Annotated in this window: 56 protein-coding genes and 1 pseudogene (2 of these 57 only partly in view); 30 read left to right on the top strand and 27 right to left on the bottom strand. The window is 62.8% G+C overall.

What is annotated here, in order from left to right; all coding sequences use genetic code 11:
* Window positions 1-50, top strand: the 3' end of a protein-coding gene (locus NKJ89_RS05755; protein WP_352600665.1) for a transcriptional regulator NanR. 664 nt of this gene lie to the left of the window's left edge; 50 of the gene's 714 nt are visible here — the last part of the coding sequence; the start codon falls outside the window, past its left edge; the stop codon is at window positions 48-50.
* A 2-nt stretch (window positions 51-52) separates the two neighbouring features.
* On the opposite strand, the gene apnL is transcribed toward NKJ89_RS05755, so the two are convergent.
* The 7 genes from apnL to NKJ89_RS05720 form a co-directional block, all read right to left on the bottom strand.
* Window positions 53-1,891: a D-apionate lactonase gene (gene apnL, locus NKJ89_RS05750; protein ID WP_352600663.1), complete on the bottom strand. Its 1,839-nt coding sequence runs from the start codon at window positions 1,889-1,891 to the stop codon at window positions 53-55.
* The gene (locus NKJ89_RS05745) at window positions 1,888-2,922 is read right to left on the bottom strand and encodes a Gfo/Idh/MocA family protein (protein WP_352600661.1); all 1,035 of its coding nucleotides are present in this window, start codon (window positions 2,920-2,922) and stop codon (window positions 1,888-1,890) included. The genes apnL and NKJ89_RS05745 overlap by 4 nt, the downstream gene beginning before the upstream one ends.
* 2 nt (window positions 2,923-2,924) lie before the next feature.
* Window positions 2,925-3,989: an ABC transporter permease gene (locus tag NKJ89_RS05740; RefSeq protein ID WP_023756725.1), complete on the bottom strand. Its 1,065-nt coding sequence runs from the start codon at window positions 3,987-3,989 to the stop codon at window positions 2,925-2,927.
* Complete coding sequence (locus NKJ89_RS05735) at window positions 3,982-5,538, bottom strand: sugar ABC transporter ATP-binding protein (RefSeq protein ID WP_352600659.1); 1,557 nt, start codon at window positions 5,536-5,538, stop codon at window positions 3,982-3,984. Before NKJ89_RS05735 ends, NKJ89_RS05740 begins: the two co-directional genes overlap by 8 nt.
* On the bottom strand, window positions 5,535-6,179 hold the full coding sequence (locus NKJ89_RS05730; RefSeq protein ID WP_352600657.1) for a DUF2291 family protein: 645 nt from the start codon (window positions 6,177-6,179) through the stop codon (window positions 5,535-5,537). Before NKJ89_RS05730 ends, NKJ89_RS05735 begins: the two co-directional genes overlap by 4 nt.
* 95 nt (window positions 6,180-6,274) lie before the next feature.
* Window positions 6,275-7,216, bottom strand: a complete 942-nt coding sequence (locus tag NKJ89_RS05725; protein WP_352600655.1) for a D-ribose ABC transporter substrate-binding protein — start codon at window positions 7,214-7,216, stop codon at window positions 6,275-6,277.
* A gap of 321 nt (window positions 7,217-7,537) precedes the next feature.
* Complete coding sequence (locus tag NKJ89_RS05720) at window positions 7,538-8,365, bottom strand: phosphogluconate dehydrogenase C-terminal domain-containing protein (RefSeq protein ID WP_352600653.1); 828 nt, start codon at window positions 8,363-8,365, stop codon at window positions 7,538-7,540.
* Window positions 8,366-8,602: 237 nt separating this feature from the next.
* Between NKJ89_RS05720 and NKJ89_RS05715 the strand changes: the two genes are divergently transcribed.
* From NKJ89_RS05715 to kce, 3 genes are read left to right on the top strand one after another with little or no spacing between them, the layout of a single operon-like run.
* Window positions 8,603-9,388: an SDR family oxidoreductase gene (locus NKJ89_RS05715; protein WP_352600651.1), complete on the top strand. Its 786-nt coding sequence runs from the start codon at window positions 8,603-8,605 to the stop codon at window positions 9,386-9,388.
* Window positions 9,389-9,398: 10 nt separating this feature from the next.
* Window positions 9,399-10,346, top strand: coding sequence for a 3-hydroxyacyl-CoA dehydrogenase (locus tag NKJ89_RS05710; protein ID WP_352486430.1), 948 nt, complete (start codon window positions 9,399-9,401; stop codon window positions 10,344-10,346).
* Window positions 10,343-11,305, top strand: a complete 963-nt coding sequence (kce, locus tag NKJ89_RS05705; RefSeq protein ID WP_023756718.1) for a 3,5-dioxohexanoate:acetyl-CoA acetone transferase — start codon at window positions 10,343-10,345, stop codon at window positions 11,303-11,305. The genes NKJ89_RS05710 and kce overlap by 4 nt, the downstream gene beginning before the upstream one ends.
* 71 nt (window positions 11,306-11,376) lie before the next feature.
* Here kce and nanR read toward each other — a convergent pair whose 3' ends face one another.
* The gene (nanR, locus tag NKJ89_RS05700; RefSeq protein WP_352600776.1) at window positions 11,377-12,078 is read right to left on the bottom strand and encodes a transcriptional regulator NanR; all 702 of its coding nucleotides are present in this window, start codon (window positions 12,076-12,078) and stop codon (window positions 11,377-11,379) included.
* Between the two features lie 199 nt (window positions 12,079-12,277).
* Between nanR and NKJ89_RS05695 the strand changes: the two genes are divergently transcribed.
* The 9 genes from NKJ89_RS05695 (at window position 12,278) to NKJ89_RS05655 (ending at window position 21,930) form a co-directional block, all read left to right on the top strand.
* A complete protein-coding gene (locus NKJ89_RS05695) occupies window positions 12,278-13,879 on the top strand; it encodes an ABC transporter substrate-binding protein (RefSeq protein WP_352600649.1) in 1,602 nt (533 codons plus the stop codon).
* A gap of 91 nt (window positions 13,880-13,970) precedes the next feature.
* Window positions 13,971-14,927, top strand: coding sequence for an ABC transporter permease (locus NKJ89_RS05690; protein WP_023756715.1), 957 nt, complete (start codon window positions 13,971-13,973; stop codon window positions 14,925-14,927).
* Window positions 14,920-15,828, top strand: a complete 909-nt coding sequence (gene opp4C / locus NKJ89_RS05685; protein ID WP_352600647.1) for an oligopeptide ABC transporter permease — start codon at window positions 14,920-14,922, stop codon at window positions 15,826-15,828. The genes NKJ89_RS05690 and opp4C overlap by 8 nt, the downstream gene beginning before the upstream one ends.
* A complete protein-coding gene (locus tag NKJ89_RS05680; protein ID WP_352600645.1) occupies window positions 15,825-17,900 on the top strand; it encodes a dipeptide ABC transporter ATP-binding protein in 2,076 nt (691 codons plus the stop codon). Before opp4C ends, NKJ89_RS05680 begins: the two co-directional genes overlap by 4 nt.
* Before the next feature lie 28 nt (window positions 17,901-17,928).
* The gene (locus NKJ89_RS05675) at window positions 17,929-18,825 is read left to right on the top strand and encodes a dihydrodipicolinate synthase family protein (RefSeq protein WP_352600643.1); all 897 of its coding nucleotides are present in this window, start codon (window positions 17,929-17,931) and stop codon (window positions 18,823-18,825) included.
* Between the two features lie 183 nt (window positions 18,826-19,008).
* Complete coding sequence (locus tag NKJ89_RS05670) at window positions 19,009-19,383, top strand: DUF3024 domain-containing protein (protein ID WP_352600641.1); 375 nt, start codon at window positions 19,009-19,011, stop codon at window positions 19,381-19,383.
* Window positions 19,380-21,062: an SWIM zinc finger family protein gene (locus NKJ89_RS05665; protein ID WP_352600639.1), complete on the top strand. Its 1,683-nt coding sequence runs from the start codon at window positions 19,380-19,382 to the stop codon at window positions 21,060-21,062. Before NKJ89_RS05670 ends, NKJ89_RS05665 begins: the two co-directional genes overlap by 4 nt.
* Before the next feature lies 1 nt (window position 21,063).
* Window positions 21,064-21,645 carry a hypothetical protein gene (locus NKJ89_RS05660; RefSeq protein ID WP_352600637.1) on the top strand — a complete coding sequence of 194 codons (582 nt, stop codon included), beginning with the start codon at window positions 21,064-21,066 and terminating at the stop codon, window positions 21,643-21,645.
* Window positions 21,646-21,930 carry an FCD domain-containing protein gene (locus NKJ89_RS05655; protein WP_352600635.1) on the top strand — a complete coding sequence of 95 codons (285 nt, stop codon included), beginning with the start codon at window positions 21,646-21,648 and terminating at the stop codon, window positions 21,928-21,930.
* Between the two features lie 61 nt (window positions 21,931-21,991).
* On the opposite strand, the gene NKJ89_RS05650 is transcribed toward NKJ89_RS05655, so the two are convergent.
* From NKJ89_RS05650 to NKJ89_RS05615, 8 genes are all read right to left on the bottom strand, one after another.
* Window positions 21,992-22,447 (bottom strand): MaoC/PaaZ C-terminal domain-containing protein, encoded by a 456-nt coding sequence (locus tag NKJ89_RS05650; protein WP_352600774.1) that lies wholly within the window; start codon window positions 22,445-22,447, stop codon window positions 21,992-21,994.
* A complete protein-coding gene (locus NKJ89_RS05645) occupies window positions 22,444-23,520 on the bottom strand; it encodes a Gfo/Idh/MocA family protein (protein WP_352600633.1) in 1,077 nt (358 codons plus the stop codon). Before NKJ89_RS05645 ends, NKJ89_RS05650 begins: the two co-directional genes overlap by 4 nt.
* Window positions 23,513-23,842 carry an L-rhamnose mutarotase gene (locus NKJ89_RS05640; protein ID WP_352600631.1) on the bottom strand — a complete coding sequence of 110 codons (330 nt, stop codon included), beginning with the start codon at window positions 23,840-23,842 and terminating at the stop codon, window positions 23,513-23,515. The genes NKJ89_RS05645 and NKJ89_RS05640 overlap by 8 nt, the downstream gene beginning before the upstream one ends.
* A 9-nt stretch (window positions 23,843-23,851) precedes the next feature.
* Window positions 23,852-24,964: a mandelate racemase/muconate lactonizing enzyme family protein gene (locus NKJ89_RS05635; RefSeq protein WP_352600629.1), complete on the bottom strand. Its 1,113-nt coding sequence runs from the start codon at window positions 24,962-24,964 to the stop codon at window positions 23,852-23,854.
* 6 nt (window positions 24,965-24,970) lie between these two features.
* On the bottom strand, window positions 24,971-26,068 hold the full coding sequence (locus NKJ89_RS05630; RefSeq protein ID WP_352600627.1) for an ABC transporter ATP-binding protein: 1,098 nt from the start codon (window positions 26,066-26,068) through the stop codon (window positions 24,971-24,973).
* 4 nt (window positions 26,069-26,072) lie between these two features.
* Window positions 26,073-26,939 (bottom strand): carbohydrate ABC transporter permease, encoded by an 867-nt coding sequence (locus NKJ89_RS05625; RefSeq protein ID WP_352600625.1) that lies wholly within the window; start codon window positions 26,937-26,939, stop codon window positions 26,073-26,075.
* Window positions 26,940-26,941: 2 nt separating this feature from the next.
* Window positions 26,942-27,838 (bottom strand): carbohydrate ABC transporter permease, encoded by an 897-nt coding sequence (locus tag NKJ89_RS05620; RefSeq protein WP_352600623.1) that lies wholly within the window; start codon window positions 27,836-27,838, stop codon window positions 26,942-26,944.
* Window positions 27,839-27,974: 136 nt separating this feature from the next.
* Window positions 27,975-29,294 (bottom strand): ABC transporter substrate-binding protein, encoded by a 1,320-nt coding sequence (locus NKJ89_RS05615; RefSeq protein WP_352600621.1) that lies wholly within the window; start codon window positions 29,292-29,294, stop codon window positions 27,975-27,977.
* Window positions 29,295-29,463: 169 nt separating this feature from the next.
* Here NKJ89_RS05615 and NKJ89_RS05610 point away from each other — a divergent pair, with 169 nt between their 5' ends.
* Together NKJ89_RS05610 and NKJ89_RS05605 are read left to right on the top strand one after the other, a co-directional pair.
* Window positions 29,464-30,249 (top strand): IclR family transcriptional regulator, encoded by a 786-nt coding sequence (locus tag NKJ89_RS05610; protein WP_023756698.1) that lies wholly within the window; start codon window positions 29,464-29,466, stop codon window positions 30,247-30,249.
* A gap of 65 nt (window positions 30,250-30,314) precedes the next feature.
* The gene (locus tag NKJ89_RS05605; protein WP_352600619.1) at window positions 30,315-31,154 is read left to right on the top strand and encodes an amidohydrolase family protein; all 840 of its coding nucleotides are present in this window, start codon (window positions 30,315-30,317) and stop codon (window positions 31,152-31,154) included.
* A 10-nt stretch (window positions 31,155-31,164) separates the two neighbouring features.
* On the opposite strand, the gene NKJ89_RS05600 is transcribed toward NKJ89_RS05605, so the two are convergent.
* From NKJ89_RS05600 to NKJ89_RS05575, 6 genes are all read right to left on the bottom strand, one after another.
* Window positions 31,165-32,325: an extracellular solute-binding protein gene (locus tag NKJ89_RS05600; RefSeq protein ID WP_352600617.1), complete on the bottom strand. Its 1,161-nt coding sequence runs from the start codon at window positions 32,323-32,325 to the stop codon at window positions 31,165-31,167.
* Window positions 32,322-33,482, bottom strand: coding sequence for a CaiB/BaiF CoA transferase family protein (locus NKJ89_RS05595; RefSeq protein ID WP_352600615.1), 1,161 nt, complete (start codon window positions 33,480-33,482; stop codon window positions 32,322-32,324). Before NKJ89_RS05595 ends, NKJ89_RS05600 begins: the two co-directional genes overlap by 4 nt.
* Window positions 33,483-33,484: 2 nt before the next feature.
* Window positions 33,485-34,036 (bottom strand): MaoC family dehydratase, encoded by a 552-nt coding sequence (locus NKJ89_RS05590; RefSeq protein WP_352600613.1) that lies wholly within the window; start codon window positions 34,034-34,036, stop codon window positions 33,485-33,487.
* Between the two features lie 341 nt (window positions 34,037-34,377).
* Window positions 34,378-35,361, bottom strand: a complete 984-nt coding sequence (locus tag NKJ89_RS05585) for a Tim44 domain-containing protein (protein WP_352600611.1) — start codon at window positions 35,359-35,361, stop codon at window positions 34,378-34,380.
* Window positions 35,362-35,435: 74 nt separating this feature from the next.
* Entirely contained in the window at window positions 35,436-35,729 is a 294-nt protein-coding gene (locus NKJ89_RS05580) for a TFIIB-type zinc ribbon-containing protein (protein WP_352600609.1), read from the bottom strand.
* A gap of 194 nt (window positions 35,730-35,923) precedes the next feature.
* A complete protein-coding gene (locus NKJ89_RS05575) occupies window positions 35,924-36,913 on the bottom strand; it encodes a zinc-dependent alcohol dehydrogenase family protein (protein ID WP_352600607.1) in 990 nt (329 codons plus the stop codon).
* A gap of 101 nt (window positions 36,914-37,014) precedes the next feature.
* Between NKJ89_RS05575 and NKJ89_RS05570 the strand changes: the two are divergent.
* From NKJ89_RS05570 to pobA, 7 genes and pseudogenes are all read left to right on the top strand, one after another.
* Window positions 37,015-37,917, top strand: a pseudogene (locus NKJ89_RS05570) (LysR family transcriptional regulator).
* A gap of 242 nt (window positions 37,918-38,159) precedes the next feature.
* Window positions 38,160-38,969: a 3-oxoadipate enol-lactonase gene (gene pcaD / locus NKJ89_RS05565; protein WP_023756689.1), complete on the top strand. Its 810-nt coding sequence runs from the start codon at window positions 38,160-38,162 to the stop codon at window positions 38,967-38,969.
* Window positions 38,962-39,369: a 4-carboxymuconolactone decarboxylase gene (gene pcaC / locus NKJ89_RS05560; RefSeq protein WP_023756688.1), complete on the top strand. Its 408-nt coding sequence runs from the start codon at window positions 38,962-38,964 to the stop codon at window positions 39,367-39,369. Before pcaD ends, pcaC begins: the two co-directional genes overlap by 8 nt.
* Complete coding sequence (gene pcaH / locus NKJ89_RS05555) at window positions 39,359-40,114, top strand: protocatechuate 3,4-dioxygenase subunit beta (RefSeq protein ID WP_023756687.1); 756 nt, start codon at window positions 39,359-39,361, stop codon at window positions 40,112-40,114. The genes pcaC and pcaH overlap by 11 nt, the downstream gene beginning before the upstream one ends.
* The gene (gene pcaG, locus NKJ89_RS05550) at window positions 40,114-40,728 is read left to right on the top strand and encodes a protocatechuate 3,4-dioxygenase subunit alpha (protein WP_023756686.1); all 615 of its coding nucleotides are present in this window, start codon (window positions 40,114-40,116) and stop codon (window positions 40,726-40,728) included. Before pcaH ends, pcaG begins: the two co-directional genes overlap by 1 nt.
* A gap of 12 nt (window positions 40,729-40,740) precedes the next feature.
* Window positions 40,741-41,793 (top strand): 3-carboxy-cis,cis-muconate cycloisomerase, encoded by a 1,053-nt coding sequence (locus NKJ89_RS05545; RefSeq protein ID WP_352600605.1) that lies wholly within the window; start codon window positions 40,741-40,743, stop codon window positions 41,791-41,793.
* A complete protein-coding gene (gene pobA / locus NKJ89_RS05540) occupies window positions 41,793-42,965 on the top strand; it encodes a 4-hydroxybenzoate 3-monooxygenase (RefSeq protein WP_352600603.1) in 1,173 nt (390 codons plus the stop codon). The genes NKJ89_RS05545 and pobA overlap by 1 nt, the downstream gene beginning before the upstream one ends.
* A gap of 10 nt (window positions 42,966-42,975) precedes the next feature.
* Here pobA and NKJ89_RS05535 read toward each other — a convergent pair whose 3' ends face one another.
* Entirely contained in the window at window positions 42,976-43,446 is a 471-nt protein-coding gene (locus tag NKJ89_RS05535) for an NUDIX hydrolase (protein ID WP_352600601.1), read from the bottom strand.
* A gap of 184 nt (window positions 43,447-43,630) precedes the next feature.
* Here NKJ89_RS05535 and NKJ89_RS05530 point away from each other — a divergent pair, with 184 nt between their 5' ends.
* The gene (locus NKJ89_RS05530) at window positions 43,631-44,164 is read left to right on the top strand and encodes a sterol desaturase family protein (protein ID WP_352600599.1); all 534 of its coding nucleotides are present in this window, start codon (window positions 43,631-43,633) and stop codon (window positions 44,162-44,164) included.
* A gap of 17 nt (window positions 44,165-44,181) precedes the next feature.
* On the opposite strand, the gene rsgA is transcribed toward NKJ89_RS05530, so the two are convergent.
* Window positions 44,182-45,381 (bottom strand): ribosome small subunit-dependent GTPase A, encoded by a 1,200-nt coding sequence (gene rsgA / locus NKJ89_RS05525; protein ID WP_352600597.1) that lies wholly within the window; start codon window positions 45,379-45,381, stop codon window positions 44,182-44,184.
* Between the two features lie 203 nt (window positions 45,382-45,584).
* On the opposite strand from rsgA, the gene NKJ89_RS05520 reads away from it, so the two are divergent.
* A complete protein-coding gene (locus tag NKJ89_RS05520) occupies window positions 45,585-46,619 on the top strand; it encodes a LacI family DNA-binding transcriptional regulator (protein ID WP_352600595.1) in 1,035 nt (344 codons plus the stop codon).
* Here the strand turns inward: NKJ89_RS05520 and NKJ89_RS05515 are convergent.
* The 3 genes from NKJ89_RS05515 to NKJ89_RS05505 form a co-directional block, all read right to left on the bottom strand.
* Window positions 46,607-47,575: an alpha/beta hydrolase gene (locus tag NKJ89_RS05515; protein WP_352600593.1), complete on the bottom strand. Its 969-nt coding sequence runs from the start codon at window positions 47,573-47,575 to the stop codon at window positions 46,607-46,609. The two genes, NKJ89_RS05520 and NKJ89_RS05515, sit on opposite strands and share 13 nt — an antisense overlap.
* A 10-nt stretch (window positions 47,576-47,585) precedes the next feature.
* On the bottom strand, window positions 47,586-48,734 hold the full coding sequence (locus NKJ89_RS05510; RefSeq protein WP_352600591.1) for a Gfo/Idh/MocA family protein: 1,149 nt from the start codon (window positions 48,732-48,734) through the stop codon (window positions 47,586-47,588).
* A 270-nt stretch (window positions 48,735-49,004) separates the two neighbouring features.
* Window positions 49,005-49,766: a DeoR/GlpR family DNA-binding transcription regulator gene (locus tag NKJ89_RS05505; RefSeq protein ID WP_352600589.1), complete on the bottom strand. Its 762-nt coding sequence runs from the start codon at window positions 49,764-49,766 to the stop codon at window positions 49,005-49,007.
* Window positions 49,767-49,926: 160 nt separating this feature from the next.
* Here NKJ89_RS05505 and NKJ89_RS05500 point away from each other — a divergent pair, with 160 nt between their 5' ends.
* From NKJ89_RS05500 to NKJ89_RS05475, 6 genes are all read left to right on the top strand, one after another.
* Window positions 49,927-50,727, top strand: coding sequence for a beta/alpha barrel domain-containing protein (locus tag NKJ89_RS05500; RefSeq protein ID WP_352600587.1), 801 nt, complete (start codon window positions 49,927-49,929; stop codon window positions 50,725-50,727).
* A 3-nt stretch (window positions 50,728-50,730) separates the two neighbouring features.
* Window positions 50,731-51,681 (top strand): PfkB family carbohydrate kinase, encoded by a 951-nt coding sequence (locus NKJ89_RS05495; protein WP_352600585.1) that lies wholly within the window; start codon window positions 50,731-50,733, stop codon window positions 51,679-51,681.
* Between the two features lie 88 nt (window positions 51,682-51,769).
* Complete coding sequence (locus tag NKJ89_RS05490; protein WP_352600772.1) at window positions 51,770-52,915, top strand: ABC transporter ATP-binding protein; 1,146 nt, start codon at window positions 51,770-51,772, stop codon at window positions 52,913-52,915.
* Between the two features lie 109 nt (window positions 52,916-53,024).
* On the top strand, window positions 53,025-54,272 hold the full coding sequence (locus NKJ89_RS05485; protein ID WP_352600583.1) for an ABC transporter substrate-binding protein: 1,248 nt from the start codon (window positions 53,025-53,027) through the stop codon (window positions 54,270-54,272).
* 138 nt (window positions 54,273-54,410) lie between these two features.
* Window positions 54,411-55,307, top strand: a complete 897-nt coding sequence (locus tag NKJ89_RS05480; RefSeq protein WP_023756672.1) for a carbohydrate ABC transporter permease — start codon at window positions 54,411-54,413, stop codon at window positions 55,305-55,307.
* A 5-nt stretch (window positions 55,308-55,312) separates the two neighbouring features.
* Window positions 55,313-55,531 carry the start of a carbohydrate ABC transporter permease gene (locus NKJ89_RS05475; RefSeq protein WP_023756671.1) on the top strand. It continues 624 nt past the right edge of the window, so the window shows 219 of its 843 coding nt (coding positions 1-219); its start codon is at window positions 55,313-55,315; the stop codon falls past the right edge of the window.

Here is a 55,531-nt window from a genome sequence, read left to right as displayed (position 1 = left end):
AGCACCTTGAGCGCTCGCGCGCGCTCTATGTGATGAACTCCGAAAAGTAACTTCAGCCGATCCGGACTATCGCGTAAGGGGTCATCACGAGGTGGCCTCGGCCAAAAGCTGAAATGTCGACCGGCACGTCGTCCGCCGTCAGGTTCGCCAGCCACGCGATAGTCTCGCCCGAGGCAGAACGACCTGCCAGCGCCAGCACCTTCGTCTCATCGCTCGTCCTTGCCGCCACATGCGCAAGGCCGGCCATCTCGCAAAGTCCCTTGATCGCCCTGAAGATCGGCCGGGGTGATCCTTCCGCGACGGGTTCCCCGGATGACGCCAGCACGCCGAATGGCCCGGTGAAGCTGGAAAGCGTCAGCATCTCCAGCCCGGCCGGTGCCACACGCGCGGCATATCCGATCGTCCACGCTGCGGCGAAAAGGCCGGCATGACGAGGATCGCTGTCGGCCATGGCGATGCGCTGTCCCCCGGGATTGGGCTTGGTCGCGCCGCCATAGGGGTTTTGGCGCATGGCAATCGTCGACGGACCGATCCGGTAGGGTTTTGTCCTGAAGATCGCTCGTGCCGATTGGGTGACGAAAGGCAGCGCCTCCAGCGATTGCATGATGTTGAGATCGTCGGCCGCATGCACGATCGGGCAGGTGCAATGGGTGATGAAATCGAGCTGGTCCGCCGGTACGCGCTTCCGGTTGAGCTCGGTGAAATAACTGAACATGCCGCCGCCGAGTCGGACATCTGGAAAGGCGCGCCGCGCCGCGGCATAGACCGCTTCGAGCGGCGGGCACTCAGGCCACGCACTGCCCGGCGGCGTCGACTGCCGGTCGACCGAAGGCGACACCGCAATGGCCGAGAGGCTCAGCCCGGCCTGGTGCACTAGGTCGGCGACGCCTGACATTTCGGTTTCGAGGTCGCCAGTGCAGGCAACGACGCATTCGAGGGTCGTTTCAGCTGGGTAAGCAATTGCGAGCCGGGCGAAAGCGCGCAAAGCGTCGAGCCCGTGGCCGCGCGTCGGATCGTAGTGAAACAGCAGCTGTCGTGGGCCGAGTGTCGTCAGCAAGGCGAGGTTCGGCAGTGCCGTCTCGACATCCTCGGGATAGATGACCACACCGACATCGGGCAGCCTTGGTCCAGCTTCGCCGAGTTCGACGCGGATCGGTTCGCTGGCCACGGCGGCAGCCGGCGCTTTGCCTTCACCAGTGATGCGCAGGCTGATCGTCTGACTTACCGGCTGGCCGGCGGCCAGCACATAGGGCCACGGCAGCGCCAGCGGTCGCACATAAGTCTTGTAGGAGGCGTCCGACCAGTTGCGCTGGTCTTCCATCTCGAACGTGTCGCCTTCCATTCGGCATTCGGCGATGACGCCAGGCCGAACTTCATGCGTGATAGCGCGCAAATCCTTGAAAGGCTGCCAGGGGTCGATCAGTTCGGGAAGTTTCGTCGCGACGATACTGCCGTCCGTATGCTCGACGGACACCGGGCCGCCGGCGAGGCCGGCGATCGGGTGCAGGATGCAGAAGCCGCAGCGATTGGTCTCGAAATCGCTCTCGGGCAGGGCGCTCACATCGAACGTCAAGCGACCCTCGGCGGAACCTTCGATCGTGGCGCGGAAGCGGAGCCGGCTTCCGTCCGGCCCGGTGCAATTTGCCGAATAGCCGACCGAGAAAGTGTCTGCATTCTGGTCGATGACAAGGTCCGTCAGCGCCGGCTCATAGGTGCCCCAGTCGCGATCCCTGACGATGTAGGCGATGGCGCGCAGCAATTCGGTGCCGCCAAGGCGAATGGTGCGCAGATTGCCGTTGACGAAGTCGGCGGTGAGCGCGCCTGCGCTCAGCCTGATCGGCTCGGCCTCGACCGCACGCGTGCCGTAGAGCAGGAAGGCGTCAGCCGTCATTTCAGCAAGGCGTCGAGCTGCACCGGTTGACGGCTCGCAGCACCGGCATAGGCGGCCTCGACCAGCGCAAACGTCTTGAGATTGTCCGTGCCCGAGGTCGCCGGTTCAATTCCCTTTGCCAGGCAGTCGACCCAGTGCTGCTGGATGGCGACGACGCTTTCCTGGATGTTGTGCCAGGGCCGCGACGCCCACGGCAGCAGCGGCGGCGAAACGTCGGTGGCGGCCGTGCCGCTCTGGCAGGTGACGGTGAGCCGGTAACCCTGCGCCAGCCGGATCGTTCCGTCGCTGCCGTCGATCTCGATCAGGGTCTCGGGGAACGGCTCGGTGGCGAGCTTCGTCGCGTAGCTGCAATCGACCACTGAGGTGGCGCCACTGGTATGATCCATCAGCATGGTCGCGACATCCTCACCAGCGATCGCTTGGTTGATGCGAGCCGTTCGTGTCGTGATCGTCGAGACGTCGCCGAGCAGGAAGCGGGCGATGTCGAGGATATGGATGCCGAGGTCCTCCATGATGAAGCGCTTTCCCGTCGCCAGATAGGGCTGGCCGGAAAACACGTCATAGGCGGAGCGGAAGGAAATGCGCCCGAAGAAAGGCGTGCCGATCTCGCCGCTGTCGAGCACGGCGCGTACCGCCTGGATCGGCGACTGCCAGCGAAAATTCTCATGCACCATCAGCGGCACGCCTGCGTCGGTGCAAGCCCTCACCATCGCCTTGGCGTCGGCGAGCGTCGGCGCGAACGGCTTTTGGCAGATCGCCGGAACGCGGTGGGCGGCCGCCATCTCGACAAGGGGACGATGGCTGGGCGCGGTGGTGGCGATATCGACGAAGTCGAACGTCTCGCCTTCGAACAGAGAGGTCGCGTCGGTATAGCGTTTCGCAATGCCGAACTGGTCGCCGACGATCCTGAGCCGTTCCGGATCGCGGTCGCAGATGGCGACGATCGAGGCGCCCGCTATGTCGCGCCAGGCATGCATCTGGTTGACGGCAAAGAAGCCGCAGCCGATCAGCGCTCCCCGCAGCTCCGCCATGATCAGCCCGCCTTTGCCATTTGCATCAGCGTTACGCGGCTCTGCAGACGCCGCTGCGCCTGGTCGACGACGACGGCGACGATGATGACGAGGCCCTTGATCACCATTTGCCAGAACGAACTCACACCCATCATCACCAATCCGTCCGAAAGAATGCCGATGACGAACGCGCCGACGATGGTGCCGCCGATCGTGCCGCGGCCGCCCGACATCGAGGTGCCGCCGAGCACCGCCGCCGCAATGGCGTTGAGCTCGAAACTTTCGCCTGTCGCGGGATGCGAGGCCATCAGCTCGGACGAGATGATCAGGCCGACGATCGCCGCGCAGAAACCTGAGAACATATAGACGAACATCTTCACCATGTTGACACGGACGCCCGAAATCCGCGACGCGCGTTCATTGCCGCCGACGGCAAAGATGTGGCGCCCGAGCGGTGTGTACTTGGCGAGATAGGCGGCCCCCAGTGCAACGACGATCAGGATCCAGATCGCCACCGGCAGGCCAAGCAGCCGGCCGGCGCCGAGAAAACCGAAACCGGTGGTTCCAAGCTCCGGCTTGCCGACGAGATTCGGGAAGGTGCGGCCGTCCGACGACAGCAGTGCCAGGCCGCGCGCGACATAGAGGACGCCCAGCGTGGCGATGAACGGCGCGACATTCAGCTTGGTGATCAGCAACCCGTTGACGGCGCCAATCAATATGCCGACCGCAAGCGTGATCAGCGCGATCTCGAAAACGTTGAAATAGATGGTGTAGCCGATCTGCAGGTCGATGCCGTTGAGCACGAGATAGCCGGCCACCATGCCGCACAGACCGACGATCGAGCCGACCGAAAGGTCGATGCCGCCGGTGATGATGACGAAGGTCATGCCCATCGCCAGGAACGCGTTCAGCGCCACATGCTTCGACATCAGGATCAGATTGGCGGTCGACAGGAAATTCGGCGCCGCGATCGAGAAGAAGATCAGGACGGCGATCAGCGCGATGAAGGTCCTGAGCTTCATCAGCGTCAACAGCACGGAGCCGCTGGGCGCGGAGGGAGCTGCCGCCTTGGCTGGGATGTCAGTCATGGGCGATGCTCTCCTTGTGTGCGGCCGGTCCGTGGCCAAGCGCCGATGCGGCGACGAGTGCCGCCTCCGTCGCTTCAGTGCGATCGAACATGCCAGTCAGTTTTCCGTTGCTCATCACCGCAATGCGGTCGGACAATGCCATGACCTCGTCGAGATCGGAGGTCGCAAAAAGAATCCCCAAGCCGTCGCGGGACAGTTTGCGCATGGTCCGGAAGACGTCGGCCTTGGCGCCGACATCGATGCCGCGGCTGGGCTCGTCCATCAACAGCACCTTGGGTCCGGTGAGCAGCGCCTTGCCGATCACCACCTTCTGCTGGTTGCCGCCAGACAGTGACGAAACCTCCTGCGCCGGGTCGGCGACCTTGATCGCGAGTTCCCGCACCATCTGTGTCACCGCCTGCCTTTCGTCGGCGCCACGGATATGGAACAGGCTGGCAAATCGCGACAGGCTGGCCAGCGTCAGGTTGCTGGCGACCGAGAGGATCGACACCAGCCCTTCGCGCTGGCGGTCCTCGGGGATCAGTGCCAGCCCGCGCCGGATGCGCCGCGTCGTGTCACGTTCCTTGACCTTTTTGCCGCCAATGAAGATCGCACCCGTCGAATGACCGTGGCGGCCCATGATGCAGTCGAACAATTCGCTGCGTCCGGCGCCCATCAGGCCGTAGATGCCGAGGATCTCGCCGGTACGCAGCGACAGCGAGACATGGTCGACGGCAAGCCCGCCGGTGGCGCGTGGCAGGCAGATGTTCTCGGCGCGGAAGATTTCTTCGCCCGGAAGGTGGCCGTCCGCCTTGGCGAAGTCCTTGGCGTCGGAGCCGATCATCTGCCGCACGATCCATCGCGTGTCGACGTTCTTCATCTCCTCCTGGCCGGTGACGCGGCCGTCGCGCAGCACGGTGATGTAGTCGCCGATGCGGATCAACTCGTCCAGCCGGTGCGAGATGTAGACGATGGCCACGCCGCGTGCCTTGAGGTCGGCGATCACCTTGAACAGGATTTCGACTTCCGCCGCGCTCAGCGCCGAGGTTGGCTCGTCCATGATCAGAATACGAGCGTCGAGCGATACCGCCTTGGCGATCTCGACCAGCTGCTGCTGGCCGATGCGCAGATCCTCGACCAGCATGTCGGGCCGTATACCGGCTTGCAGGCGTTCCAGAAATTCCGCCGCGCGGCGCTCCTGCTCCTTGCGGTCGATCTTGCCGAACCGGTTGGTGATTTCGCGGGTGGCGAAAATGTTCTCGGCGACGCTCATATTGCCGAACAGGTTCAGTTCCTGGAACACCATGCCGATGCCGCGGTTCACCGCATCGCCGGACGACGAGAAGGACACCTCTTCGCCCTCCAGCAGTATGCGGCCGGCTGTCGGCCGTTCGACGCCGGCGATGATCTTCATCAGCGTCGACTTGCCGGCGCCGTTTTCGCCGACCAGCACGTTGACGGCGCCCTTGCGTACCTCGAAATTGGCGCGCTTGACCGCAACGGTTCCGGAATAGACCTTGGAGACGTCCTCCAGTTTCAGGATGATGTCGCGCTCTCCGGCCGCGCTCATGGCTTCGGCCCGATCTCTGCCTCCGCCGGCGTGACCAGCGGCAGGTCCTGGCCGCTGCCCAGCGTATAGGCGCCGAGGACCTTGGCGCTTCGGCCCTCCAGCGCGTCGCGCGGCAGCTTGGACAGCACCATCTTGTCGGCATGGTTGTTGAACGCCTTGCCGAACTGGGCGAAGTCGATCTGGTTGGTGAAGTCGTTGAACTGGATGAAGTCCAGGCTGTCGCGCAGCGCGGTGCCGCGCACCGCCGGTCCGATCTGCACCCGCGCATCGGCCTTGCCATCGCCGTCGACATCGATGTCGACCGTCGCCGCGCGGGACTGCATGTTCGCAGCAACGATCTTGCCCTCCACGCGGACCGCGAAGGTCCACGGTGCGTTCGCCTGCTTGTTCGGATTGCCGTATTTGGCGCCGGCAGAAGCGGCATCGGTTGTCGCCAGTGTGTGAACTTGCGGAAACGGTCCGGCTTTCTGTTCGAGATAAGGCACGACCTTCGCCGCCCATATCTCTTCCACCATCTTGTCCGGATCGAAGGCGGGCGCACTTCCGCCGTCTGCCGATTTCGTCGGCAGGATCTTGCAGGCGGTCAGGCTGATGCCGATCATCACGGCAAGGATCGGCCAGTTCGGCTTGGTGTTCAGCATGATGGCCTGTTGTTCAGCTGGTGGTGGTCGGCCCACAGAAAATGGCGGCGAGGGGCGAACCGAAATTCGCCCCTCGCTGTTCAAATCACGCTGGCTCAGTTGGTCAGCGCGAAGGTCTCAAGCTTGGCGGCATTGTCGCCATTGACCAGAACGCAGTCCATCAGCTGCTTTTCCTTGGCCGGCGACTTCTTATTCTTGATGAAGTCGTTGGCCTGCTCGACCGCCATCTGCGCCTGCGCGAAGGCCGGCTGCAGGACGGTCGCCTTGATGCCGCCCGAGGTGATGGAGTCGCGCACGTCGTTCGATCCGTCGAAGCCGACGACGATGACATCCTTGCGGTTCGCGGCGGCAAGTGCTGCATGGGCGCCCATCGCCATCGTGTCGTTGCCGGAGATGACGCCCTTGATGTCGGGGTTGGCCTGCAGGATCGATTCCATCTTGGAATAGGCTTCCGTCTGGCTCCAGTTGGCCGACTGCTGCGCGACCATCTTCAGATCCGGATAGTCGTCGATGACGTCGTGATAGCCCTTGGAGCGAATGCCGGCATTGGTATCGGATTCCTTGCCGACCAGCTCGACGAAATTGCCCTTCTCGCCCATCAGCTTGACGAATTCCTGCGCGCCGAGTTGGGCGCCCTGATAGTTGTTGGAGACGATCTGCGCCACGGCGACGCCGGTGGCGTTGATCTCGCGATCGATCAGGAAGGACGGGATTCCCGCATCCTTGGCCTTCTGTACGGCGGCGACTGTGGCGTCGGCGCCGGCATTGTCGAGGATGATCGCCTTGGCGCCACGACCGATCGCGGTGTCGATCAGCTCCGACTGCTTGTTGGCGTCATCGTCATGGACGAGGACCAGCGCCTCGTAGCCGAGTTCCTTGGCCTTGGCCTCGGCGCCGACTGCTTCCGCCTTAAAGAACGGATTGTCGTGCGAGGGTGTGATGATGGCGATGAGATCCGCCGCGTAGGCGGGCATCGCCGTGCCAAGCGCCAGCATGCCGGCGAAAGCCGCAAGCGTCATTCTGCGTGTGAGTTTCATGAAGTCCTCCCTTTTGAAAAATTGCCTTGGTCAACCAAGGCCTCGGCATTCGAATTCGTCAGCGGCGCGGTCGGCAGATCGCTTTCGGGCCAAAGCCGTCGATGGCTTCCCCTCCACGGATCGTTGCTCCCCGGCCATCCTCCCCTCGCCAAGGCTTCGACTCCCTGCGAAACCTTGTCGATCCGAGCCAAGAACAGCTAAGCCAACTGGTATGATGAGTCAACCACAAATTCAGGTGATATGTACCTGATGATCGCAAACTGGACGCCGGAAAACAGTACGCAGGCACATCGAGGCGCGATGGCAAGCGCCTGTCGTCTGTCAGGTGATGCGCTGAATGCTGGCGGCGATCTCTTCCGGCTCGAAGACGCGCTTCCAGTCGTCACGCATCAGAACCGGCTTGCCGAATTCGATCGCCTTGTTGCAGGCGTCCGAGAACACGCCCTTGGTCTCGCCGAAGATGACGGCGCCGAGCACGTTCATATGGCCGAGCAGGAAGTCGAGCGCCGCCTGCTTGTCGACGCCGCGTGCCACGACCTCGTCGACGGCCTCCTTCATGACCACCAGCAGCGAGGCGCAGACCGTCTCCGAAAGGCCGGGCTCGAGCAGCGCCATCTGTTCGACGCTGACGCGGTGCGAGCGCATGACCGGCGCCCAGATGATTTTCGCGATCGCCTCGCCCTTGGCGTAATCCTCTTCCGGTCCCTGCATCAAGGCGCTGACCATATGCTGCTTGGCCTTGACCCCGCCGAAATAATCCTTCTTGGCCGCCATGTCGGTCTCGTCATTGAAGATCGGTGGATGGCAGGGGTGAGTGACGAAATAGGTGAGGTCCGGCCGGTTCGGCAGATGACCGGCGAAAGGTGCCGCCGCGTCGAGCACCACCACCATCGTGCCCGGCGCCAGTTGGCTCTCGATGCTGGTCGCCACTTTGCCGATATGCGTATCCGGAACGGCCAGGATCACCACATCGGCGCCCTTGAGCGCCTCGTCGGCGCTCACTGCATCGAAACCCAGTCCGGTCTTCAGCCGTTCGCGGCCGGCCTCGCTGACCTCGACATGGCGTATCGTGTAGGGTGATCCGCGAAAATTGGTCGACAGGCGGTAACCCATTTTCCCGCCGGCACCGAACAGCGCAATCGTTGTCATCTGGCCACTACTCCTGGTCTCATCCGACGGCATTGCCCGTCGTCAGCTTATCAACTGGTATAATCACACTACCATACCTTGGCAATCCGATAACGGTGAATGCCCAGGTCATGACCGCCGGTCTCCGGTCGCGCGTCCCCCGTTGCCCGTAGGCTCGACCGGCTCTCACTTGCGCGGATCGCGTACCCACGCCAGTGTCCGTTTCCATATAGCCAGGAATCTCGCTGGAGCTGTTGCATGCAGAACGACTTTTTGACCGGGCTGAAAGGCCAGCGCGTGCTGGTGACGGCAGGCGCTGGAGGCATCGGGTTTGCCATAGCCGACACGCTGTCGCGGCTCGGCGCTCGCATCATAGTCTGCGACATTTCTGACGAAGCGCTGGCCGCGGCTCCCGGCAAGATCGATCTGGTCGCCGCGATCAAGGCCGATGTCTCGCGTGACGACGACGTCGACCGGCTTTTCGAGGCCGTTAAGGAAAAGCTCGGCGGTCTCGATGCGCTGATCAACAATGCCGGCATTGCCGGACCGACCGGCGGTGTCGAGGAGATCGATCCGGCGGACTGGCGACATTGCATCGACATCTGCCTGACCGGCCAGTTCCTGTGTGCCCGGCGCGCGGTACCGCTGATCAAGGCAGCGGGCGGCGGCTCGATTGTCTCGATGTCGTCGGCGGCCGGCCGGCATGGCTACGCCTTCCGCACGCCTTATTCGGCGGCGAAGTTCGGTGTCATCGGTTTCACGCAGAGTCTCGCCAAGGAGCTCGGGCCGCATGGCATAAGGGTCAACGCCATCCTACCCGGCATCATCGAGGGGCCGCGCATCGAAGGCGTCATCTCGGCACGTGCCAAGCAGGTCGGCATCAGCCATGAGGAGATGAGGGATCGCTATCTGCAGAACATCTCGCTGCGCCGCATGACCAGCCCCTATGATGTCGCCGCGATGGTCGCCTTCCTGCTCTCCGATGCGGGGATCAACATTTCCGGCCAGTCGCTCGGCGTCGACGGCAATGTCGAAACACTCTGAGGAATAGTCCATGGCCAATGTCGCGATTGTCGGAACCGGGTTCATCGGGCGAGCCTGGGCGATCAGCTTTGCCCGTGCCGGCCATAATGTGCGGATGTGGGATCAGTCGCCCGCCGCGACTGGCGGCGCCCGCGACTACATTGCCGGCGTGCTTGGCGATCTCGCTAGGAACGACCTCCTGCGAGGACAGGCGGTCGACGCCGTGGTCGGCCGGATCGCAATCGTCGCCGAGTTGGCGGAGGCGCTGGCCGGTGCAGCCCATGTCCAGGAGAACACGCCCGAAAACCTGGAGGTGAAACGTGGCGTATTCTCTCTGATCGACAGGCTTGCCGATCCGCAAACGATCATCGCCAGCTCCACCTCGGCGCTCTTGCCATCGAAATTCACCGACCATCTGCAAGGGCGCCATCGCTGCCTGGTCGTGCATCCAATCAATCCGCCCTATCTCATTCCGGCAGCCGAGGTCGTGCCGGCGCCGTGGACGTCCGCCGAGGCGTTGGAAAGGACCCGCGCCTTCCTCATCGATGCCGGCCACGCGCCGCTCGTGATGAAGCGCGAGCTCGACGGCTTCATCATGAACCGCTTGCAAGGCGCATTGCTTGAGGAAGCGTTCCGGCTTGTCGCCGACGGTTACGCCAGTGTCGAGGATGTCGACATCGGCATCCGCGACGGACTGGCGCTGCGCTGGTCATTCATGGGTCCGTTCGAGACAATCGATCTGAACGCGCCCGGCGGCGTGCGCGACTATGTCGAGCGCTATCAGTCGATATATTCGAACATATTTCCGCAGATGCTGCGCCGCGTCGACTGGGCGGGCGAGGTGATGAAGACCGTCGAAGCCGACCGCCGCGAACGCTTGCCGCGCGAGAACCTCGGCGAGCGGCAGGTATGGCGCGACCGCCGGCTGATGGCGCTGGCGGCGCACAAGAAAAAATCGGACCAGGAGTATGGACAATGATCGAGACGACCCGCAAGCCCGGCGTCCAGCAGACCAAGGGCAAGGTCATCATCACCTGCGCGGTGACGGGCGCGATCCACACGCCGACCATGTCGCCCTATTTGCCGATCACACCCGACCAGATTGCCTCGGAGGCGATCGCCGCGGCGGAAGCCGGTGCCGCGATCCTGCATCTGCATGCTCGCGACCCGGAGACCGGCAAGCCCGACCAGACGCCGGAGGCCTTCGCCCGCTTCCTGCCACGCGTCAAGCAAGGCACCAAAGCCGCCATCAACATCACCACCGGCGGCAGCCCCTACATGAAGGTCGAGGAGCGTGTGCGCCCGGCCGCCCAGTTCAAGCCCGAGGTCGCCTCGCTTAATATGGGTTCGATCAATTTCGGGCTCTATCACCTCGCCGACAAATACGAGACCTTCAAGTTCGACTGGGAAAAGCCGCATCTGGAAGCGACGCGCGACCTCGTCTTCCGCAACTCGTTCAAGGACATCGAGTACATCCTGGCGACCTGCTACGACAATGGCACGCGCTTCGAATTCGAATGCTACGACATCGCCCATCTCTACAACCTTTCCCATTTCGCCGACCGTGGGCTGGTGAAACCGCCTTTCTTCGTGCAGTCGGTGTTCGGGCTGCTTGGCGGTATCGGCACGCATCCCGAAGACGTGGCTCATATGAAGCGCACGGCCGACCGGTTGTTCGGCGACCAGTTCCGTTGGTCGGTGCTGGGCGCCGGCGCCAGCCAACTGCGTATCGCCGCGCAATCAGCCGCACTCGGTGGCAACATCCGCGTTGGGTTGGAGGACAGCCTGTGGGCGGGCAAGGGCAAGCTTGCCAAATCGAACGCAGAACAAGTGCTTCTAGCCCGCAAGATCATCGAAGGGCTCGGCATGGAAGTGGCGACGCCCGACGAGGCACGTGAAATCCTGTCATTGAAAGGCGGCGACAAGGTCGCTTTCTGACGCGGCCCGACCAATCACTGTGCAAATACCGAGGATGACGGCGTGAAGATCTAGTGTGAAGACAGGCGAGCCTAGTCGGGTTTCGCCTGACCCGAATTGAACTTGCGCCGGGCGTTTTCCAGATGCTCGCGCATCGCTCGGCCGGCAGCTTCCGGGTCGTGCCGCTCGATGGCCTCGAACACGGCTTTATGGCCGGCAAAGCTCCTGCGGTTCTCCACCTCGGTGTTGGCCATGTGGATGCGCTGGTTGATCAGCCATTCCACCAGCGCTTCATGCGCGGTGAGGAAGATCGGGTTGCCGGGAATCGCGGTCAACACCCGGTGAAACGCCACATCGGTGATGGCGAAGGCGCGAGCGCGCGGGATGGCGCGCTCGTTCTCGGCAAGAGCCGCCGCCAGCGCATCGACCTGTTCGCGCGTCGCCACCTCGGCGGCATGGCGCGCGATCGAAACTTCGAGGAACAGCCGCAGCTGCTCGAAATGGCCGATGCCGTCGGGCTGGTCCATCAACAGATGGGCCGTGCCGGTCAACTGCTCCAGCATGTTTTTCGACGTCGGCCGCGTCACCTTCGGCCGCTCGCCGCTGTTGATGCGCACCAACCCCATTTTCTCCAGCGCAAACAGCGCCTCGCGCACCGAGGGGCGCCCGACATCGAACATCGACATCAGGTCGCGTTCGGACGGCAGCGAGGCGCCGACCGCATAGACCTCGTCGCGGATCATCTCCTCCAGGCGGAGGCGGACTTCATCGGACAATTTTTTTCGAACCGGCATATTGTGCATGGTCTACCTTTTAAGCTATTAGACCAGTTGCCGCAAGCGAGGACTTGCGGAACCGAAGGGTTGGAGGAGGTCGCCGCCGGCCAATGGCGCGGCGGTCGGCGCGGCAGGCGAGGGTCTGACGCGGGAGCAGGCCTGGAGCAGGGGCATCGCCCCGATTTCGGCCGGCGGAAAGCAATGGGAGGAGAATTCCATGAGACGACTGCTGATGAGCCTTGTGCCGGCGATGGCGCTGATGTTTGCCGCAGTGATCGCCAAGGCCGAGGAGGGCGGCACGTTCCGTTCCGCCGTGCGCACCGGCTGCATCGAGATGGGAACGCTGCACACCACGTGCGGCCACCGGCTCGACGAGACCGTGCTGCAGGGACTGGTCCACATCAAATGGACGGGCGATGGCGTGCAACCGATGCTGGCCGAAAGCTGGAAGACGCCCGATGGCGGCAAGACCTATGTCTTCAGCCTGCGCCATAGCGTCAAATGGCATGACGGAACGCCCTTCACCGCCAAGGACGTGGTGTTCAGCCTCAACCTCTACGCCAACCCCAAGGTTGGCTCGCCTTGGGCGCAGAAGCTCGGCTCGGTGGCCGGATACAAGGCTTTCCAGGATGGCTCGGCCTCCTCGCTTGCCGGGGTCAAGGCGCTTGACGACGCGACCGTCCAGATTGAACTCGACAGCGCCAAGCCTCTCTGGGTCGAGCTGCAGCTTATCGCGATCAGCATCTTTCCCGAACACATCCTCGGCAAGGTCGCGCCCGGCGATATCAAGGGCAACGCCTTCTGGGTCAACCGCGTCGGCACCGGCCCGTTTATCTGGAAGAAATACGAAAGCGATCAGTATGTCGAGGTCGACCGCAATCCCGACTATTTCCTCGGTGCGCCGAAGCTCGAGCGCATCATCTACCAGATCTACAAGGACGTGCCGCCGATCATCGCCGCACTCGAAACGCAGGAGGTCGACGCCATGTCCTATGAGGGCGGTGGCGTGCCCATCTCCGAACTCGCCCGGCTGCAGAAGCTCGACTATTTGACGGTGCTGCCGAAATTCTCCGCCGGCTTGCCGACCTACTTGCAGTTCAACCTGGAGAACAAGCGCTTTGCCGACGTGCGGGTGCGTCAAGCGATGCTCTACGCCATCGACCGCAAGGCCATCATCGAGACGGTCAAGCAGGGCGCCGGCGAGTTGTCGAACACGCTGTTTCCGCAGGATTGGGCACGCGCCAAGGACCTCGAGCCCTACGACTACAATCCCGACAAGGCCAAGCAATTGCTCACCGACGCGGGCTGGGACGGCAGCCAGCCGGTCGATTTCATCTACTACTATTCCGACCAGATGAATGTCGACACCGTCACCGCCATCCAGAGCTATCTGGCCGCAGTCGGCGTCAACATCCAGCCGCGCCTGCTCGATCCGGCGGCAATCAACCAGACCTATGCCGACGGCAGCTTCCAGATGGGCTTTTTCGCCAACGGTATGGGGCTCGATCCCTCGCTCGGTTCGCCGGTCGTCGTCTGCGGCGCAAAACCACTCAGCATGGGCTATTGCAATACCAAGGTCGATGAACTGTTCAACAAGGGGCTGGAATCGACCGACCGAGCCGTGCGTGCCGAAAGTTACCAGGAAGCGTCACGCATCCTCAACGAGGAGCTGCCCAAGGCCTGGCTGTGGAACGAGGTGCGGCCGCTGGCTTTCAACAACCGCATCGTTGGCCTGGCGCAGCACTTCAAGGAGCAGCCGCTCGTGATCTTCAACCACCCGGTCTACAACGAAGTCGAGAAGTGGGAAGTGGCAAAATAGGCCGCTGCGTAGACGCCCTCATCGGTTGGTCATGAGGTGGAACCTCATGACCAACCGCCTCAACAGCCGCCTTCAGCGATAGGAGAAGCCGGTGCTCAGCTATCTCATGCGCAAGCTGCTGCTCAGCATCCCGGTGCTGTTCGGCGTCACCGTCATAGTCTTCGCGATCGCGCATGCCATGCCGGGCGACGCCGTGCTGGCGATGATCACGGCGGAGGCGCCGTCGAGCGAGGCGCTGATCGCGATGCGGCGCGGCGAGCTCGGCCTCGACCAGCCGTTCTACATCCAATACCTCAACTGGATCGGCCAGATCCTGCACGGCAATCTCGGCCGCTCCTTCGTCAACGGTCGCAGCGTCGGCGATATCATCGGCGAGCGCCTGCCGATGACGCTGGAGCTGATGGCGGTGGCACTGCTCGTCGCCTTCCTCATCGGCACCACGCTGGGCGTGATCTCGGCGCTCCGGCAATACAAGTTGACCGACTATTCGCTGACGCTGGGCGGCTTCGTCGGCGTGTCGATCCCGGATTTCTTCATGGGGCTGCTGCTCGTCTACGTCTTTGCGCTTGAACTGCGCTGGCTGCCGTCGTCGGGCATCTCGACGGCGGGCGACAACTTCTCGCTCCTCGACAATCTCAGGCACCTGATCCTGCCGGCGGCAGCACTTGCTTTGTTCCGCGCCGCCATCTTCATGCGCTATGCCCGCGCCGGCATGCTCGACGTGCTGAACCAGGACTATATGCGCACCGCCAAGGCCAAGGGCCTGCGGCCAAGCACGATCACGCTGCGCCACGGTCTGCGCAACGCGTTGATCCCGCTGGTCACTGTCTTCGGCCTCGCTTTGCCGACGCTGTTCGGCGGCTCGGTGGTGATCGAGACGATCTTCCAGTGGCCGGGCATCGGCCTGATGTTTATCGATGCGGTGGTCAACAGGGATAGCCCGGTCATCATGGGCTATGTGCTGCTCACCGCCATCATCGTCATGCTGGCGAACCTTGCGACCGACCTTGCCTACAGCGTGCTCGACCCGCGGGTGAGCTATGACTGACGTCACCGCCGCCGATGTAACGATCGCTGTCGGCGTCTCGCGCGGCCTGTGGGCCGAGGCGGTCCGCCGTTTCCTCAATCACCGTCTGGCGACGCTCGGGCTGATCATGCTCGCCATCATCGTGCTCGCCTGCATGCTGGCGCCGCTGATAGCTCACTACGGCCCCAACGACATCGACCTGCGCGGCCGCAACCAGCCGCCGGGCGGCGTGCATTGGCTGGGCACCGACGGCACCGGCCGCGACATCTTTGCCCGCATCCTCTATGGCGGCCGCATCTCGCTGACGGTCGGCTTCGCCGCGGTGGCGATCTCGGCGGCAATAGGCATCTTCGTCGGCTGCATTGCTGGCTATTTCGGCGGCAAGGTCGACCTCTTGCTGATGGGCCTGATCGACATGGTGCTGACTTTTCCGCGCCTGGTCATCATCATCGCCTTCGTCGCAGTGGTCGGCCCGAGCATCTTCAACACGATGGTGGTGATCGGCCTGCTCAGCTGGCCGTCCATCGCCCGGCTGACGCGCGGCGAGATCCTGGCGCTGCGCAACCAGGAATTCGTCCTCGCCGCGCGCTCGCTCGGTACTTCGCCGTCGGTCATCATTCTCGAACACATATTGCCCAACGTGCTGGGCCCGATCCTGGTGGCGATCACGCTCGACGTCGCCACCGTCATCCTGCTCGAAGCCTCGCTGTCCTTCCTCGGCCTCGGCGCGCAGGCGCCGGCGGCCAGCTGGGGCAACATGCTGCGCGATGCCCGCACGCTGTCGATCCTCGAGAGCCAGCCCTGGATGTGGATCCCGCCCGGCGCGATGATCGCGATGGCCGTGCTCAGCATCAACTTCGTCGGCGACGGCCTGCGCGACGCGCTCGACCCGCAGCACATCATGGGTGGGGGCGCCAAATGACGGGCATCGACACACTTGACGTCGACAGGGCTGCAAAGGGGATAGGACAGCAAGCTGTGCTTTCCGTACAAGGCGTAAGCGTCGAATTCGGCCCCAAAGGCAGCTCCGTCTATGCCGTCAACGACGTCTCCTTCGATCTTGCCGAAGGCGAGTCGCTGGCCATCGTCGGCGAAAGCGGCTCCGGCAAGTCGGTCACCGTGCAGACGCTGATAGGCCTGATCCGCAAGCCTCCCGGCCGGGTCACCTCCGGCCGTGCGTTGTTTCGAGGCCGCGATCTGCTGGCCATGCCCGACAGCGAACTGCGCCAGATCCGCGGCCGCGACATCGCCATGATCTTCCAGGATCCGATGTCGTCGCTGAACCCGGTGCTGACCATCGGCCTGCAGCTGACCGAGGCGCTGCGCGAGCACCAGGGCCTGAGCCAGCCACAAGCACAGCGCCAGGCGCTCGACATGCTGGATCTCGTCGGCATTGCCAACGCGCCGCAGCGCATGCGCGCCTTTCCACACCAGTTCTCCGGCGGGCAATTGCAGCGCATCGGCATCGCCATGGCCTTGGTTTGCAAGCCGTCGATCCTGATCGCCGACGAGCCGACCACGGCACTCGATGTCACCATCCAGGCACAGATCGTCGAGCTGGTCGCTCGCCTGCAGAGACAGCTCGGAATGGCGATCATCTGGATCAGCCATGACCTCAGCCTCGTTGCCGGCTTCGCAGATCGCGTCGTGGTGATGTATGCGGGCTCGATCGTCGAATGCGCGCCGGTCGACGAGCTGTTCTCGGCAACAACGCACCCCTACACGATCGGCTTGTTGAATTCGATTCCGTCGCTGACGGCGGCAAACACAAGGCTGGTGCCGATCAAGGGCGCGCCGCCCAACGTCACCCTGCCGCCGACCTTCTGCGCCTTCGCGCCGCGCTGCGATTATGCCGAGGCGCGCTGCCGCGAGCAGAAACCGCCACTGGAAACGGTCGGCGCCGGCCACACCGCCGCATGCTGGCGCTGGCGGCAAGTCGAGCGATCGCCGCGTGCGCCGGCAGCCGCGCCAAGCGCGGCACCGGCTGCGACGCTCCAGCAAGAACCGCTGCTCGTCGTCGCCGATCTCAAGGTGCATTTTCCCATTCGGCGCGGTGTGCTCAGGCGACAGGTCGGCGCCGTGCATGCCGTCGATGGGGTGAGTTTCAAGGTGATGCGCGGCGAGACTCTGGCGCTGGTCGGTGAAAGCGGCTGCGGCAAGTCGACGACCGGCCGCGCGGTGCTCGGGCTCGAGCCGCCGAGCGCCGGCAGCATCGTCTTCGAGGGCAGGGACTATGCCGCTGCGACAGGCGAGCAGCTCAAGCTGCGCCGCCGCGACATGCAGATGGTTTTCCAGAACCCGTTCGGATCGCTCAACCCGCGCATGACGGTCGGGCGCATTATCGGCGAGGGGCTGCGTGCGCAGAAGATCGGCACGCGCGCCTCGCGCGATGCCCGCGTCAGTGAATTGCTGGCGCTGGTCGGCTTGCGGGAAGCGCTGCGCGACCGCTACCCGTTAGAGCTCTCCGGTGGCCAGCGCCAGCGTGTCGGCATTGCCCGCGCTCTGGCGGCCAATCCAAAATTCATTATTGCCGACGAGCCGATCTCGGCGCTCGACGTCTCCATCCAGGCGCAGATCGTCAATCTGCTGGACGACCTCAAGGCGCGCCTCGGGCTGACCTATCTGTTCATCGGTCATGATTTGTCGATGATTCGCTATCTCAGCGACCGTGTCGCGGTGATGTATCTGGGCCGGATCGTCGAGATCGGCACCACGGCAGGGGTGTTCGGCAGGCCGCTGCACCCGTATACACGCGCGCTGCTGTCGGCGATCCCGGTGCCCGACCCCAAGGCCGGCGGTACACGCCGGCGCATCGTGCTGGGCGGTGCGGTGCCCGATCCGTCGAAGCCGCCGCCCGGTTGCCATTTTCATCCGCGCTGTCCGATGGCGAGCGACATCTGCACGCGGGTGACGCCGGAGGTGCGCGATTTCGGCTCATCCATCGCCGGGAAACATCTCGTCGCCTGCCACCATGCAGGCGAGGCCACACAATGAAATTTCCGAACGGACTGAGGATTCCCAAATGACCAAGGAATTGGCGGGCATGTATGCCGCCTTGATGACCGGACTAAGCGATGCCGGCGAATTCGATCCGCAGCGCCAGCGCAACATCAACGACTACGTCCTGCGCCAGGGCCTGGCCGGGCTCTATGTCGGCGGCAGCAGCGGCGAATCCGGCCTGCTGACGGCGGACGAATTGCTGGTTCAGCAAGAGGTGGTGTTCGCCAGTGCTGCAAGCACCGGCACCAGGCTGATCGCTCATGTCGGCATGCCGAACCTGCGCGATTCCATCCGCTTGGCACGGCAGGCGCAAAAGCTCGGCTATCACGCGCTGTCGGCGCTGCCGCCGCATTCCTATCCATTCTCCGACGAAGAGGTCTTTGGCTACTACCAGGCGCTGGCGGCGGCGACGGACCTGCCGCTGATCGTCTACGAAATCCCCTTGCGCACCGGCCGGCCGCTGCCGCTCAACCTGCTGGTCCGACTGCTCGATCTGCGCAATGTCATCGGCATCAAATACACCTCCACCGACCTGTTCAAATATTCGCTGCTGCGCAAGCGGCAGCCGCAAAAGCTGTTCTACTACGGCTTCGACGAGATCTATGCCGCCGCCGGCATGCTCGGCACCGATGGCGGCATCGGCACCACCTACAATCTGCTCGGCAGGCTGTACCTGGCGATTGACCAGGCGATCCGCGCCGACGATCTGGCACGGGCGAAAGTGCTGCAGATAGTATCGCAGGACTTCGTTGAGGTGCTGCTGGAAACCGGCGTCCTGCCGGGCATGAAAGCGGCCTTCCGCATCATCGGCGTCGATTGCGGCCCGACCCGCGCGCCGATGGCGCTGGCTGTTGCCGACGCCGAAGAGCGGATGCGCGCGGTTCTCGCTCGCCCGGCGGTGAGAGAGTGGCTGGCGTGAGAGAAGTTGGCTGAAAGATCCGCAGCCGCCGAATGCGAAGAGACCATCGGGCAGTTCCGCAAATTCGGAGGCATCTTGCCTCAAAAGGATTGCCTCACCGGATCGGTCGATTATCATAAACGGCGATAGCCGCATGGCTGAGGGCAGCACCACAGCGCTCTTGGCGGCGATAGCGGGAACGCGATGGTGTGGGTCAAGAAACTTTCGGCCGACGAGAAGCTGGCCATCGCCGCCGACTGCGAGCGTTTCATCGCCGATGTTCTGAAGCCACGGTTAATCCACGGCCAGCCGAATCGGCTCGACCATCCGTTAGACATTTTCGGCAAGTGGCGAGGAAGCAAATACGGTTTCTCCGCGCGCTACCGTTCGTATGACGGTGAAGAATTCAACGCTCCCTTCGCCCGGCTCGACCATGTGGAGGAGCATCTCGCCGAGACCCGGTTCGACCTCATGTGGCACAGGCACACCGGAACATGGTGGCGGCTGCATTCGACCGTTACGTTGGACGAGGCCCTGCGTCTCATCTCGGCTGACTCGAGGCTCCAGCCGCCACTATGAACCGCAAGAACAGTCGTCCCCGTTTCGATGTCGATGCCCTGCACGACCTTGTCGGCAACAAGGTGTACTTGCGCGGCGAGGCCTATTGGCGTGACGGGCTGGTGCGACTGCTGACCGTCGGGCCGAAGCGCGTGCTGGCGCAGGTTGCCGGCACGGAGGACTATCGCGTTGAGCTTATGGGGCGTGCAGAGTCGGTCGACGGCACGTGTTCCTGCCGCGCCTTCGAGGATTGGGGCTATTGCAAGCATTTGGTGGCAACAGCGCTAGCGGCAAATGCGGTAGTCAGCGACGCTGAGGCGGAAAGCCTCGACGTCTTCGCGGGCATTCGCCAACATCTGGAGAGCAAGGACATCGCGACGCTCGTCGAGATGATCATGGATTTTGCCGAGCGCGACCCGATCCTGTTGCGTAAGCTCGAAATGGCCGCGCTCGCTACACATGGTGACGAGAGGACTCTCGAGGCGCGTCTCGGCAAGATGATTGACGGCGCAACCGCCACGAATGGCTTCGTAGACTACCGCGAGGCGTCCAACTGGGCCCAAGGCGTGGACGAGGCGCTCGACGTGATCGCCTCGGTCTCGAGCAAGCATGCGGCCATCGTCATGCGGCTCGCTATGCGAGCCATCGATCGGATCGAGGCTGCTATCGAGGGCGTGGACGATTCCGATGGCCATTGCGCCCCACTTCTCGACCGGGCATGCGAAATTCACTGCAACGCTGCCTTGGAGGCGCCTTGCGAGCCCTTGTCCCTGGCGCGTGACCTTTTCGCACGCGAGATGAACGGTGACTACGACACCTTTGCTGGCGCGGCCGGGCGCTATGGCGATATCCTCGGCGAGGAAGGATTGGCAGCATACCGCCGCCTGGCCACCGAGGCCTGGAATGAGCTGCCCGCAACCGCCGGCAAGAATCGGATCGGTCACGTATTGTCCGGCGACCATTTCAGGCTCCGGGAAATCCTCGACTTCTTTGCCGAACGCGATGGCGACGTGGAGGCGCGCATTGCGCTTCGCGCCAAGCATCTGTCCTCACAGCAAGCCTATCTGCAAATCGCCAAATTCTGCCTCTCGCAAGGTCGTGCGGAAGAGGCTTTGCGCTGGGCCGAGGATGGCCTGTGGATGTTCGAGGATGACCGACCTGACGAGCGGCTCGTTTTCTTTGCAGTCGACCTGCTGACCACAGCCGGTCGCGATGCCGACGCTGAAGCGCATCTGTGGCGCGCATTCGAGAAGGCGCCGAGCTTCGAACTATATCAACGGCTGTGCAAGTCGGGTGGCAAGGAGGCGCGCGATCGAGTAATCGAGCGCCTCCAATCCAGGCTGGCGGGCGAGAAGCAGTCCGCTTGGCATTTCCCGGCCGATCTGCTCATCAGCATCCTGATTGAGGAGAAGCAGTTTGACTTGGCGTGGGCGAACACGCGCGCACATGGCGCTTCCGGCAGCCTGAAGGAAAAGCTCGCGCAGGCCAGTGAAGCCACGCATCCGCGCGAGGCATTGAAGATTTATGCGGAACGCGTCGAACAGTTGGCCCAGTTTGGCGGTAACGGCGCCTACGCCGAAGCGGCAGACCTGATCGGCCGCATGGCCAGCCTGCGCACGGCATCCGAACATGTCGCGTATTTAGCCGATGTGAAGGACCGCTTCGGCCGCAAGCGCAATTTCATGAAATTGTTGGCCTGACATGCGGCGCGCGGCGATTGACGAGCAAAATCGCTACATGCTGGAACGCCAGCGGCAGTTCCGCGCAGCCGCTGATGTCGTCACCGATGCCTGGACGCGCTTCCGCGAGGTGGGGGCGGTGGCGGTTATCGGCTCCGTCGCGAAGCCGCTTTGGAAAGAGGTGCCGCGCTTCAGCGAATTCCGGCGCGAACGGATCGAGGTCTGGCATGAATGCAGCGATCTCGATCTGGCACTCTGGCTCGACTCGCAGGAACGCCTCGGCGAACTGCGCCGCGCCGCCGCGCTTGCCCTGCGCGAGGCCTTTGAGAAGGGAACAGGGATCAGCGTTGCCGATCACCAGTTGGATGTCTTTCTGATCGAACCCGGCAGCGACAATTACCTGGGCCGGCTCTGCAAATTCAGTCAGTGTCCGAAGGGAAAGCTCGACTGCCTGATTCCCGGGTGCGGGGAGGTCGCCTTCAACAGGCGCATCATGGACTTCACGCCGCATGCCGATCTGCTCGCCCCGGCCCAAGGCGCGATGCTCTACCAGCGTGGTGTCGGGCGGGTCCGCTCCGCGCTCGACCTGCCGCAGACTGGCTGAATGCCCGGAGGGCTGGACGAGCCACGCCTCTACGATGCCTGCGGCAACCATCGATTGCTCGGCCTGATCGAGGCGCACCACAATGCGGCCGATCGCTACGTTCGCATCCTGCTGTCGAATCTGGACTATCGCAACCGCTCGCAGACGGAGCACCGCGATCTGCTGGCTGCCTGCCGGCGGCGCAATGGCGAGAAGGCGATAGTCATCCTGAGGCAGCATCTTCGCGAAGGAAGCGAGACGGTGGTCAGCGCGATCAGGGAAGATGGCCTGTCGCGAAAATCCTAGGTTGAGGGTTGGCTCGGATTCTCATGTCGATTGGGCCACTTCTCATCGACAGTGGTGAGTCTCAGCCCTGCGCGGGCCTGCGTTCGACGATGTAGATGTGGTCGGCCGCGAGCACCACTTCGCCGCGCTGATTGATCACCTCGCAGCGCTCGATCACCCGTCCTGAACCTGGCCGCTTGGGATCGTCTTCCTGGGCCGCGATGGTTGTGCGTGTGCGGATCGTGTCGCCGATGAACACAGGCTTGATGAAGCGCAACCGGTCGTAGCCATAGGAAAAGGCGACAGGGTTGACGACGGTTGCCGTCAGCCCGATGCCGACCGAGAACACCAGCGTACCGTGTGCAATACGCTGGCCGAATGGCGTCGTCTTCATGAACTCGGCGTCCATGTGGTGCGGGAAGAAATCGCCGGTGTGGCCGGCATGGACGATGAAGTCGGTCTCGGTGATGGTGCGGCCGCTGGTAAGGCGGGACGAGCCGATCTCATAGTCCTCGAAATACTGGATCTGTTCCATCAGGGCCTTTCCGCGATCGGCGTCGCCGGTGCCGCATTCGACTGATACGCGGCCTCGACCAGCGCCATCGTGCTCCAGGCATCTTCGACCGGGCTGATCAGCGTTGCGTCCTCGCCCGCTGCATAGCGCTGGACATTGGCCATGCGGCCGACGAAGGCGTCGGGGAACCATGCTCCGGCCAATGGCACCGCGACCCAATCCGTTCCGCCTTTCGGGTAGATCTCCAGCACCTCCGCTTCGCCGCGCGGATAGTCAAGGTTGAGGCCAAGCTTGAGATAGGCAGCGCCCTCGGTGCCGCAGATGCGGAACTCGGAGGCTTGGTGCCGGCGACCGAACTTGTGATCGTGGTTGATCGACAGCGCGCAGCGCACGGTGTCGCCATAGTCGAGAATGGCGCTGGTGCGCGTCTGCGCCACCGAATGGTTGGGGTGGCCGAGCGTCTTGGCGTGCACGCCGCGCGGGTCGCCAAGCAGCTGCCGGATCAGGTCGAGATAGTGGATCGAGTGCATGGCGATCTCGACGCGCGGTGCCTTGAGCAGGAACTCCCACAGCTCCCACGGTGTCGCCAACGCCAGCCAGGCATCGAAGTCGACGATCTCGCCGAGCCAGCCCTTGGCGATGGCATCCTTCAGCGCCAGCATCATCGGTGCGAAGCGCCCCTGGAAATTCACTGCGGCCTGCAGCTTCTTGGAACGGCAGATCTCGAGGATTTCGGTTGCCTCGGCAAGGTGGCCGCCCATCGGCTTCTGGATCAGCGCCACGGCGCCGTCAGGTAATGCTTTCAGCACATCGGCATGGCGGGTGGGCGGCGTCGCGAGGTCAAAGATCGCACCCTCGACGGTGGCCGCTTCCTCAAGTGTGCGAAAGGCCGTCACGCCCCATTGGCTAGCAAGCTTTTCCGCTTTGGTGTGATCGGGATCATAGAGCCCAGCGACGGGAAAGCCGGCCTTCCGGTAGGCCGGGAAATGCGCGTCCCCGACAATCGAGCCGGCGCCGAAGGTGACGATCGGCCGGGGCTTGGAGGGTTTGGGCCATGACTGTACGAGCAAGGCAGGGTCGAAACCGCTTTCAGTCATGATGGAAGACCTCGTCCATATCAGCCCACCATTCGCCTTCCTTGCGCGTCGCCAGCGGTTTCTGGCAAGGCATGCAGACCGCCCACCATTCCTGTGTCCTGGGGTCGGCAGCCATCTTGGCCATGTCGGCTTCGTAGTCGGTGCCATGGTACTCGAAGGTGCTGAACAGCAGGTTCTCCGGCCGCTTCAGGTAGATCGAATAGTTCTTGATGTTGCAGGCCGAGATCATGGTCAGCACGTCGGGCCAGACGGCGGCGTGCAGGCGGACATACTCCTCGACTTTTTCCGGCTTCAGCCCCAGAACCATCCCCATCCGCTGCATGCCCGTCTCCTATTTCGTGATCGCCGTGGTGAATTCGGCGATGCTCACGGCCTTGACCGCGTCCCAGTCCCAGTCGATGCCGATGCCCGGTTCGTCCGGCGCCAGCGCCTGGCCATCTTCGATGCGTATGCGCTTGCCGGTCAATTGGTCGAGTTGCGGAATGTACTCGACATATCTGCCGTTCTGAACAGCGCAGGTCAGGCTGACATGCAGTTCCATCAGGAAATGCGGGCAGACCGGGATGTCGAAGGTCTCCGCTGCGTGCGCGATCTTGAGCCAGGGCGTGATGCCGCCGACGCGACCGACATCGACTTGCACGATCGAGCAGGCGCCTTTCTGCATATATTCGCGGAAATGGCGGATGGAGTAGAGCGACTCGCCGATGGCAATCGGCGTCGGCGTCGAGTTCGACAATCGCACATGCCCGTCGATGTCGTCGGCCGGCAGTGGCTCCTCGATCCAGGCGAGGTCGAGCTCGCGCAGCCTTGCCGCGCGCCGGATCGCTTCATCGATCGAAAACCCCTGATTGGCGTCGGTCATGATCTCATAGCCATCGCCTACCGCCTTGCGCACCGCCGATAGGCGCGCAAGATCTTCCGAGCCGTGCGGCCTGCCGATCTTCACTTTCGAGCCGCGAAAGCCCTTGGCCTTGGCAGCCAGCGCATCGTCGACCAGCGCCTGCGTCTCGATGTGCAGCCAGCCGCCTTCGGTGGTGTAGAGTGGACAACGATCCTTGGCGCCGCCGGCAAGTTTCCATAGTGGCAGGTTCTGCTTCTTGGCCCGCAGATCCCACAGAGCGGTATCGATCGCCGCGATCGCGATTGCGGTGATCGCGCCGATCGTCGTGGCATGCGTGGCAAATTCGAGATCGTGCCAGATCGCCTCGATCATGTCGGGGTCGCGGCCGATCAGGCGCGGCACCAGATGGTCGGAGAGGAGCCGCATCACCGACGAGCCGCCGGTGCCGATCGTGTAGCTGTAACCGGTACCGACCGCGCCGTCGGAATCCGTGATGGTGACGATCGGCGTTTCTTGGCTGACGAAGCTCTGGATCGCGTCGGTGCGCTTGACCTTTGGCACAAGGTCCACCATGCAAAGGTCGACTTTCTCGATTTTGGCCATGGTCGATCAGCTCCGCAGCGTCTTTCCGGTCTCGGTGGCAAACAGATGCGCCTGCGACATGTCGAGGCTCATGGCGACCCGCTCCCCCGGCCGCAGCGGTCTCGGATTCAGCATCCGCGAAACCCAGTCTTGGCGGTTGAATTCGACGAACACCAGCGTCTCGTTGCCGAGCGGCTCGGTGACCGTGATCGGCAGTTCGATCTGGTGGACGTCGGCCGCACCGCCGGAGCTGATGCCGTGGCCGGTCGGATAGATGTCATCCGGCCGCAACCCGAACACCACTCTGTCGCCGGTCGCGGCATTGGCCTTGAACTGGCCGGGCAGCGGCAGCTTTTCGCCGCTGGCGAAGACCAGCTTGCCGTCATCAACTGTCGCTTCGTGCAAATTCATCGGCGGCGAGCCGATGAAGCCGGCCACGAAGCGCGTCGCCGGCCGCCGAAAGACTTCGTCGGGCGTGCCCACCTGTTCGATATGACCGTCGCGCATGATGACGATGCGGTCGGCAAGCGTCATCGCCTCGACCTGGTCATGGGTGACGTAGATCACCGTCGATTGCACCTTGGCGTGCAGCTTTTTGATCTCGGTGCGCATCTGCGTGCGCAATTTGGCGTCGAGGTTGGAAAGCGGCTCATCGAACAGGAACACATCGGGGTCGCGCACGATGGCGCGGCCCATGGCGACGCGCTGGCGCTGGCCGCCGGACAGTTGCGAAGGGCGGCGATCGAGCAGCGCGTCGAGGCCGAGAATGGTGGAAGCTTCGGCGACGCGGCGCTCCATGTCTTCCTTGGCCGCGCCGGCGATCTTCAGGGAGAAGCCGAGATTCTCGCGCACCGTCATGTGCGGGTAGAGCGCGTAGGACTGGAACACCATCGAGATGTTGCGCGAGCGCGGCGGCAGGTCGTTTACCACCCGCCCGCCGATCTCGATCGAGCCGGCGCTGATCTCTTCCAGCCCGGCGATCATGCGCAGCGTCGTCGACTTGCCGCAGCCGGACGGGCCAACCAGCGCGATGAATTCGCGGTCGGCGATGTCGAGATCGATGCCGTGCACGATCCCGATATTGCCATAGCGCTTGGTCAGCTTGGTGAGGGTAACGGTTGCCATTGGATCAGCCTTTCACCGCGCCGGAGGTCAGGCCGCCGACAAGGTGTTTCTGGACGATGTAGGTGAGGGTGAGCGCCGGAATGATCATCACCACGGCGAGCGCGCACATGCCGCGCCAGTCGATGGTGAACTCGGCCGTGTAGTCGAGCAGGCCGACCGGCAGCGTCTTGGCGCTTACCGAGCGGGTCAGCTGCGAGGCCAGCGCGAACTCGTTCCAGCAGGTCAGGAAGGCGAAGATGGCGGCCGACGCGATGCCCGGTCCGGAGAGCGGGAACTCGACCTGCCAGAACGCCTGCCAGCGCGTGCAGCCGTCAATCTGCGCCGCCTCCGCGAGGTCCTTCGGCACCTGGCGGAAGAAGCCGTCGATCAGCCAGATCGTGAACGGCACGTTGAGCGCAACATAGGCAAGGATCAGCCCGAAATGCGTGTCGATGATGCCAAGCCGCACATAGAGGAAGAACAGCGGCAGCGAGAGCGCGATGCCGGGCACCGTGCGCGTCAGCATCAGGCCGAGAAAGACGCTCGACTTGCCGCGGAAGCGGTAGCGCGCAAAGGCATAGCCGCCAGCCATGCCGATGGCCACCGCGATGACCGTCGAGGTCACCGAGATGATCAGCGAGTTTCGGAAATATTCGATGACAGGGATGCCACCCTTGCCGATGCCGGAGAACATCGCGATGTAGGCGTCGAACGAAATCTCCTGCGGGATCCACACCGGCGGCTTGGCCATGATCTCCACCGCCGGTCGCAGCGACGAGAGCACGATCCAGAGACCCGGCAGGCAGATGGTCAGCATCGCCAGGAACAGGCCGATGCGATAGACAATGCCAATCAGCCGACGCTTCAGGCGGGCGGAAGAATTTTCGTCCATTCTCACCACTCAGCACCGATCTGCGTGCGCGCCGCGGCGAGCTTGTTGAAGAAATAGACGGTGAAGGCGATCGACAGCAGGATCGAGAAATAGGCCATGGCGTTGGCCATGCCCATGCGTCCGTCGCTGTAGGCGGTGCGCGCCACCAGTGTCCAAAGCAGTTCGGTTCGGCCCGCCGGTCCGCCATCGGTCATGATCTTGACGATGTCATAGGCGCGCGCCACGTCGAGCGAACGGATGGTCATGGCAATGTAGGCGAACGGCATGACGAACGGCCACGTCACATAGCGGAAGGTCTGCCACGGCGTGCAGCCGTCGACCCGTGCCGCCTCGATCGGCTCCTTGGGCATGGCGAGCAGTCCGGCGAGGATCAAGATCGCGAAGATCGCCGTCGACGACCAGATCTCAGCGATAGAAATGGCGATGAAGGCAAGATGGCCTTCGATCAGCCATGGTATGGCATCCCTGGTGATGCCGAGCGACTGCAGGGCATTGTTCACCAGGCCGATATTGTCGTTGAACATGAACTTGAACTGGAAGCCGACGAGGATCGGCGAGAACATCATCGGGAACATCATCAGCGTGCGCAGGATACGCTGGCCGCGCGTTGCCTTCTCGACCAGCATCGCAAGTCCGAGGCCGAGCAGCATTTCGAGATTGAGCGCGATGGTCAGCAGCAGCACCGTGCGGCCGAACGCCCACCAGAAATCGGTGTTGGACAGGATTGAAAGATAGTTCCTGAAGCCGATGAAGACGTAGAATGTCTCGGGCCGCGTCAGGCGGAAAGGCGTGAAGCTGGAATAGAGCGACAGCAGCAACGGCACGACGACAACCGCCGCCAGCACGATCATGGCCGGAAGCAGCAGCAGGAATGGCGCGGACGGCTTGAAGCCCTTCATCAGAATCCTTGAGGTGTTTGCATTGGACGGCGGTGCGCGCGCCTGGGGCGAAGGATCAGCGTAAACCGCTGGCGTCCAGCGAAACGCGATCGCCTCCCCCATTTTCTAATGGGGGAGGTAGCCCTGGGAACCGTTACTAGAGCTTGCCGGCGTCCTGGAGGATTTGCGTCGCCTTGGCGGCGGCTTCATCCAGTGCCTGCTTGGACGTCTTGTCGCCGAGGATCGCCGCTTGCAGTTCGGGGTAGACGGCGTTCGAGATCTCTATCCATTCAGGCGTCTGCGGCACGGCAAAAGCGTGCTTGGCCTCTTCCTGGAAGGCGGTGAGAACCTCCTTCTTGTAAGGATCGTTTTCGGCCTGCTTCAAGTCCCAGTCCCACACGGCCGTGCGGGTCGGTAGCGGACCTGCGGCAGCCTCGAGCTTCTGGCTGTCCTCGTTGGTCAGCCACCATACCAGCGAGGCCGCGGCCTCCTTATTCGGGCAATTCTCGGTCACCGAGAAACCATGGAAGCCGGACCAGCCGGTGCGCTTGCCAGAAGAACCCTTCGGCGCAACCTTGACGCCGACATTGCCGGCGACTTTCGACGACTTCGGGTCATTGAAGAAGCCGGCCCAGCCCGGCCAGTCCAAGTTGATGGCGACGGTGCCCGAAGCAAAGCCCTGGCCGAGATCGTCCCAGAGATAATTGGTGGTTCCGGCCGGTACGGCCTTGGCCTTGTAGAGGTTGACGAACCAGTCGAGCGCCCGGATGCCGGCTTCTGAATTGAAGACGGGCTTGCCGTCCTTGTCGAGATACTCGCCACCCTCGGCAATGACCATCTCGTAGAAGCGGCCGTTGATCGCCTCTTCCTTGCCGGCGAACTGCGTGCCGTAGAAATTTGGCGGGTTGGCGAAGAATTCGGCCTGGTCGGTGACTTCCTTCCAGGTGTCCGGCGGCACCAGGTCATAGCCGTGTTTCGCCTTGAACTTGGTCTTGTTGTCGGCATTCTCGTAGAGGCTCTTCTGGTAGTAGAGCGCCGAGACGTCGAACTGCGCTCGCGGCAGCATCTCCAGCTTGCCGTCGATCGTCGCCGAGGTGATCGTCGACGGCACGAAGGCGTCGATCTCTTCCTTAGGCAGCAATTTGCTGAGGTCGGTGTAGAGGCTCGTATACTGCGGCGCGAACGACGAATGGTTCCAGCCGACGCACCAGTTGGTGCTGCCCGAGGCAATGTCGGACTTGAGCTCCTTGTCGATGTCGAAGCCGTTCTTCTTGGTCAGGATGTTGACCTTGGCGCCGGTGGCCTTTTCCCATTCGGGAATGCGCTCGTAGAGCTTTTCATATTGCTGGCCACCGATCAGCTTCACGTCGACGGTCACGCCTTCGAACTTGCCGGGCAGGTCGCCGGCAAAGGCCGTGCCCGCAGCTGACGCAAGCAACAATGCGCCGGCGGACACGCCGGAAAGCAGTCTGTTCATTGATATCCTCCCTTGGTGCCGCCTCAGCGGCGACCGCAACTCGTCTGATGACAAGAAGTCCTACATTCATATACAAACAAAACATTCACGGACACGTCAAGACGAAATTTGTTTCCGCCAGGCGTGTTCATGCGTATATGAAGGGTGAAATTCACTGGAGGGATGAGCCATGGACGACAGCGAAGACGAGCGCTACCGCGCGCCGGCGCTCGACAAGGGACTCGATATCCTCGAACTGCTGGCGGGCGTCGACGGTGGTCTGACGCAGGCCGAAATCGCCAAGAAACTCGACCGCAGCCCAAACGAATTCTACCGCATGCTGGATCGGCTGGTGCGGCGCGGCTACGTTACGCGGCTCGACGGCGACCGCTATTCGCTGACGCTCAAACTGTTCGGACTGGCGCAATTGCACGCGCCCGTCCGGCGGCTGGTTTCCTACGCCACACCGCTGATGCGCGAATTGGCCGAGACATCGCAGCAGGCCAACCAACTTGTTGTTTTTGATCGCGGTTCCGCCGTCGTCATCGGCCAGCAAGAGGCACCGAACTACTGGGGGATTTCGATCCGGGTCGGCTCGCATATCAGCCTGTTCGACACTGGTTCGGGACATGTGCTGCTCGCCTTCCGCTCACCGGAAGAGCGTCAGATGATGATTTCGGAACACGTCCGCAGCACCGACAAGACGGCGCAGTCGGCCGAGTTCTTCACCCGGCTCGACCAGATCCGCGACCGCGGTTACGAGATGATGGCCTCGATGCAGACCGCCGGGGTCTTCAACCTCTCCGCTCCGGTGCGCAGTTCCGATGGCAAGGCGATCGCCGCGCTATCGATTCCCTATATCACCGTGGTCAACGCGCCGTCGGCACCAGACATTACCCGGACGATCGAGTTGTTGCTGGCAACATGTCAAAAGCTGTCGCACCTCGCGGGCTCGGCAGTCGGCTCATCGGCGTGAATTCTTATTTGAATGAAGAATTCCTCCGTGAGATGATCTGAAACAGCCACGAGGAGGAGCCCGTCATGATCATCGACACCCATTTGCATCTCATCGATCGCTCAGCCTTGCGCTATCCCTGGCTGTCAGGCGTGCCGGCGCTCAACCGCGATTTCTCCTATGAGGAATATTCCGTGGAGGCGCAGCGTGTCGGCATCGGGCGTGTGCTGCATATGGAGGTCGATGTCGACCCGGCCGAAATCGAGGCTGAGACCCTTCGGGTCGAAGGGCTGGCACGGCAACCCGGCAGCATGCTGGCTGGAGCGATCGCAGCCTGCCGCCCCGAAGAGGCGGAGTTTCCGGCTTATCTTGAAAGGCAGCGAGCAAATCCGTTCGTCAAAGGCTTCCGCCGAGTCCTCCATGTCGTGCCGGATGATCTCTCGGAAGGCGTACTCTTTCGTGAGAACATCAAGCGGCTTGGCGGCACCGGCCTGACCTTCGATCTCGTCGTGCTGCCGCACCAGATCCCGAAAGCGATCGCGTTGGCCGACCTGGCGCCGGATGTCCGGTTCGTTCTCGACCATTGTGGCGTGCCCGACATCAAGGGTGGAACCGAGCATCCGTGGCGCGAGCACATGAGTGAGATCGCGCGGCGCCCGAATGTCATGGCCAAGATTTCCGGTGTCGTTGCCTATGCCGATCCGGGCAGTTGGACGGCTGAGACGCTGCGGCCCTATGTCGAGCACACAATCGGCGCGTTCGGCTGGGACCGTGTCGTCTGGGGCAGCGACTGGCCGGTCTGCACGCTCGGCGGCGGCCTGTCGACCTGGGTGGCGGCGACCCATGCGCTCCTTGCAGGCTGCGGCGTCGATGAGCGCGACAGGCTCTTGTTCGCGAATGCCCGCAAACTGTGGCGGCTCGACTAGGCGAGCTCGCTTACGCTTTAGAGGCATCGCTTGATGCCGAACGATTCTCCCGGAACAGGCGATTGAGATCGGCAATGACCTCGGCGGCTTTGTGCCGGGAGGTCATGCCGGAAAGGATGCGGTCGGACGCCGCCTGCTGGAACGCCATATAGCCGTCATGGCGCGGCCGCACCCACGCACCCTCCAGCGTTGCGCGCGTGTCCCGATAGAAATTGCCTGTCGCTTCATTGACGGCCCGGTCTTCCCAGGCCGCTGCATGGCCGGGCTGCCCGCCAGCGGCGGCATAGGGACCGCGCTGGACCTCGCCGCTTGCGACCCAGTAGGCGAAGGCGATTGCGGCATCCTTCGCTTTGGCAAAGGCCGATACGGCTATGCCGGTGCCACCAAGCGCCGAACCGATCGGACCGCTGGAGCCGACGACCGGGATGTCGGCGAACGCCAGCCGGTTCGCGCGAAAACCAGACATTGCATAGGAAACATAGCCGTAGATCAGCGGTGCACAGATGATGCGGGAGCCGGCCTCCGCCATGCGTTCCGAAACTGCGATCGGATCCATCTCGAAGCAGGCGGGGCCGACCAGTGCGGCTATCTCGCGCATCGTCTCGAAGACTTCGCTGCCGGCGTCGGCATCGATGAGATCGCCGGACGGGTCCGTTGCGCAAGGGCGGCCAAAATTGCCGGCGAGCGTGTAGAACGCCATCAGCACGTGAGGCGGGCGCAATGGCAGCAGCACCCGGCCTTGGCGGGCCAGATCGAGCACATCGCTCCAGCGCGCCGGCGGCGCGTCGAGCGCGTCCGGCCGCCAGGCCTGGACCTGGCTGGCCGCATCGATCGGGAAAGCCCATTGCCGCCCCTGCCAGTTGTAGCTCGGATATGACCGGCCGACGCTGCCCGAGGCAAGTGCTGCAAGTTCCGCCTCGCGGCCAGCGACATCCAGCGGCTCGAGGCAGCGCTCCGCAGTGATCTGGCCGACATGCGGATGATCGATGACGATGAGATCATAGGCGCGCGCCAGTTCCTCGACCGGGAACGATTCGAAATCCTGCAGCGAGCGCTTGTCCCATTCGATGGTGATGCCAGTCTTCTGCTTCCACAGCGACGAGCAGGCGACCATAGGATCGTAGCCGCGCGGATGGCTCCAGGTCATGCCCTTGAGCGTGGGCACGCTCACAGGCCGAACTCCTCGCGGATTGCCGCACTGTGCTCGCCGATGCGAGGCGCTGCCCGATCGACCTTGGCTCTGACGCCATCGACCCGGAGCGGCGAACTGGTGGTCAGGATCGAGACATTATCCTCGCGCGTCACCGTCTGCAGAATATCGAGCGACTGGAAGCCCTCGCTCGCCAGCATCTCCGGCCAGGTCAGCACCTTGGCGCACCAGATGTCGGCCGGCTCGAGGACATCAAGCCACTCGTCGACGGTTTTAGTGGCTATCCGTTGCGCAATAATCGCCTTGATGTCGTCGCGCGCGGTGAACCAGGATGCAGGCAGGTCACGATAGGGCGCCAGCTCGCTAAGTGACAGCAGGTCGGCGAGCTTGGGGATCGGCGTCATGGCGATGGCGAGATAGCCGTCCTTGGCCGGGTAGACGCCATAGGGCGCCGACAGATAGGCATGTGCACTGCGGAAGCTGGAGCGGCGTGGCAAACGCCGGCCGTCGTTGAGATGCGTGGTCAGCACCTCGAACTGGAAGTCGACCAGCGCCTCCAGCAGGCTGGTCTCGATATGGCTGCCCTGGCCGGTGATGCCACGTCGCACCAGTGCCGCCAGAACGCCTTGCGCGCAGGCAGCACCGGCGAGCATGTCGCCGATGGCAAGGCCAAACGGCACCGGCCCCTGGTCTTCGTCTCCATTGAGCCACATCACGCCGGAACGCGCCTGCGCCAGCAGGTCCTGGCCCGGACGCTTGACCCAAGGGCCGTCCTCGCCATAGCCACTGATAGAGGCGTAGACCAGCCGCGGATTGAGCTTGCGAACGGCCTCGTAATCCAAGCCAAGCCGCTCGATGACGCCGGGCCGGAAATTCTGGATCAGCACGTCGGCCTTGGCCAAAAGCCCGCGCAGCGCCTCGAGATCCGCCTCGTTCTTCAGGTCGACGGCAAAACTTTCCTTAGCCCTGTTGATGGCGTGGAAGATGGTGGAATCGCCGCCGATCTCGGTGTCGCTGAGATAGAGCCGGCGCGACAGGTCGCCGCCATCTGGACGCTCGATCTTGATCACGCGGGCGCCGAGGTCGAGCAGCCTCAACGAGCAGTATGGACCCGACAGGAATTGGCTCATGTCCACGACAATGAGACCGGCAAGCGGCAATTCGGCTGCTGCCGGCATTGCTATTTCTCCGTCTTGCCGACGAAGTCGGCCGGGTTGCGGTACTTCACCGTCTGCAGATGCTCGCAATAGAGAACGAGCTCGCCTTCGCCCTTGAACACTTCGTAGCTGGCGCGGATCAGCCCCATTTCCTTGTAGCGGGGCTTCTTGTCGAGGTTGGTGCGGATCGAATAGATCGTATCGTCGATGAAGACAGGCTTTATGAAGCGCAGCTTGTCGTAGCCATAGGAAAATGCATTGACGCAGTTGGTCGCGACCAGCCCAAGGCCGGCCGAGAAGACGAAAGCGCCGGCGATCAGCCGCTTGCCGAAAATGCCTTCGGTCTCGGCAAACATCTGGTCCTGCACATAGGGGTGAATGTCGAGCACCAGCGTGTTGAACAAATGGCTGTCGCCTTCCGCCATGGTACGCCGCAACGAGCGGATTCTCTGGCCGACCGGCCAGTCCTCATAGAACCAGTTCTCGGCATTCCACACCGGCAGCGCGGCATGCTCCTCGGGCATGTTCTTAGGATGCGTCGAGGCGACTCCGACGCTGGCCGCGAAGTCATTCATGGCCGGCTCCGCCAGTCGTGCCGAAGATCTCGCGCAACCGTTTGAACACGCGTCAAGCCGCCTGATTGCACGACATCTCCTCCCGTCAATCTTCTTTTGTAAATATTCTTTTCACATGTGGGATTACGATGCAAGCGCGAAGAGGCGAAATTTCAGCCGCTCCCGCGCGCCGAAGCGGCGGCGGGGAGGGGAGGAATTCATGCGCAAAGATTGTCAGGTATTTGTCGGTAGCCCGGGCCGCGAGGCACTGAGCGATACCGGGCACGCCATCGAGATCGCACGCGTCTGTCCGTTGGTGCGCCGAGCGCCCGCAAGCAGCCGCATCGAGCCTCGGACAAAGCTCAAGCCTGTTGTATTGCCGAGAGCTTCCAGTTCGAGCCATTCTCGCGCACGAACGTCCACAACTCGGTCGTCTCTGTCGGGTGGTCACCGTCGCCCTCGACGACCTTGCCGCTGGCCCGCTCGCGCGTCACGTCACGAGACTCGTAGCGCAATGCGGCCGTGGCATAGTCGCTGCCATCCTCGCGCCAGCTTTCCGCAATGTCGGCCTGCAGCAAAGTGATGTCCGTCACCTCGTTCCTGAGACCTTTCTGGGCATTGTCGGCCAGCTCTTCCGAGAGATAGGACACCATCTCGGGGGTCGTCGCCCGGCGCAGAGCGGTATGGTCCTCGCGCCCGAAGGCTTCCTGAACATCGGTCAACAACTGCTGGAATGTGTCGAGGTCGGTCTGGGCCAGCGTGATCTCCTCGGAACCGGTGTCCGCAGAGCCTCCCGAACCGCCGCCAAAGCCGGGAATCGTGAAAGGGCGCGCAGTCTGTTGCTGTGTCGTTGCGCGGTTCTCAAACCGCGACGCCTGGGCATTGCCGGCACCGGCGAGCGCATGGGCGGGACCGCGCGCGGATTGCGACCGGAAGAACCTGATAGCCAGCATGATCGCGCCACCGATGAGCAGGGCCTGAAGCAGGAAACCGAACATGCCGGCCAGACCGCCGAAGCCCTGGCCGACGAGCAGGCCGATCAGGCCGCCGAGCAGCAGGCCACGCATCATTGTCCCACCGAAGCCGCTCATGAAGCCGGGCCTCTGCATGCCGGCCTGCGGCTGCCGGTTCGCGTTGTTCACACCGGTGTTGGGCGTCATCGAACGCTCGACCGGCGCGGTCGGCGCCGGTGCGGTTCTGGTCGGCGGTGCTGATTGGAACGTACGCATGCCACGACTGCCGAAACTGCCGCCGCGACGGGCCTCGGCATGATCCATCGCGACCATGGAAAATGCGAGGAACAGTCCTGCAAAGAGGGCTGCAAATCGGCTTGTGCGGGAAATCATCGGGATGGACCTTTATCGATGCGGGTTTTGGAAGTTTTCAGCAGACGCCGGCCCGGGTGCCGGGCGTCATGCGGTCAGTCGAACAACTCTTCGAAAAATGATTTCTTCCGCTTCGGATAGCGGTGGCCCTGCGAGCGGGAATAATCGTCATCGCGCCCTTGGCCATGTTGCGGCTGGGAGAATGCTGCCGGCTGCGGCGCGGGCGAAACCTCCCTGCCGGATCGCTCGATTATCTTGTCGAGTTCGCCTCGATCAAGCCAGACGCCGCGGCACTGCGGACAGTAATCGATTTCGATACCCTGGCGTTCGCTCATCACGAGCGCGACGCGACAGGAGGGGCAAATCATACCAAGGACGGAAGATGTCATGTGGGGCTCCAAACCAAAAGTATTTGAGCCCGCTTGACCGAAAGGAATGGAACGGGCCCGTTAAAGCGGTCCGACATCACAATCGCCAAAAGCGACTGTCAGAGGGGCCCGGCCCGCACGGCACAGTTAGGAGGGCAGAGTCCCGCCTTCAAGAGCGATGCTGCTGGCAATGGTGATTTGTTCGCCATCTCTGCTCAAACAGTCACCACGATCTTGCCGAACTGCTCGTTCGATTCCAGGTAGCGATGCGCTTCGACGATCTGGTCGAACGCAAAGGTCCTGTCGATGATCGGCCTCAGCGTTCCGCTCTCCAGACCGTCTAGGATGAACGCCTTGGCCGCTTCCAGTTTCGCCGGGTCGCCGGTGATCTCATGGACGAGGTAGCCGCGCAGCGTCAGCGTCTTGCCCAACACTGCGCCCAAAGGGAGCGGCGTCGGCTCGCGGCTGAGGCCACCATATTCGATGAGGATGCCGCCGCGTGCCATTGCCGCCGTCAGCGGCTCGAAAACCGGGCCGCCGATCGCATCGAAGACGACGCGCACGCCTTGCTGCCCTGCGATCTCATGCAGCCGTGCCGACAGATCCTCTTCGGCCGAGACCACGACATGCGCCGCACCGGCGTTGAGCAGCGCCTGCTTCTTGGCTGACGTTCGCGTCACCGCGATCACGGTCGCGCCGACCCTGTTGGCGATCTGGATCGCGGCAAGGCCGACACTGCTCGATGCAGCGGTGATGACGACGATATCTCCGCTGTGCAGGCTAGCGATGTCGATCAGCGCCCCATAGGCGGTCAGATACTGCATCCAGACCGCCGCTGCTGTCCGCCAGTCGAGCGATGGCGGGTGCTTGACGACGAGATTGGCGGGAAAGGTGGCCAACTCGCCATAGGCCGGCCAGCGGATCATTGATTGCGGTGGGATGACACTGACGCTGTCGCCGGGCATAAAGTCGCTCACGCCTTCACCCACCGCCTCGACAACACCCGCCGCCTCGAGGCCAAGCCCCGAGGGCAGCGTCGGCGTCTCGATATAAGCACCGGCGCGCAGCAGTGCCTCGGCGCGATTGAGACCAAGCGCTTTGACGCGGATTTGAACTTCGCCGGGACCCAGTCCGGGAAGCTCGATATCCTCGATGCGCAGAACCTCGGGGCCTCCATGCCGGTGAAAGCGAACTACGCGTGCCATTCGGTATACTCCAAATTATCTGAACCGAATGAGCTATGCAGCTAGGTTGGCCGAGGATAAATGGCTGCAAAGGAGAACAGTAGAAAGCAGGAGTTCCGAATATGGGTAGGCTTGAGAGCATGGCCGTGTTCGTCAGGGCTGTCGACCTCGGCTCGTTCGCAGCCGCGGCGGTCGCACTCGATCTGTCCGGACCGATGGTTGGCAAGCATGTCCGGTTTCTTGAGGAACGGTTGGGCGTGCGTCTGCTCAACCGGACCACGCGCAGGCAGAGCCTGACCGATTTCGGACGCGCATACTATGAACGCTGCCGCGTGGTGCTGGCCGAAGCCGACGCCGCCGACGCGCTAGCCGCCGACCAGCTTGCGGAGCCGCGTGGAAAATTGCGTGTCACCATGCCGGCGCATTTCGGCCGCCACTGCGTGACGCCCGTACTGCTGCAATTGGCGCGGCAGTATCCAATGCTGGAACTGGATCTGTCGCTCAGCGACCGCTTCGCCGACCTCGCCGAGGACGGCTACGATCTTGCCATCCGCACCGGTGCCCTCGACGACAAGGCGGGCGTGATCGCCCGTCGCGTCGCGCGCCAGGGCATGGTCGTCTGCGCCGCACCCGCTTATCTCCAACGTCACGGCGAACCGCAGCGCATCGAGGATCTCGTCGACCATCAAGCGATTGTCTACCGCCGGCTCGGCCAGATCGTTCAACCGTGGCTGTTTGCGCGCGAGGGGCAACTCACGCAAGAGATCACGCCAGCCGGCCGGCTGCGTCTCGACGATCTCGATGCCATCGCCGACGCGGCTGCCGAGGGCATGGGGGTCGCCTGGCTGCCCTAGTGGCTGGTGCGTGACCGCATCCGGGCCGGCGCGCTGGTGGCGTTGTTGCCGGATGAGCCGCGCTTTCTCTACGACTGCTACGCGCTTTGGCTGCAGACGCCGCATTTGCCATTGAAGGTGCGGCTGGCCGTGGATGCACTGGCCGCCGCCTTGCCGAAATCGATGGCCTGATCAGGCCAAAATGCGATCGCCGATACAGGCGGATGCGGTCGATGCCCTTGGCGCCGACCGGAAACGCGCAGCCCAGACTGATGCAAACGTGATTGGGGCCGACCACGTCGGCAAGACATCCGATGTGGTCGGGCCAGACTGTCCGACACGGATTTGATCGCCCCTGAGTTCATGAAACAGCGCAAAAAATCATTTTACCGAGCCAAACGCCTTGTGCAATGTGGGGATGGAGGATCGAAATCGTGCCATTCGTCACCATCGGCGGCATCACGCTGCACCATCGCCACATCAAGGCGACCGGCAATGTGCGCCCGATCATATTCATCAATTCGCTGGGCACCGACTTCAGGATCTGGGACGACATTGTCTCGGCGCTTGATGGTGAAATGCCGCTGGTGGTCTATGACAAGCGCGGCCACGGGCTGTCCGATATTGGCGACATCAGTTCGATCGACGATCATGTCGATGACCTCTCAGGCCTCATCGATCATTTCGGATTGAGCAAGGTCGTGCTGTGCGGCCTATCGGTCGGCGGCCTGATCGCGCAAGGCTTCTATCGCAGGCGCCCAGAAATGGTCGAAGGCCTGATCCTGTGCGACACGGCCCATAAGATCGGCACCGCCGAAAGCTGGAACGCACGCATCGCGGCGGTCAAAAGCAAAGGCATTCAGGAGATTGCCGGCGCGGTTCTCAAAACTTGGTTCACGCCGGCATTCCACGCGCAGCGTCAGCCTGACCTGAACGGTTATTGGAACATGATGACCCGGCAGGCGCTTGCCGGTTACATCGGGACTTGCGCGGCCGTTCGCGATGCGGATTTCACCGACAGCGCGCGGCGCATCGCGGTACCGACGCTCTGCGTCGCCGGCGACCAGGATGGCTCGACGCCTCCCGATCTTGTCCGATCCCTGGCCGACCTTATCCCCGGCGCGCGCTTCGAAATCATCGGCGACGCAGCGCACATTTCTTGTGTTGAACAGCCAGAGGCACTGGTCGCCCTGATCCGCGATTTTATCGCATCGCTTGCCTCCGGAGCCGAAACCGATGGATGAAGTCCCCGTCAACGAAGCCAGATATCGCACCGGTCTCGCGGTGCGCCGCTCGGTGCTAGGCGATGGCCATGTCGACCGCGCCGAGGTCGCCGCCACCGATTTCGACCGGCCTTTCCAGGAGTTGATCACCGAGGCGGCCTGGGGAACCGTGTGGGCACGACCGGGCTTCACCAAGCGCGAACGTTCGATCGTCACGCTGGCGCTGCTGGCCGCACTCGGCCATGATGAGGAGGTCGCCATGCATGTGCGCGCCACCGTCAACACCGGTGCCTCGCGCGACGATATCTGCGAAGCTTTCCTGCATGTCGCCATCTATGCCGGCGTGCCTGCCGCCAACCGTGCCTTCAAGATCGCCAAGGATGTGTTTTCGGAAATGGACGGTGCCAAGAATGCCCGCTGAGTCAGGCTTGAACCGGAGACCCGAGACCGGCGCCTTTTTCCAGCGCGACCGGACATGGCATCCGCCGGCCCTGACGCCGAACTACAAGACTTCGGTGCTGCGCTCGCCTCAGAAGGCGCCGCTCGCTTTCGACAACACACTGTCGGAAATAACAGGTCCTGTCTTCGGCCACGCCATGTTGGGCGAACTCGACGCCGACCTGATCCACAATTTCGCCGGACCCGGCGAGAGCGCCATCGGCGAGCGCATCATCGTCTATGGGCGGGTGCTCGACGAGCGCGGCGTTGGCGTGCCCGGCGCGCTGCTCGAATTCTGGCAGGCCAATGCCGGTGGCCGCTATCGCCACAAGAAGGACGGCTACCTGGCGCCGCTCGACCCGAATTTCGGCGGCTGCGGCCGTGCCATATCAAGCGACGATGGCGGCTATGCCTTTCGTACCGTCAAGCCCGGGCCCTATCCCTGGCCGAACGGGCCGAACGACTGGCGGCCCTCGCACATCCATTTCTCGGTCTTTGGCCATGGCTTCGCGCAGCGGCTGATCACGCAGATGTATTTCGAGGGCGACCCGCTGATCTGGCAGTGCCCGATCGCGCGTGGCATCCCCGACAAGTCAGCCGTCGAGACCCTGATCGCCGCGCTCGACATGCAGGCGACAATCCCCTTCGACGCGCGCGCCTACAAGTTCGACATCGTGCTGCGCGGGCGGCGCTCATCGCTGTTCGAAAACAGGCTGGAGGGCAATTGATGGCCCAGTCGCTCGACCGGCTGAAGGAGAGCCCCTCGCAGACCGCGGGACCATACGTCCATATTGGGCTGACGCCTAATTTCTGCGGCATCGGCGGCGTCTATGCGAGCGACCTTGGCGCCACCATGGTCAACGACAAGACCAAGGGTGAGCGCATCGGTCTTCGCATCCGGGTGCTCGACGGCACCGGCACGCCGCTCAAGGATGCGCTGATCGAGATCTGGCAAGCGGATGCGGACGGGCTTTACAACTCGCCGGTTGAATTGCGCGGTGCTGCCGATCCGAATTTCTTCGGCTGGGGCCGCTGCCCGACCGACATGGACACCGGCCTGTGCACGTTCGAGACGATCAAGCCGGGCCAGGTGCCGTTCAGGGATGGCAGCCTGATGGCGCCGCACATCACGCTCTGGATCGTCGCGCGCGGCATAAACCTCGGCCTCCACACACGGCTCTATTTTTCCGACGAGGAAAAGGCCAATGCCGGGGATGCGATCCTGGCACGCATCGAGCACCGCATCCGCGTGCCGACGCTGATCGCCGAGCGCCAGGGCGATATTTATGTGTTCGACGTCCATCTCCAGGGGGAGAAGGAAACGGTCTTCTTCGACAGCTAGGAGATCCGCGACATGACCGTATCGCCTTTCGATCATCCGCTGCTCTCCGCGCTCCTTGGCGACGACGAGGCATCAAGGCATTTTTCGGTCGAGGCGGAAATCGAGGCCATGCTGGCGTTCGAGCGCGCATTGGCCGAAGCGGAAGCCGAAAACGGGATCATCACCAGGGATGCGGCGGCAGCGATCGCGGCGGCGCTGGCCACGTTCCAGCCCGACACTGCCTTGCTGCGGGCCGCTGTCGCCAAGGACGGCGTCATGGTGCCGGAACTGGTGCGCCAGATCAGGGCGGCGGTCGGCGAACCGCATGGCGAGAAAGTGCATTTCGGCGCGACCAGCCAGGACGTCATCGACACCGGCCTTGTGCTCCGGCTGAAGTCCGTCGTCGAGCATCTCGGGCTGCTGCTGACCGAGACCATCATCCGGCTCATCTCATTGGAGGAGCGCTTCGGGGGCAGGGCGCTGACCGGCATGACCCGCATGCAACCGGCAATTCCGATCAAAGTGGCCGATCGCGTAAAGGCGTGGCCGGCGCCGCTGCAACGGCATCAGGAAAGACTGTCGGGACAGTCCAGACGTTTGCTGGTGGTGCAATTTGGCGGCGCTGCCGGCACGTTGGAAAAGCTTGGCGATAAAGGGCCGGCGGTACGCGCGGCCCTTGCCGCAAAGCTCGGCCTTGGCGACGCATCGCAATGGCAGAGTCAGCGTGACGCGCTCGCCGAGTTTGCCGGCCTGATGTCGCTGGTGACGGGCAGCCTTGGCAAGTTCGGCCAGGATATCGCGCTGATGGCGCAGGGTGGAACCGAGATCGAACTGTCGGGCGGCGGCGGCTCGTCAGCCATGCCGCACAAGCAGAACCCGGTGAAGGCCGAAGCGCTGGTGGCGCTGGCCCGCTTCAATGCCACGCAGCTTTCCGGCATGCATCAGTCTCTTGTGCACGAGCAGGAGCGCTCAGGCGCCGCATGGACGCTGGAGTGGCTGCTGTTGCCGCAGATGGTCGTCGCCACCGCCGCGTCGCTGCGGCTTGCCGCCGAACTCGCCGCTCAGGTCGAAAGTCTCGGCCACTGATGCGCAGCCAGGTCGTTATCATTGGTTCGGGACCGTCCGGCCTGCTGCTCGGCCAGCTGCTGGCCGGCATCGGCGTCGAGACGATCATTCTGGAACGCGCGACCCGCGAGCACGTGCTCGCCCGCGTACGCGCTGGCGTGCTCGAACAAGGCACTGTCGAATTGCTGGAGGAAGCGGGTGCTGCGGCACGGCTGCACGCCGAGGGGCTGCTGCATTCCGGCATCTCGCTCGCCTTCGACGGACGCCTGCACCGCATCGACCTTACCGCACTCACCGGCGGCAAGCATGTCACCGTCTACGGCCAGACCGAAGTTACGCACGATTTGATGGACAAGCGCGACGCGGCAGGACTGACCACGATCTATGAGGCGGCCGATGTCGCGCTGCACGATTTCGATGGCGCCGCACCTTTCGTCACCTATGACAGGGATGGCGCCACGCATCGCATCGATTGCGACTTCATTGCCGGCTGTGACGGCTATCACGGCATCAGCCGCAAATCTGTACCGGCGGGTGCGCTGAAGACCTTCGAGCGGCACTATCCGTTCGGCTGGCTCGGCGTGCTGGCCGAAGTTCCGCCGGCCGATCGTGAACTGGTCTATGCCAATCACGAGCGAGGGTTCGCGCTTTGCTCGATGCGTTCGACGCATCGCAGCCGCTACTATGTGCAGTGCCCTGAGGACGATCGCGTGGAGGCGTGGTCGGACGAGCGCTTCTGGGACGAGTTGCGCCGCCGCTTGCCGGAACAGACGGCGGCAAGTGTCATCACCGGCCCATCCTTCGAGAAGTCAATCGCACCGCTGCGCTCTTTCGTTGCCGAGCCGCTGCGCTTCAACAGGCTTTTCCTGGTCGGTGACGCCGCCCACATCGTGCCGCCGACCGGGGCCAAGGGCCTGAACCTTGCCGCCAGCGACGTGCGCTATCTCTTCGCCGGTCTTCGCGACTTCTACGTCGAGAAATCACACGCCGGCATCGACGCCTATTCCGGCAAGGCGCTGGCGCGGGTCTGGAAGGCGGTGCGCTTCTCCTGGTGGATGACGACGATCCTGCACCGCTTTCCCGACACCGGCGAGTTCGGCCAGCGCATCCAGGAGGCTGAACTCGACTACCTCGTGCAGTCGCGTGCCGCGTCAACCGCACTTGCGGAGAATTATGTTGGCCTGCCTTACTGAGGGCCGCGGATCATCCGGCGCCTTGCTGCCTGGCAAAATCCAACAGGATCGGGTGCTGCCCCTTGAGGATCTTCGCCTCGGCCTCGGGCAAGGTGAACCAGCCCGCTCTGTCGATTTCCGGGAATTCCTTCAGGAATCCTGACTTTGGCGGCCATTCCATGGTGAAGATGTTGCTCTTGATGGCAGCCACATCGATGTCGACGGTCGGTTCGACAGACCAGGCCACGACGATCTTTCCGCCCGGTTGCCTGTAGTCGCCGAGGCGCGTGAAGGAGCCGTCGATCCTGACGCCGATCTCTTCCTCGGTTTCGCGTCGCGCTGCCGCCAACTCATCCTCGTTCTCGCCGACGAGGCCTTTCGGTATCGACCACGCACCGTCGTCCTTCTTCGTCCAGAACGGCCCGCCCGGATGAACCAGCAACACCCTGAGATCGCCGTCGCTACGGCGATAGATCAGCAATCCAGCACTGCGTTTTGCCATTGTGATGCGTCCGTTTGCGATGTTGGCAACGAAGACCTGCATTCTATCGACTGTGCGTGATCGTTGGTTCGAACCTTGCTTCACAGCATTGCGACGCTATGTCAGTTGCATCTGCATTGCGCCTCACCCACGAGTCCGGCAATCTGATAAATCGCTTATTTGGCGGCTCGAAGGCTAGGTGACGATGCAACTCGGTCTTGTTGGCTACTACAGCGACTTCGTGGTCTATCCGCTGGTTATCGCCGCACTAGCAGTTGCAGGGCTGATCGAGGCCGGCGAAGACAATGCGACAGGCTGGATCGGCACGGTCCTCGCTTGTCTCTTCCTCTGGACGCTGACCGAATACATGCTGCACAGGTTCGTGCTTCATCACATTCCCTACATCAAGGACCTGCACGAGCGTCACCATGTCGAGGAGCGCAGTTCTGTGGGCACTCCGACCTGGCTCAGCCTCGGTGTGCATGCGCTGGTCGCGTTTGTGCCTGTCTGGATGGTCTCAGGTTTCGCAACCGCAAGTGCCGTAAGTTGCGGGCTGATGCTGGGGTACCTCTGGTACATCAGCATCCATCACATGGTTCATCACTGGCATCCCAGCCATCCGAGCTATCTCTACACCCTCAAGCGCCGCCACGCCGTGCATCATCACATCGACGAATCGGCCAATTTCGGTGTCACGTCGGCATTTTGGGATCGGCTCTTCGGCACGGCGCGGCTCTGATCCTCGGTTCTCACCCTTCAACGCCTCTTTCCGCGACCGCCGGGAGACCTGGCCCCGCGCGGCCCGCTCTGAACCGGCGTGTTGTGCTGGTTTTCGTCGGAAAGTTTGCGCCAGCGGGCAAGACGCTCCGGATCGAGCGTCCCGGATTTCAAGGCAGCCTGCACCGCGCAGCCCGGTTCATGCACATGCGTACAGTCGCGGAACTTGCAGAGTGGGGCGAGTTCGGTGATTTCAGCAAACAGCATGTCGATGCCGGAGGCGACATCACTGACGTGCAATGTCCGCATGCCGGGCGTGTCGATCACCCAGCCGCCGCCGGCGATGGCGTGCAACGATCGCGACGTGGTGGTGTGGCGACCCTTGGAATCATGTTCGCGAATACCCCCGGTCTGTTGCGGCGATTGCTGCGCCGGTCCGGCAAGCGTGTTGACCAGCGTCGATTTGCCGACGCCGGAGGAACCGATCAACGCCACCGTCTGGCCGACACCGCACCAGACAGCCAAGGCGGTTGCCGCATCTGAGGTGCGGGGATTCAGGATCACGACCGGCAGTTCACGCTGCAACGCGGCAGCCTGCCTTTCATACGCTTCGGCATCCTCAGCGGTATCGGCCTTGGTCAGCAGGATCACAGGCGTCGTTCCGGCCTCGTTGGCCAGTGCCAGATAGCGCTCGAGCCGGGCGGGATTGAAGTCGGCATTGCACGAGGTGACGATGAACAGCGTGTCGACATTGGCTGCGGCAAGCTGTGGCACCCTGCCGCCCTGGGTGCGGCGCTCGAGCACCGTCTTGCGGGTCAGGCGGCGTTGCACAAGCTGGTCATGCGCGTCGACGAGCACCCAGTCGCCGACGGCATAATCGCCGGTGTTCGCCTGCGCCGGCAGTGTCAGATCGACTGGCCCTGCCTGCGACAGGCCGGTCAGGCGGTCGCGATGGACCGTGGCGATGCGCGTCGGGACGAGATTGGCTTCGCCGGGCTCGAACTGGTCGCCGAAGAAATCCGTCCAGCCCAGGCTGGCGAGCGATGGTGTGGAGTGACCCGTCAAGGCTTTGACCGAGGCGTCGCAGACATGGACAGTATCCCTGGCAAAATTGAAAGTGAGGCGGACCACAATCTCGGGTGGGCTGTGTATGGGCGGCGTGGCGGCATTTGGCAAGCAGGGCCGATGCCGTGGCCGATCAGCGCCGTAGCCGGCGGTCAGTCCGTCGCGCTGCCCCATGCCACACTTTCCATCCCGAACCCTTTGTCTCCGGTTTTAAAGCGTCCATAAATAATTAACGCGCGCAATATTTCTGCTTTGTATTGAGAAGTGTGAAAACTTGACTGAATAAGTTCGGTCAAGCATTGCTGCTTCCGGTCAACGGACGCATGTGGTAGCGGCTCGTCCGGTCGGCAATGACGGTAAGGAGATCAGGATTATCGATGGCGGAGAAGACTCACCGCACGATGGATGACTTCGCCCAGGCATGCGGCGTGTCCCGACCGACTTTGTCCAAATATTTCGACGACCCGGCAAGCGTCAAGCCGGCGACGCGGGCGCGTATCGAAGCCGCACTGCGCTCCTCGGATTATCAGCCGAACCTTTTCGCGCGCAACCTCAACCGCAAGCGCACACGAAACATCGGCATCATCGTGCCGACGATCACCGATCCGTTCTACGCCGAGATGGTCAGCCGCATCGAATTTCGCTGCCGCGACGAAGGCTACTGGCCGATCGTCATCTCTTCGCATGGCTCGCCGAAGCTGGAGGCGGAGTCGGTCAGGACGCTGCTGTCACTGAAGGTGGCGGGCGCGATCATCGCCCCGCTGGGGCTGGCCTCCGACCACGGCGTTTTCGACAAGCTCGGACAGGACATTCCGATCGTCTATTTCGACACCTATATCGAGGGCGATACGCCGTTCGTCGGCAATGACAACCGGCAGAGCGTGTCGACCATCGTCGATTATCTCTGCCGTTCCGGTGAGCCGCCGGCCTATCTCGACATTCCGCATGTCAACCACAACTCCGGCGAACGCCAGCAAAGCTATATCGTCGCGATGGAAACCGCCGGCTTCAAGCCGGTCGTCATCGAGGCTGCGCGCGACTACACCTGGGACTTCGAACGCATTGGCTACGAGCAGATGGAAAGAATGCTGGAGACCGGCACCTTGCCCGGCCGTACCATCCTGTGCGCCAATGATCGTCTCGCCTTTGGCGTGATGGCTGCCGCGTACTCGCGCGGCCTGAAGGTCGGCCGCAGGCCCGACTGCGATCTGCGCCTTGCTGCGCATGACGATCATCCGCTGAGCCGCTACACCTGTCCGGCGCTGACCACCATGGCGCAGGATTTCACCGCCATGGCCGGGCGCAGCGTCGAGATCCTGCTGGCTCTGCTGGACGAGGCCGATCCGCCAAAGCAGGGCCTGGCGCGCACGGTCAAGCTCGGCGCGACGCTGGTGATGCGTCAGTCGGCCTGAGCGTTGGTCGTCGGCGAATTCCTCTCGAACTGGCGCCAGGCCGCCACCGCCTCGGCTACCGCTTGTCGGGCCCCAGGTATATGGCGTCCCATCGAGACGAAGCCGTGGATCTGGCCCGGCCATTGCCGCAGAATTAGTGGCACGCCTTCGCTTTGCAGGCGCGCGGCATAGGCTGTCCCTTCGTCGGCCAGGATGTCGTAGCCGGCAAGCGCCACGAAAGCCGGCGCGACGCCGGTGAGGTCAGGGGCCAGCAGGGGCGAGACGCGCCAATCCAGCATGTCGTCGGGCGTTCGCACATAGTGGTCGCGGAACCAGGCCATGGTGCTTGCGGTAAGACCGAAGCCGTCGCCGAAGCGCCGATAGCTGTCTGCCACCTGGCGGGCGTCGGTGTTGGGATAGATCAGGATCTGCGCCGCAACGGGCGGCGCCAATCCATCGCGGGCGAGCAGCGCCAGCACGGCGGCGAGATTGCCGCCGGCACTATCGCCGGCCACGCCGATGCGCGCCTTATCGATGCCGAGGCCGGCGGCATTCTCCGCCATGAAGCGCAGCGTTGCCAGCCCATCTTCCAGCCCGGCGGGGAATTTGTGTTCCGGCGCCAGGCGATAGTCGGGACAGACAATGACGGCGTTGCCGAGGTTGGCCAGCCAGCGGCAGATCTCGTCATGCGAATCCAGATTGCCGATCACCCAGCCGCCGCCATGCAGATAGAGCAGCGCCGGTGCCCCGTTGGGTAGTGCGCCGATGCCGCGATGGATGCGCACGGTAATCGGGCTGTTCGGCCCCTCGATCTGCTGTTCCAAAGTCGTTGCTACCGCCTCGTGCTCGCCCTGCAGCGTCGGGAACGAAGCATTGTAGGCGGCGCGCGCCGCCGCCACGCTGCCGGTCTTGAACTGTTCGCCGCCGGCTGCGCGGCTGATTTCGAGGACGCGCAGCGCATCCGGGTCGAGCATCATCGTCATATCCTCAGGCCAGCAGACTGCTTGCTTCCTCTTCGGTCAACAGGGCCGGCTGGACGACATCGCCCGCGATGGCGATCGAGTCCTGTGTTTCGCCGGAACGCAGGATCGCCTCCATGATCTCAAGCACATGCAGCGCAAGGCTGCCGGAGGCGCGCGGCGTGTTGCCGGTTCGAAGCGAACGCAGCAGATCGGCGACGCCGAGCATGCGGTAGTTGGCGCGGTCGGGCGCGGCATAGGGCCAGTTGCGGGCGCCATAGAGTTCGCCTTCGCTGGCGAAATCCTTCCACTCAGTGCCGCGTTCGGACAGCGACACGGTGCCGCCGAACGTGTCGGGGTCGGGCAGGCGCAGCGAGCCTTCCGTGCCGTGCAGCTCGATCGGATGGTTGGAGTGGCGAAAGACATCCCACGAGGCGCCGAAGGTGACGGTCGCGCCGGAGCGGAATTCGAGCAGCGACAAAACGTTGGTCGGCGTGCCGACCTTGAATGTGGTGTTCTTGAACGGCCCTTCGGCTGATATCAGCCGTTCCTCCTGGCCGCGCGTCGCCATCGCCATGACGCGCTCGACCGGGCCGAGCAGATTGACCAGCATGGTCAGATAGTAGGGGCCCATGTCGAACACCGGACCACCGCCGGGCTGGTAGTAGAATTGCGGGTTTGGATGCCAGTGCTCCATGCCGCGGCCCATCATGAAGGCGGTGCCGGTGACAGGGCGGCCGATGGCACCCTCGTCCATCAGCCGGCGGGCGCGGCGTCCGGCGGCACCCAGGAAGGTGTCGGGCGCCGAGCCGAGCAGCAGGCCGCGCGATCTCGCCTCGTTGACCAGACGCTGTCCATCGGCGGCCGAGGTGGCGAGCGGCTTTTCGGTGAAGACGTGCTTACCGGCCGAAAGCGCGGCAAGTGAAATTTCGAAGTGCGCCGCCGGAATGGTCAGGTTGAGGACAAGATCGATCTCGGGGTCGGCCAGCAGCGCATCGACACCGAGCGCCTGGATGCCATATTCCTTCGCTCGCATCGCCGCTATGTCAGCCGAGATATCGGCGCAGGCGCGCAATTCGATCCCGCCGAAGAGAGCGGCATTGCGCAGATAGGTCATCGAGATATTGCCGCATCCGATGACGCCGATCCCGAGTTTCGTCGTTGATTTTCCGTGCATTTCCGATCGTACCTCCCAATGCGGTCATTGTCTGCCGGCCCCGCCTAACCGGTAACGTGATCGCCTAGGATCGGGCTATACAGCATTTCAAATATTGACGCGCGTAAAACTTTTATACAACATACGAAAACGCTGGCTCGATATCGGGAGGCTGCCAGCCCTAGGAGGAGAAGATGACAGACATGAAAGGAACGGCCGACCGCCGATACTAAGCCTGTGGGTCATGTGCGCATTTGGATATTTCCGTCGCGGCTAAGGACCGCGACGGGGTCAGGCATAGATCACCTTGGCCCCGGTCCTATCAAGCTGGCTGCGTATCGGGCCGGACAGGCCATCGTCGGTGATCACAACATCGACGCTCGACAGCGAAAATGCCTTGGAGGTCCCGCTGACGCCCCATTTGCTCGAATCCGCAAGGAGGACAACGCGCCGGGCCATGCGCACGAGGTTTCGCTTCGTTCGCGCCATGTCTTCGTTCACGTCGACCACATCCAGTGACGAGTCAATCGCATGCGCTCCAACAAAGACCTGATGCGCTACCAAGCCGCCGAGAGCCGTGTCGGGATCGGTGATCAGCGTGCTCACCGTGTCTGGATAGACCCGGCCACCGATCATGTGAACGTCGAGCCCGGGCCGATGCATCAGATGCTGCACGATATTCATCGCCGTGGCCGCTACCACGACATTGCTGAGCGGCGGTAACAGCATGGCAACCTGCATCAATGTCGAGCCGCCGTCGAAGATGACCGATTGGTTGTCCTCGAACAGGTCTATCGCTGCCCGGGCGATGCGTTTCTTTGCATCGAGGTTCGTTTGCATCCGCCGGGCGAACGCGGCCGTGGTCGAATCTGTGGTCCGGGTCACAGCGCCTCCACGGGTCTTGGTCAGCAGTCCCTTGCGGTCCAGTATCTCGAGGTCGGAACGCACCGTGACTTCCGACACGCCAAAATCGTCTGACAGGTCCTTGATGCGAACCTGTCCGCTGCGTTGCACTTCACCCAGGATCGATTGGCGTCTCTGCTCCGACAACATTGCCTGTCCTTGCCTCCATGCGCCAAGCGATCGCCCTGGCCTCGGTTCACTCTACCAAAAATACGCGAATTCGAAAGCTTTCGAAAGATTGCATTTATCCTTTCTTTCGCAAACACTGATCCAGGATTTTGAAATCAATCGATTGGAGAGTTTTGGACTCATGAGCCTCGGAACCAAGGTGCGCCTGGCACGCCTCTTCTCACATCCATCTGGGAATCTTTTTGGCGGCGCGGTCGACCACTTTGTCGGCTATGGCGACGTGCGCAAAGGAGGTCTTGCCGACCTGCCAGGCGCGCTTGCACGCGTCATGGTGGGCAAACCCGACTACGTCAGCATCCAGCCCGGCACCGCGCGCCATCTGTGGCCGCAATACGCGGGCAAGGCTTCCCTGGTGATCCAGGCAGGCTGCTTCACCCCAGACGATCGCATCAGTGAACTGATTGCAACGCCCGAGGATGCGGTGCGCGCTGGCGCCGATGCGTTGGCCGTGGCCATTCCGGTGCGCGGCGCGACCGAGGGCAAATACATACGCTGGCTGACCGATTCGGTGAATGCGGCGGCCCGTTACGGCATGCCGGTGGTGGCGCATATCTACCCTCGCGATTTCACCGACGGGGCAAAAATCGTCTTCACCCCCGACGAGATCGCCTATGCGGCACGCATCGGCTACGAGTCCGGCGTCGACGTGATCAAGATCGGTTACACGGGCGATTTCGAGTCGTTTCGAGAGACCGTTCGGACCTGCCCGGTGCCGGTCGTGATCGCCGGTGGTCCGAAGACCGATACGCTGCTCGGCGCTCTTCAGCAGACGGCGGACGCCATCCGTGCCGGCGCGCGCGGTGCCGTGGTGGGCCGCAATCTCTGGGGGCATGGCGATCCGGAAAAGGCAGCGATTGCCTTTCGGGGCGTCATCCATGACGGCCTTTCGACGCAAGACGCCTTGGCGAAGGCGGGTGCCTGAACGATGCCCACCGTCCCTTCAATCCTCGGCTTCGGAGCTATTGCGATCGACGACATCGTCTATGTCGATCAGCCGTTGTCGGCGGGCAAGGGGAAGGTTGTGCAAAGTGCCCGAGCTTTCGGGGGAAATGTGGCGACGGCACTTGCCGCCGTCGCGCGGCTCGGCGGAACCGCCGGGTTCGTCGGATGGCTGGGCAGTGCCGCCGACGACGCCGTGTTATGCGATCTCGTTGCGAGCGGCGTTGAGACCGCGTTCGCGCCGCGCCACCCGCACGCGCGCCCGGTACGCTCGCGGATCACCGTCGGTTCGGATGGGGAGCGGTTCATCGCGTATGACGACGACGCGACGCTGGGCACCGCGCCGGACTTTCCGGACGAGGTCCTCAGCCGCGCGACCGTCCTGATCGTCGACAGTTACGGGATCGGGTCGTTGGATGTCGTGGCTCGGGCTCGCGATCTCGGCCTCGCGATCCTCGGAGATGTCGAATGGAGCCGCGGCCCAGCCACCGAGAGGCTGATCGGGCTCTGCGACCATCTCATACTTCCACTCGGCTTTGCGCGGACCGCCACGGGCCGCCGGTCACCGGCCGAGATACTCGATGCATTGTGGTTGCCGTCGCGGTCCGCCGTGGTTCTGACGGATGGCGGCAGGGGCGTTTTCTATCGCGGGCGCGACGAGACAGGGCTCTGGCACCTGCCTCCGCACCGGGTTGCCGTCGTCGACTCGACCGGCGCCGGTGACTGCTTTCATGGCGCCTATGCCCTTGCATTGACACGCGGGGGCGACACCGCGGGCCGGGTCGCATTCGCGGCCGCGGCGGCGGCCCTATCGATAACGGGGCGGGGCGGGCGCGAGGCGCTTCCGACCCACGACCAGGTCACGGAACTCCTGGCATCGACGAACGCGCCGTCGGCAGTCGAACTGAAAGATGCGCGGCTCGATACCGGAACATAGCCCGAACTATCCGAGGAAATATTTCGCAGGTGAACATAAGCCGAGCATAATCATAAAAATCAGTGGCTTAGACTTGTGGAGGAGGAATATGGCAGAAGTCGTTCTTGAAAATATCTGCAAGACATACGGGAACAATTTTCACGCAATCGACCAATTGAACCTGTCGGTTGAGGACGGCGAGTTTTTGATTCTCGTCGGGCCGTCCGGCTGTGGCAAATCCACCGCGTTGCGGATGATCGCGGGATTGGAGGACGTCACCAGCGGCAGCCTTCGGATCGGCGGAGTCGACGTCGTCGACATGCCACCCAAGGACCGCGACATCGCGATGGTCTTCCAGAGCTACGCCCTCTACCCGCATATGACGGTGTTCGAAAACATCGGCTTTTCGATGCGGCTGGCAGGCAAGCCGAAGGCCGAGCGCAAAAAGCGCGTGGACGAGATCGCCAAGACCCTTCAACTGACGTCTCTGCTGGACAGCAAACCTGCGAACCTTTCAGGCGGACAGCGTCAAAGGGTTGCCATGGGCCGCGCCATGGTGCGCGAGCCGGCAGCTTTTCTCATGGACGAACCCCTTTCCAATCTGGACGCGAAACTGCGCGTTCAAATGCGCGCCGAAATCACCAGTCTGCAAAAGCAGCTCGGCGTAACGACCATATATGTGACCCACGACCAAACCGAAGCCATGACGATGGGCGACCGGGTCGCGGTGTTGAAAGGCGGCGTGCTGCAGCAGGTCGACACACCCAAGAGGCTCTATGAATCGCCGGTGAACGCCTTCGTTGCCGGCTTCATCGGGTCTCCTTCGATGAACCTTTTCGAGGCGACCCTGACGGGCGACGAAATGATGTCCGGCGCCTTGGCCATCCGGCTGCAGGATGCAGCCTTCGTGCGCAGGCCGGGCTTGAGGTCGTATGCGGGGCGCAAGGTCGTGTTCGGGATACGACCGGAGGATCTCTATGACAGCAGCCTCGAATCCGGCCGCAAGTATCAGACGATACCGGCAAAGGTGACCTCGATCGAAGAACTCGGATCCGAACATATCGTCCATCTCAACATCGACGCGGTCCGGGTGGACTCCGGCGACCCTGACGCGGTGCAAGATTTCGGCCTGGCGTCGAATGCGGTGGCGAAATTCGAACCAGCCAGCACAGTCCGCTCCGGCTCGGAGATCAGGTTGGCCCTGGATGACGCCAAGCTCCATTTCTTCGATCCCGAGACGCACCTGGCGATCTGAATATCCGCGACAAGACCCGCGGGCGAGGGGAGGCGCCTGCATAAGGAGACTTCTGAATAACCAGACGATCGGCCGCATTGTGCGGTCGATCCTAAAGAAGGAGGAGAAAATGACGTTTCGTATAAGACCCGCGATGCTGAAAATAGCCGCGGCCGCATGGTTGCTTGGCGCAACCGGCGCCATGGCGGATACGACGCTGGAATTCACCCAATGGTGGGAACCAGAATTGCCGGCTGGCTCGCTCAGGGCAATCATGGATGACTTCGAGGCCGCAAACCCCGGAATCAATGTGACGCTGGTCAGCGGCCCCTACGCGACCACGCGAGACCAGATCTCGGTTGGTGCTGCAACCGGAACGCTCAGCGACGTCGTCGGGCTCGACGGTGCCTGGGTGAACAATCTGAATGCGCAGAACGCACTCGCCGACATGAATCCGATGATGGATGCGAGCGGTTTCGACAAGAGCCAGGTCGCGGACATCATCAAGGTGGACGGCAAGGCGGTGATGTTTCCCGTGGCTTCCTTCGTCTATCCGGTCTTCGTGAATTTGGACCTCGCCGCCCAGGCAGGTGTGACCAAGCTGCCGTCGACCCGTGCGGAGTTTCTCGAAGCCGCCAAGAAGATGACGCACGCCGATAAGAACCAGTATGGCTGGGTGCTGCCGCTGTCGCTGCAAACGCCATCCGGCGTCCAGAACGACATGATGTCGTGGGTTTGGGCTTCGGGTCAGTCGATGATGGCGAACGGCAAGCCAGACCTTGAGGGCAAACCGGTGGTCGATATGCTCACCTTCGTCAAATCACTCAACGACGCCGGCACCATCTCGCCCGGCATCGCCACCAAGACCGAGCAGGAAAAGGTCGAGGAATTCGTCAACGACCGCGCCGGGATGATGATCGACTCGCTCGCGCATGTGAACCTCATCCGCAAGCGCAATCCCAAGCTGAACTTCGACCTCATCCCGGTCCCGGTCGTGGAAAACTATACCGGCAAGCGCGGCCTTCCCTATGCCTCCTGGGGCATCGGCATCTCTGCTGCCTCGAAACATCAGGAAGAGGCCTGGAAACTCGTCCAATATCTGATGAGTGAAAAGGTGAACGCCAAGCTCGTGTCGCTTGCGAACGCCTTCCCGGGTAACGTCAACGCCAAGCCGGATTTCGTGACCTCGGACAAGGCTTTCGGCAAGGCTTTTGAAATCTTCAAGACCGGTTATCTCGCCAACGAGTTCACGGGCCTGCCGGTGGCTGAAGACCTGATGACCCAGTTCGACGTGCAGGCTCAAAAGATGCTCGCTGGTGAGCAGTCTCCGGAACAAGCCGCAGCCACCGCTCAGAAGGGCTGGATGGCGAAATTCTGATCGGCCTGTTCCCGTTTGCTATCTTCGACCGGGTGGCCTGACTTCGGGCAGGCCACCCGGCAACAACGGATCGGCAATTTGAGATGGACCTGTTTCCGAAGCTTACCTTCTTTTGAAGGCGTATCCCAAGGTTGGCACATGACCCGGCAAAAGCGCTCCCACCATAAGCTGAAACGAGCGGTCGCACCCTACCTCTATCTGTCGCCCTCACTGCTCATAATCGGGCTTCTGATGCTGCTGCCGATGGTGACGGTGATTGCCTACTCGTTCCAGAACAGCGCGGTGCTGCGTCGTGACCCATCCTTTGCCGGACTGAAGCACTACCAGGCGATCTTCGACGACCCCGTGTTCTGGGCTTCGCTGTGGCACACGCTCTACTTCACATGCATGAGCGTCGTCTTCCACATGACAATCGGCATGATCTTCGCGCTCATGCTGAACAGCGACCGCATCAATCCGATGCTGCGCAATATTCTGCGCGTGCTCTACATACTGCCCTGGCTGTTCACCGCGGTGATTATCGCCGTGATCTGGCGCCTCCTGCTTGAGCCGAACGGTGTCGTGAATAGCATTCTCATGCAAATCGGCATCATCGGTTCCAAGGTCGAATGGTTTTCCTCGCCTGAGACCGCGCTGCACGCCGTCACCTTCGCCAATATCTGGGCGGGCTATCCGCTCTTCATGGTCAGCCTGCTCGCGGGTTTGCAGGGCATTCCCAAGGATTTCTACGAGGCCGCCGATATCGACGGGGCAAAAGCCTACCAGAAGCTGATCTTCATCACCATTCCGATGCTGATGCCGATCATCATCAGCATCTCGCTACTCGACTTCATCTGGACCATGCAGGTCTTCCCGTTAATCTGGATAACGACGGGCGGTGGCCCGATCTACTCGACCGAGGTCCTCAGCACCTACACGTACAAGCTGGCGTTTTCGAGCTACAACCTGTCGCAGGCTTCGGCGAGCGCTGTAGTCATCTTGTTGATCTCTCTCGGGCTGACGCTGTTCTATATTCGCTATCAAAAGGCTCGGTAGTCACCATGAGGAAAAGGCATACGCCGAAAGACAGGCTGATCACCGTCGCGCTCCATGTAGCGCTTGCTGCGGGGCTCTTTTTCGCGGCATTCCCGATCTACTGGATGCTGAGCAGTTCGTTCAAATCGAATACCGAGATCTTTGCCCTGCCACCAACAATCCTGCCAAAGGCCTTCACGCTGGAAGCGTATGCAGCCATCCTTGGCGACCCGGTAAAGCTGCGC

This window comes from Mesorhizobium sp. M0047, from assembly GCF_040323315.1.
Classification (GTDB): domain Bacteria; phylum Pseudomonadota; class Alphaproteobacteria; order Rhizobiales; family Rhizobiaceae; genus Mesorhizobium.
This window is presented reverse-complemented; position numbering and strand designations above follow the sequence as displayed.

What these genes read in the sequence shown, in the direction of transcription:
- NKJ89_RS05625 (WP_352600625.1), bottom strand. Translation starts at nt 26,939, where the DNA reads ATGGACGAAAATTCTTCCGCCCGCCTGAAGCGTCGGCTGATTGGCATT.
- NKJ89_RS05695 (WP_352600649.1), top strand. Translation starts at nt 12,278, where the DNA reads ATGAGACGACTGCTGATGAGCCTTGTGCCGGCGATGGCGCTGATGTTT.
- NKJ89_RS05530 (WP_352600599.1), top strand. Translation starts at nt 43,631, where the DNA reads ATGCAACTCGGTCTTGTTGGCTACTACAGCGACTTCGTGGTCTATCCG.
- NKJ89_RS05585 (WP_352600611.1), bottom strand. Translation starts at nt 35,361, where the DNA reads ATGATTTCCCGCACAAGCCGATTTGCAGCCCTCTTTGCAGGACTGTTC.
- NKJ89_RS05535 (WP_352600601.1), bottom strand. Translation starts at nt 43,446, where the DNA reads ATGGCAAAACGCAGTGCTGGATTGCTGATCTATCGCCGTAGCGACGGC.
- NKJ89_RS05590 (WP_352600613.1), bottom strand. Translation starts at nt 34,036, where the DNA reads ATGAATGACTTCGCGGCCAGCGTCGGAGTCGCCTCGACGCATCCTAAG.
- NKJ89_RS05745 (WP_352600661.1), bottom strand. Translation starts at nt 2,922, where the DNA reads ATGGCGGAGCTGCGGGGAGCGCTGATCGGCTGCGGCTTCTTTGCCGTC.
- NKJ89_RS05505 (WP_352600589.1), bottom strand. Translation starts at nt 49,766, where the DNA reads ATGTTGTCGGAGCAGAGACGCCAATCGATCCTGGGTGAAGTGCAACGC.
- NKJ89_RS05575 (WP_352600607.1), bottom strand. Translation starts at nt 36,913, where the DNA reads ATGGCACGCGTAGTTCGCTTTCACCGGCATGGAGGCCCCGAGGTTCTG.
- NKJ89_RS05735 (WP_352600659.1), bottom strand. Translation starts at nt 5,538, where the DNA reads ATGAGCGCGGCCGGAGAGCGCGACATCATCCTGAAACTGGAGGACGTC.
- apnL (WP_352600663.1), bottom strand. Translation starts at nt 1,891, where the DNA reads ATGACGGCTGACGCCTTCCTGCTCTACGGCACGCGTGCGGTCGAGGCC.
- NKJ89_RS05640 (WP_352600631.1), bottom strand. Translation starts at nt 23,842, where the DNA reads ATGCAGCGGATGGGGATGGTTCTGGGGCTGAAGCCGGAAAAAGTCGAG.
- NKJ89_RS05680 (WP_352600645.1), top strand. Translation starts at nt 15,825, where the DNA reads ATGACGGGCATCGACACACTTGACGTCGACAGGGCTGCAAAGGGGATA.
- NKJ89_RS05740 (WP_023756725.1), bottom strand. Translation starts at nt 3,989, where the DNA reads ATGACTGACATCCCAGCCAAGGCGGCAGCTCCCTCCGCGCCCAGCGGC.
- NKJ89_RS05675 (WP_352600643.1), top strand. Translation starts at nt 17,929, where the DNA reads ATGACCAAGGAATTGGCGGGCATGTATGCCGCCTTGATGACCGGACTA.
- NKJ89_RS05720 (WP_352600653.1), bottom strand. Translation starts at nt 8,365, where the DNA reads ATGACAACGATTGCGCTGTTCGGTGCCGGCGGGAAAATGGGTTACCGC.
- NKJ89_RS05605 (WP_352600619.1), top strand. Translation starts at nt 30,315, where the DNA reads ATGATCATCGACACCCATTTGCATCTCATCGATCGCTCAGCCTTGCGC.
- NKJ89_RS05615 (WP_352600621.1), bottom strand. Translation starts at nt 29,294, where the DNA reads ATGAACAGACTGCTTTCCGGCGTGTCCGCCGGCGCATTGTTGCTTGCG.
- kce (WP_023756718.1), top strand. Translation starts at nt 10,343, where the DNA reads ATGATCGAGACGACCCGCAAGCCCGGCGTCCAGCAGACCAAGGGCAAG.
- NKJ89_RS05595 (WP_352600615.1), bottom strand. Translation starts at nt 33,482, where the DNA reads ATGCCGGCAGCAGCCGAATTGCCGCTTGCCGGTCTCATTGTCGTGGAC.
- NKJ89_RS05510 (WP_352600591.1), bottom strand. Translation starts at nt 48,734, where the DNA reads ATGCACGGAAAATCAACGACGAAACTCGGGATCGGCGTCATCGGATGC.
- pcaG (WP_023756686.1), top strand. Translation starts at nt 40,114, where the DNA reads ATGGCCCAGTCGCTCGACCGGCTGAAGGAGAGCCCCTCGCAGACCGCG.
- NKJ89_RS05495 (WP_352600585.1), top strand. Translation starts at nt 50,731, where the DNA reads ATGCCCACCGTCCCTTCAATCCTCGGCTTCGGAGCTATTGCGATCGAC.
- pobA (WP_352600603.1), top strand. Translation starts at nt 41,793, where the DNA reads ATGCGCAGCCAGGTCGTTATCATTGGTTCGGGACCGTCCGGCCTGCTG.
- NKJ89_RS05620 (WP_352600623.1), bottom strand. Translation starts at nt 27,838, where the DNA reads ATGAAGGGCTTCAAGCCGTCCGCGCCATTCCTGCTGCTGCTTCCGGCC.
- NKJ89_RS05730 (WP_352600657.1), bottom strand. Translation starts at nt 6,179, where the DNA reads ATGCTGAACACCAAGCCGAACTGGCCGATCCTTGCCGTGATGATCGGC.
- opp4C (WP_352600647.1), top strand. Translation starts at nt 14,920, where the DNA reads ATGACTGACGTCACCGCCGCCGATGTAACGATCGCTGTCGGCGTCTCG.
- rsgA (WP_352600597.1), bottom strand. Translation starts at nt 45,381, where the DNA reads ATGGGGCAGCGCGACGGACTGACCGCCGGCTACGGCGCTGATCGGCCA.
- NKJ89_RS05480 (WP_023756672.1), top strand. Translation starts at nt 54,411, where the DNA reads ATGACCCGGCAAAAGCGCTCCCACCATAAGCTGAAACGAGCGGTCGCA.
- NKJ89_RS05645 (WP_352600633.1), bottom strand. Translation starts at nt 23,520, where the DNA reads ATGACTGAAAGCGGTTTCGACCCTGCCTTGCTCGTACAGTCATGGCCC.
- NKJ89_RS05710 (WP_352486430.1), top strand. Translation starts at nt 9,399, where the DNA reads ATGGCCAATGTCGCGATTGTCGGAACCGGGTTCATCGGGCGAGCCTGG.
- NKJ89_RS05630 (WP_352600627.1), bottom strand. Translation starts at nt 26,068, where the DNA reads ATGGCAACCGTTACCCTCACCAAGCTGACCAAGCGCTATGGCAATATC.
- NKJ89_RS05580 (WP_352600609.1), bottom strand. Translation starts at nt 35,729, where the DNA reads ATGACATCTTCCGTCCTTGGTATGATTTGCCCCTCCTGTCGCGTCGCG.
- NKJ89_RS05500 (WP_352600587.1), top strand. Translation starts at nt 49,927, where the DNA reads ATGAGCCTCGGAACCAAGGTGCGCCTGGCACGCCTCTTCTCACATCCA.
- NKJ89_RS05660 (WP_352600637.1), top strand. Translation starts at nt 21,064, where the DNA reads ATGCGGCGCGCGGCGATTGACGAGCAAAATCGCTACATGCTGGAACGC.
- NKJ89_RS05715 (WP_352600651.1), top strand. Translation starts at nt 8,603, where the DNA reads ATGCAGAACGACTTTTTGACCGGGCTGAAAGGCCAGCGCGTGCTGGTG.
- NKJ89_RS05635 (WP_352600629.1), bottom strand. Translation starts at nt 24,964, where the DNA reads ATGGCCAAAATCGAGAAAGTCGACCTTTGCATGGTGGACCTTGTGCCA.
- NKJ89_RS05520 (WP_352600595.1), top strand. Translation starts at nt 45,585, where the DNA reads ATGGCGGAGAAGACTCACCGCACGATGGATGACTTCGCCCAGGCATGC.
- NKJ89_RS05670 (WP_352600641.1), top strand. Translation starts at nt 19,009, where the DNA reads ATGGTGTGGGTCAAGAAACTTTCGGCCGACGAGAAGCTGGCCATCGCC.
- NKJ89_RS05515 (WP_352600593.1), bottom strand. Translation starts at nt 47,575, where the DNA reads ATGATGCTCGACCCGGATGCGCTGCGCGTCCTCGAAATCAGCCGCGCA.
- NKJ89_RS05545 (WP_352600605.1), top strand. Translation starts at nt 40,741, where the DNA reads ATGACCGTATCGCCTTTCGATCATCCGCTGCTCTCCGCGCTCCTTGGC.
- NKJ89_RS05490 (WP_352600772.1), top strand. Translation starts at nt 51,770, where the DNA reads ATGGCAGAAGTCGTTCTTGAAAATATCTGCAAGACATACGGGAACAAT.
- pcaH (WP_023756687.1), top strand. Translation starts at nt 39,359, where the DNA reads ATGCCCGCTGAGTCAGGCTTGAACCGGAGACCCGAGACCGGCGCCTTT.
- NKJ89_RS05725 (WP_352600655.1), bottom strand. Translation starts at nt 7,216, where the DNA reads ATGAAACTCACACGCAGAATGACGCTTGCGGCTTTCGCCGGCATGCTG.
- NKJ89_RS05655 (WP_352600635.1), top strand. Translation starts at nt 21,646, where the DNA reads ATGCCCGGAGGGCTGGACGAGCCACGCCTCTACGATGCCTGCGGCAAC.
- pcaC (WP_023756688.1), top strand. Translation starts at nt 38,962, where the DNA reads ATGGATGAAGTCCCCGTCAACGAAGCCAGATATCGCACCGGTCTCGCG.
- nanR (WP_352600776.1), bottom strand. Translation starts at nt 12,078, where the DNA reads ATGCCGGTTCGAAAAAAATTGTCCGATGAAGTCCGCCTCCGCCTGGAG.
- NKJ89_RS05665 (WP_352600639.1), top strand. Translation starts at nt 19,380, where the DNA reads ATGAACCGCAAGAACAGTCGTCCCCGTTTCGATGTCGATGCCCTGCAC.
- NKJ89_RS05485 (WP_352600583.1), top strand. Translation starts at nt 53,025, where the DNA reads ATGACGTTTCGTATAAGACCCGCGATGCTGAAAATAGCCGCGGCCGCA.
- NKJ89_RS05610 (WP_023756698.1), top strand. Translation starts at nt 29,464, where the DNA reads ATGGACGACAGCGAAGACGAGCGCTACCGCGCGCCGGCGCTCGACAAG.